The organism is Microbacterium panaciterrae (assembly GCF_039541635.1).
GTDB classification, from domain to species: Bacteria; Actinomycetota; Actinomycetes; order Actinomycetales; family Microbacteriaceae; genus Microbacterium; species Microbacterium panaciterrae.
This window is the reverse complement of the sequence record NZ_BAABGP010000005.1, coordinates 169899-220948: the sequence shown is the minus strand read 5'-3', so window position 1 is coordinate 220948 and position 51050 is coordinate 169899. Positions and strand designations below refer to the sequence as shown.

The window sequence follows — 51050 nt, the reverse complement described above, 5'->3', positions numbered from 1 at the left end:
ACCCCATACCGCTCTCGGAGGCCTCACTCCCATCGACCGCGTCCACAACGTCAGTGGGAAGAACATCTAGTGCGCTACACCGCTCGCGCCCGTTCGCCCACCCAGATCCAAACGGCCCGCGTCGTCTCTGGACATCTCACGGTCACCATCCGGTTACTGTGTAATTTAATTATCCAGAAGACTGAGATCCGTACCGTTGTCGGTTTCAAACACTTCTCTGCACCCCTTTTAGGAAAGGACCACTCCCGATGAGCGGCCGAGGAAACGACGACGTGAAGATCTACTGAAGGGCGAACCATGAAGATCCGATCCATCCACGCCCAGCCTTTGTCGGCGAACGTCACGCAGGCCACGGCGGAGGCCAGCGAGAAGCTCTGGTATACAGAGGCCGAGTTGGCGTCCTTGCTCCGAGTGCACCCGTCGACCATCTCTCGTCGCGTCCGAGAGGGGACCCTCCCGGTCAAGCCCCTTCTCGTCGGAACCCGCCGCGTCTACCCCGTCGCGGAAGTCCATCGCCTCGCCGGTCTACGGTGATGAGTATCGAACGAAGAGAGAGCGCAGCCGGTGTGCGGTGGCGTGTTCGGCTACATTCCAGCGGCAGGGTGATCGCCGACCAGACGTTCACCACCAAGCGGGCCGCAGAAGCGTGGGAACACCAGCAGAAGGAGGCGCTGCATAGCGGCGACTTCGTCTCACCTCAGCAGACGCGCACACCGGTCCTGGAGGTCGCCGCCGAGTTCTTGGCGGCTCGCGCCGGTCAGATCGCGCCGCATACCTGGCGAACCGACCGGGACAACCTCGCCGCGCTGCCACCGAGGTTCGCGGCCCGACCCATCGGGTCAGTATCCGAGGCCGACGTACTCGGACTCCTCACTGACCTTCTGAGCATGCGAGCGCACTCCACGGTGTCGCGCATGCGAACCACCCTCTCCGCATTGTGGACCTGGGCCGTCCGCGAACGATGGACACCCACCAACCCTGTCCGCGGGGTCCGGATGCCCTCAGGATCCGTCCAAGCTCACGACCACGGCCCCCTAACAGGGCCTGCCCTGGCGATGATGCTTGATGCACAGCGAGCCCGATCTCCGCGCGATGCCCACATCACGGAATGGCTAAGCCTTACCGGACTCCGCTGGTCCGAGCTGCGCGCGCTGCGCGTCGCTGACCTACAAGACGTCCCGTTCCCTGCCGTACAGGTGCTTCGCGCGCAGAGCGATGGCTATGCCGAGAAGGCTCCAAAATCGGCTCGCGGCCGTCGCACCGTTCCACTTGTCGCTCGTGCACATGAGATCGCCCAAGCGTGGGCATCGGGCAAGGGCCCGGCAGCCTATCTCGCGACAAGCGCGACCGGTCTCCAGCTCCGTGGCTCGTACTTTCGGCGCGCCGTCGCGTGGACGAAGACTTCGCCGGATCACACCATTCACGATCTAAGGCACTACGCGGCCAGCTCCTGGCTTCGCCAGGGGATCCCGATCAACCAGGTCGCCGCATGGCTGGGTGACGATCCGAGAACAGTCCTGAAGGTTTACGCGCACGTTCTCGGCGAGGCACAGGACATCGAAGCACTACGCCGCCTGAACGCGTCGCTCCCCTCACACTCCCCTGACAACGCATCAGGAGACGACGCGACCGGGGAAGATAAACCAGAGAGAGCCCGCAAATCATGGTCTGACCAGGAAAAACTTGGCGGAGACGGAGGGATTTGAACCCTCGGTCCCCTTGCGAGGACTCCACCTTAGCAGGGTGGTGCACTAGGCCACTATGCGACGTCTCCAGATGCTCAGCGAGCCGAACACCAGGGACCATCCTAACCGGTCGGCGCAGGCGGTGCGAACCAGGCCCCGCCCCCACCCCGCCCGCCCTCAGCCGCTGTAGCCGTTGCCGTTCGAGCAGGTCTGCTGCGCGGCGGACTGACCGGACACGTTCTGCGGCAGCGCGACCGACGTGGAGGACGGATCCGGCGTGGGCTCCGTGCTCGGGGTCGCACCGTCGGACGGGGTCGCGCTGTCGGTCGGCGCGGGCGTCGCCGAGACGACCGCATCGTTTCGCTGTCCCGTCACCTGGATCACCTGGTTCGCGGCGAGCGCGGCCCAGAGCTTGTCCGCGCTGTTCTCATCCGGCACGACCTTGTTCGGGTTGTCCGGGTCGGTGAGCACGGGGTAATTGACGAAGTTGATCTGGTCCAGCGGCACGTCCTTCATCGCGAGGGCGATCTGCACCAGCAGCGTCGGGCTGGTCAGCGTGGTGCTGGGGGTGACGTTCGACATCACGGTGTGCGCGAGCTTGAGCAGGGTGCCCGGGTTGCCGAGCACCTCGCTCGAGACCATCTTGCGGGCCAGTGACGACATGTACACCTGCTGGTTGCTGCCACGACCGAGGTCGCTGCCATCGCCGACGCCGTGCCGGGTGCGCAGGAACTGCAGCGCCCAGTAGCCCTGCAGGGTGTGCGTGCCAGCCGTGAGGTTCAGGCCGGTGTCGGGATCGCTCATGCCGTTCGCGACGCACACGTCGACTCCGCCGATCGCGTCCGTGATCTTCATCACGCCGCCCCAGGTGACCTTCGCCGCGAACTGGATGTCGAGTCCGGAGACCTCGTGGATCGTCCGCGCGACGCAGTTCAGACCGCCGGTCTCGAGAGTGACGTTGATCGGCTGCTTCGACATCTCGCTGGTCGGGTTGCCCTGCGCGTCGGTGCAGGACGGGATCGGAACCATCAGGTCGCGCGGGAAGGTGATCACCGTCACGCGGCGCGGACTGTCCGAGATGTGCAGCACGAGGTTCGTGTCGTTGCGCTCGCCGGCGTTCTCCGGGTCGGAGCACCGATTGCCGAACTCGGCGGCGAAATCAGGCTCACAGACGTCGCTGCCCACGATCAGCATGTTCACGCCGCCCTTGATCGCCCCAATGTCCGGCGGCACCGAGCTCTGACCGTCCAGCGCCACCGCCTTCGCGGTGAACGTCTGCGACAGGTCGTACACGACATACCCGGTGACGGCGACGCCGGCCACGAGCACGACCGCCGCCGCGATGCCGATGAACTTCATCAGCTGGCTCCAGGCGGTCGGACGGCGCAGCTGACCGTGTCCGGCGACAGGGCGTCGGGATCGGGACGTCGGGCTCACACGGTGCCTTTCACGAAGTGCGGAGAGTGTGGGATTCGAACCCACGGGACATTGCTGCCCACTGGTTTTCAAGACCAGGTCCTTCGGCCGCTCGGACAACTCTCCTCAGCGCGCCGGGGGGCACGCCGATCAGGCGTCGAGTCTATCGGAGAACCGGGGAGCACCCCTGCGGGCGCTCTCCCATTGTGGACGGTACGCCTGGAGAGGTCCTGAATGCCCTGATCACAGGCAGGATGCGGGGCCGGCCGGATCCGTCGAACTCAGTTCGTGGGGACGGCGGACGCCCCGACGACGCGGTCCAGGGCCGTCGCCAGCCCGCCGTCCTCGACGTCGCCGGTGACCTCGCCGGCCGCGATCCTGACCTCGTCCGGCGCCTGCCCCATCGCCACCGCACGGCCGCCGAGAGCGCGCGCCCAGGCGAACATGCCGAGGTCGTTGCGCCCGTCGCCGGCGACGAAGACCCGGTTTCCGTTCACGGCGCGCTGCTGCCGGACTCGCTCGAGCGCGGTGCCCTTGTCCACGCCGAGCGGCGCGATGTCGAGCCACGCCGTCCAGCCGATCGCGTACGACACCTCGTTCAGGCCCGCCTCCTGCACGAGGCGATGGAAGTCATCCTCGTCGTGGCCGGGCGCGACCACGACCACGCGCGATACCTCGTGCGCGGCGAGCTCGGCGAAGCTCACCTGGCGCCCGTCGTCGAGCGTCCAGTCGTCGAGCTCGGCCGTGTACAGGCGCTGACCGGATCCGAGTTCCACCATGTAGCGCGCATTCGGAAGGCGGTCGTGCAGCAGCGCGAGCACGGCCGCGGGATCGAACGTCTCCACCTGCCAGCGCTCGTACGCCTCCGCGACGGGGGTCCCTTCTGCCGCGTCGTCGATCCGGCGCAGCGTGACCGCGCCGTTCGAGCACACCACGAACTGCGGACGGATCCCGAGCACGTCCAGGAAGCGATGCGTCCCCATCCAGCTGCGCCCGGTGGCGAGCATGACCTCGTTCCCCGCGTCGCGGATCCGGGCCACCGCGTCGACCACGCCCGGGCTCATCGTCTCGTCCTGCAGCAGGATCGTGCCGTCGATGTCGAGGCCGACGAGCCAGGGCCGGGTCATGCGTCCGCGCCCGCGGTCCCGGAGCCTGTCGCAGGGGTCGCAGGGGCCGTGGCGGCGCCGAGCGGCCTCAGCACGTCGATCCCGCTCAGGTACGGGCGCAGCACCTCCGGCACCCGTACGGATCCGTCGGCCTGCTGGTGCGTCTCGAGGATCGCGACGATCCAGCGCGTGGTCGCCAGCGTGCCGTTCAGCGTGGCGACGGGCTGGGTCTTCGCGGCCTTGCCGTCCTCGGCCGATCGGCGGTGCCGGATGTCGAGGCGGCGCGCCTGGTAGGTGGTGCAGTTCGAGGTGGACGTGAGCTCGCGGAACGCGCCCTGGGTGGGCACCCACGCCTCGATGTCGTACTTGCGCGCGGCACTGGATCCGAGATCCCCCGCGGCGACGTCGATGACGCGGTAGCTGAGGCCCAGCGCGGTGAGCATCTGCTCCTGCAGCGCGACGAGACGCAGGTGCTCGGCCTCGGCGTCGGCCGGATCCGTGTAGACGAACATCTCCAGCTTGTTGAACTGGTGCACGCGGATGATGCCGCGGGTGTCCTTGCCGTAGGAGCCCGCCTCGCGGCGGTAGCAGGTGGACCAGCCGGCGTAGCGCAGCGCACCCTCGGAGAGGTCGAGGATCTCGTCCTTGTGGTAGCCGGCGAGGGCGACCTCGCTGGTGCCGACCAGATACAGGTCGTCGTCCTTGTCGAGGTGGTAGACCTCATCGGCGTGCTCGCCGAGGAAGCCCGTGCCCTGCATGATCTCGGGGCGCACGAGCGTCGGCACGATCATCGGCGTGAACCCGGCGGCGAGTGCGGTGTCGAGCGCGAGGTTCATCAGCGCGATCTCGAGGCGGGCCCCGATGCCCTTGAGGAAGTAGAACCGGGCGCCGGAGACCTTCGCCCCGCGCTCCATGTCGATCGCGCCGAGCAGCTCGCCGATCGCGAGGTGGTCGCGCGGCTCGAAGTCGAACGTCGGCACATCGCCGACGCGGCGGAGCTCGACGAAGTCCTCCTCGCCGCCCGCGGGGACGCCGTCGATGATGACGTTCTCGATCCGGGCGAGGGCGGCGGAAGCCGACTCGGTAGCCTCCTTCGACGCGGCCTCGGCCTGCTTCACCCGCTCGGAGAGCTCCTTGACCTGCGCGACGAGGGCGGCCTTCTCCTCCTTCGGCGCGGCGGCGACCTTCTTGCCGAACGCGTTCTGCTCAGCGCGGAGATCCTCGAAGGCGGTGAGTGCGGCGCGGCGCGATCGGTCCGCCTCGATCGCCGCGTCGACGGACTCCGGAGCGTTGCCGCGCGCGGCCTGGGACTGACGGACGAGCTCGGGCTCATCGCGGAGGAGGGCGAGATCGATCACCCGTCAAGTCTAGTCAGCCGGTGCGACGCGGAATCCCGGCCGCCGACGGGCGACGCCGGGGAAGCCGCACCTCCGAGACAGCCCCGGAAAGCGCACGCCGGAATAGGCTGAACGCATGACCGACGACCCCCGACGTCCGCGCGCGGCGCTCGTCGTCAACCCGGTCAAGGCGGATGCGCCGAAGCTCGTCGAACTGCTGCGGTCGCTGTCTGCCGAAGCCGGCTGGGAGCCCCCGCACATCCTCGAGACGTCGGTCGAGGATCCGGGCCAGGAAGCGACCAGGACCGCTCTCGCGGAGGGTGCAACCGCCGTGCTCGTCGCCGGCGGGGACGGCACCGTGCGCGCGGTCTCCGAGACCATGGCCGGCACGGACGTGCCGCTCTCGATCGTGCCGAGCGGCACAGGCAATCTCCTCGCGCGCAATCTCGGCCTGGCACTGGACTCCCCCGCGACCGCGATCAATGCCGTCTTCCACGGCGATCGGCACCCGATCGACATCGGCTGGGCGGAGTTGACCCGTGCGGACGGCGAGCGGCATGAGCACGGCTTCGTGGTGCTCGCCGGGATCGGGCTGGACGCGCACATGATCGCGAAGACCCGTCCCGGTCTGAAGAAGTCGGTGGGCTGGGTCGCCTACGTCGACGGCGCCGCGCGCTCCCTGCCCGGGGCGAAGCCGTTCCGCATCATGTACGCCATCGAGGACGAGCGGCTGCACTCGGTGAAGGTGCACAGCATGCTGTTCGCCAACTGCGGTGCGCTGCCGGCCGGGATCTCGTTGATCCCGGACGCGTCGATCACCGACGGACACCTGGACGTCGCCGTGTTCCAGGGCGGCGGGCCGTTCGCCTGGCTGGCCGTATGGCGCACGGTGTGGTGGCAGAACTCGGTGCTGCGGCGCACCAAGGCGGGGCGGCGGGTGATCGAGCTGGCCGGATCCAACCGCTCGGTGCGGTTCCTGCGCGGGCGCGACGCCGAGGCCGCCACGACCGAACCCGCTCCGGTGGAGCTGGACGGCGACGAGTTCGGCAAGGCGGTGCGGATCCGCTGCCGTATCGATCACGGCGCGCTGCTGATCGCCGTGCCGGCAGGACATGTGATCAGCCCGGCGTGAGCGACCCTCTCTGCGCTCTGCGGCCCGCCCCCGAGTCCGTTCGGCCGCTGCGGCGTCAGCCGATCACCGGCACCTCGCCGTCGAGGTGGTCGCCGGTGAGCGTCAGCGTGTACCCGGCGGGGTCGGCCGGGGTGGTCACGCCGAGGACCGTGAGCCGCGGTACGAAGTCTCTGGTGCAGACCTTGGTCGCGTCCGTGGCGAACGTGACCGTCGCGCCGCTCTTGGCTTCCACGAGCTTCTCGATGACCGGCGGACAGGTCGAGGATCCCCAGGTCAGCAGCACGATCCCGTCCGGTGCGAACCAGCCGGCGCTGGGCTTGCCCTCGGTCTTCGATCCCCCGTCAATAGCGCTGTTTCCCGCCAGCGGAACCCGCCCGCCGAACGTGTCGCCCTGGAAGGAGAGCGCCACGTCCTTGGTCGGATCCACCCCCTGGGGCACCGCGACGTAGGTGCCGCGGGGCGCGAAGTCGGCGGTGCACACGATGTCAGCGGCCGGCCCTGCGAGCGTCACGGACACCGTCTGCCCCTCGGCCTGCACGTCGGCGACGGCCGGTGCGCAGGCGATCGACGAGGAGCCCCAGGTGACCAGCGCGATCCCCCGTCCGCCGTCGAGCCAGGCCGCGGCTGGATCGGTCGAGGGCGCCGCGGACGGCGCGGTGGTCGGGGCTGCGGGCGTGGTCGGCTCCAGCTGGGCACAGGCCGCCAGCGTGAGTGTGAGAGTGGCGGCGAGCGCCGCGATGGCCAGACCGGTTCGCTTCCTCATGGGCTCATGCTAGTCAGGTCTGCGTCGCGCGTGGGGTGGGCCTACTGCAGCGAGGATGTGAGCCGGGCCAGGTTGTCCAGGACCGTCGAGCGCAGCGGCTGCTGCATCCATTCCTCGAGGGTGAGCTCGCGGCTGAGCGAGCGGTAGCGATCCTCGACCTCGCGCATCTCGCGGACGAACTCCTCCCCGCGCACCAGCATGGACACCTCCAGGTTCAGGCCGAAGGAGCGCATGTCCATGTTGCTGGATCCGATCACGGCGATGTCGTCATCGATGGTGAGGCTCTTGGTGTGCAGGATGTAGGGCTTGCGATACATCCAGATGCGGATCCCGGCCTTGAGCAGCGCCTCGTAGTAGCTGCGCTGGGCGTGATAGACGACGGCCTGATCGCCCTCCTCCGACACGAAAAGCTCGACCTGCACGCCGCGGTCGCAGGCGGTGGACACCGCGAGCAGCAGCGCCTCGTCCGGCACGAAGTAGGGGCTCACGATCATGATCTTGCGCTTCGCGCCGTACAACAGCCCGAGGAACAGGCGCAGGTTGTTCTCGACCTCGAAGCCGGGCCCCGACGGGACGATCTGGCAGTCCAGGTCGCCGCTGCCGCGCTCGACGGGGACGAACTCCACCGACTCCGGGATGTCGTCGGTCTCGCTGTACCAGTCGGACAGGAACACCGCGTTGATGCTGGCCACCACCGGCCCGTCGATGCGCACCATGAGATCGACCCAGTGCAGCCCGCGCTTGATGTTCTTGGGCAGGTTGTAGGTCGAGTCGGTGACGTTCTGCGATCCGAGGAACGCGACCTCGCCGTCGACCACGAGGAGCTTGCGGTGGTTGCGCAGATCCGGTCGCTGCGTGCGCCCCTTCAGCGGCTGCACGGGCAGCATCAGGTGCCAGTCGGCGCCCATCGCGTCGAGCCGCGCGATCGTCTTCTTGTAGCGCGGCTTCCAGCGGTTCGCCCAGTGATCCAGCAGCACCCGGACCGGAACCCCCCGGGCGGCGACCTCCTCCAGGGCGCGGAAGAAGTCGTCGGTCGCGGCGTCGGACTGCAGGATGTAGAACTCGACGTGGACGTAGTTCTGCGCCCGGCGGATCTCGGCGGCCATGGCGTCGAGGGATCCCTGATAGTCGGAGATGAGGTGCGCCCCGTTGCCGCCCACCAGCGGCAGCGCCCCGAGACTCTGATTCATGCGCACCAGGGAGGCGACCCACTCCGGCATGTCGGGCCTGGCGCCGCCGAGATGCAGGCCCTTGGTGACCTCGGCGATCGCCGCGTTGATCTGATCCTGCTTCTTGCGGCGGGCGCGCGGCAGACGCGGGTTGCCGATCAGCAGGAACAGCAGCACGCCGATGTACGGGATGAAGTAGATGGCGAGCAGCCAGGCCGTGGCGGCGGTGGGGCGGCGATTGCGGGGGACCACGATGATCGCGATGATGCGGATCGTGAGATCGATCACCACGGCGATCGAGATGATCCACCAGGGCCACGTATCAGGCCACATGTCGCCACTCCTGATCCGGTCGCCGCCGATCGGCGGTTTCGTCCACAGTAGCGGGTGCCTCCGACGTCATCGGGGACGTCGCGGCTCGGGCGCAGTCAGGGGCGCGGCGGGAGGCCCCGGGCCGCGCGTTCCTCGGCCTCGATGCGCGCGTGAGTGCGGCGCTCGGTGCGGTCGAAGCGGATGATCCCGCGCAGCACGAACCAGAACACGATGCAGACGACGATGGTCGGGATGATCGACCACGCGGCCGCGACCCAGAACTCGTCCATGCTCCGATCCTACCCGGGAGGTCGGTGCACGGGCTGAGAGCGGTGGCTGCTGCGCCCTTGCCTGACGGTTCCGAGTCCGTTGGGTCCGCACATTCGCGATTTCGGAACTTCTGCCCACCCTCCTCGTTCGTGGCGCGGAATCCGGCGTCAGGTGCGAGACGATCCTGGAGCGCATGACAACCATCGTTCATGCCTCCGGCGCCGCCGAACTGCTCGCCGCCATCCCCGTCCTGACCGGGTTCGCTCCTCACGATTCGCTCGTGCTGCTGCCGTTCCGCGGATCCCGCACCGCCGGCGCGCTGCGGTTCGATCTGCCGGCGCCCGGCCCGGATCCGGGTTCCCTGGCGGAGGAGTTCGCGGCGACCGCCGTGGGGCTCGCCTGCCGGGTGCCCGACACGGACGCGCTCGCGATCGCGGTGTACGTGCAGGCGCCGTCGCGTGCTGCGGGTGCCGAGGCGGCCGCGGCGGATCCGCTGCTGCCCGCCGCTGAGCTCGTGGCGGAGCTGACGCTACGCGCGGAGGCGTGCGGGCTGCGCGTCGTGGAGGCCCTGCACGTCGGTGCCGATGCGTGGTCCGACTACCGCGACCCGTCGGCGGCGCCGCATCCGCTCGCCGAGATCCCCGCGGCTCCCGAAGTACCCGGGTTCGCGGGGCCCGCGCCGGACCAGCTGTCCGGCACCGAGCTGCCGGATCCCGGATTGCTGGAGACCGAGTCGGTCGGGCGGGCGCTGATCGCGGTGGAACGCGTGCTCGGACCGGCAGGGCCGGCGCGGAAGCCACCGGACGGCACCACGCCGGTCGATCCGCGTGCGCACGAGGCCGCGCTGATGCTGGACGATCTGCCGTCGTTCCTGGAGGAGGTGCTGGACGCGCCGGAGGCGCAGTCGCCGTTCGCGACCGCCGCGCTGATCTGGATCCTGAATCGCCCCGCGCTGCGCGACGTCGCGCTCGTGCAGTGGGCGTGCGACATCGATCTCGGGGACGCCGCCCTGGCCGCGCAGCTGTCCTTCCGCGAGAACGGGACGCAGGTTCCGGACGACGTGGGCGGCATCATGATCGGGCACGGCCCGCGTCCCGATCCCGACCGGCTCGGCGTCGCGCTGACGCTGGTGCGGCGCACGATCGCGCTCGCGCCGCGACCGACCAGGGCCGGCGCGCTGGCGGCCGCCGCATGGTTGTCGTGGGCGAGGGGCAGATCGACCCACGCCACGCACTACCTCGATCAGCTAGATGGGATCGATCCCGAGCTCTCGTTCGCGCACCTGCTGCGCGCCCTGATCGATGCGGGCATGCTTCCAGACTGGGCGTTCGAAGGCGCGCGCCCGGCCGGATCCGTCACTTCACGAGCGGGAAGAGGATCGTCTCGCGGATACCGAGGCCGGTGACGGCCATGAGCAGGCGGTCGATACCCATGCCCATGCCGCCGGTCGGGGGCATGCCGTGCTCGAGCGCCCGCAGGAACTCCTCGTCCACGCGCATGGCCTCGAGGTCGCCGCCGGCGGCGAGCTTCGCCTGCTCGACGAATCGCTCACGCTGGATGACGGGGTCGATGAGCTCGGAGTATCCCGTGGCGAGCTCGAAGCCGCGCACGTACAGGTCCCACTTCTCCACGACGCCGGGGATCGTGCGGTGCTCGCGCACGAGCGGCGAGGTGTCGACGGGGAAGTCCATCACGAACGTGGGTCGCTCCAGGCCGCCCTTGACGAAGTGCTCCCACAGCTCCTCGATGAGCTTGCCGTGGGTGGCGTGCGGGGGGACCTCGACGCCGTTCGCCTCGGCGAAGGCGATGAGGTCTGCCACCGGGTCGGCCGGGGTGAAGGTGCGCCCCGCGGCGTCGGACAGCGAGTCGTACATCGAGATGCGCGCCCACTCGCCGCCGAGGTCGTACTCGGTGCCGTCGGCCCAGGTCACGGTGGTCGAGCCGGCGACCGCGATGGCCGCGTTCTGCACGAGTTCCTGCGTGAGATCGGCGATCCCGTTGTAGTCGGAGTACGCCTGGTATGCCTCGAGCATCGCGAACTCGGGGCTGTGGGTGGAGTCGGCACCCTCGTTGCGGAAGTTGCGGTTGATCTCGTACACGCGCTCGATGCCGCCGACGACAGCGCGCTTCAGGTAGAGCTCCGGCGCGATGCGCAGGAACAGCTCGGTGTCGAATGCGTTCGAGTGGGTGATGAAGGGGCGGGCTGAGGCACCGCCGTGCTGCACCTGCAGCATCGGGGTCTCCACCTCGAGGAAGCCGTGGCCGGTGAAGGTCTGCCGCAGGCTGGCGTTGACCGCCGCGCGGGCGCGCACGGTGCTGCGGGCCTGATCGCGCAGGATCAGGTCGAGGAAGCGGCTGCGCACCCGGCCCTCCTCGCTGAGCTCGCCGTACGCGTTGGGCAGCGGCAGGATCGCCTTCGACGCGATCCGCCATTCGTCGGCCATGATCGAGAGCTCGCCGCGGCGGCTCGAGATGACCTCGCCGTGCACGAAGACGTGGTCGCCCAGGTCGACGAGTTCCTTCCACTGCGCCAGGGACTCCTCGCCGACGTTCGCGAGCGAGATCATCGCCTGGATCCGGGATCCGTCGCCCGCCTGCAGCGTCGCGAAGCAGAGCTTGCCGGTGTTGCGGCTGAACACCACCCGGCCCGCGACCCCGACCACGAGGCCGGTCTCCGCCCCCGCCTCGAGCTGGCCGTAGTCGGCGCGCAGCTGAGGGATCGTGTGCGTCACGGGAACCGCGACCGGGAAGGCTCCGCCGGCGGCGTCCGCACGCTCGGCGATCAGCCGCTCCCGCTTCGCCAGACGCACGGCCTTCTGCTCGAAGACGTCCTCGGAGGAGTCGTCGTTGTCGGGGGTCGGCGCGGGCGCGTCAGTCATGGGTGGGGCTCCTAGAAAGTCGCCGCCCAGTCTACCGGCGCCCGCCTGCGCCCCCGCCCGGCGCCCCCGGCTCTGCGCCCCGCCCGGCGCCCAGCCCCGGCTCTCCCCGGCATGCAACCCGCGAGACTGCAACTGGGCGGCGAGACAGCGGCAATGTGCTGCAGTCTCGCCGCCCAGTTGCAGTCTCGCGGAAAGAAGGGGGCGGAATCGGGGGGCGGTCAGTCCGGGGAGGCCTCGCGCAGGGCGCGGTCGAAGGTGGACGAGACGAGGGCGGAGAGGTAGCCGCCGGGGTTTTCCACTCCGATGCCGCGCAGGATCCCCGTCGCCTGGCCGACGATGGACCGTGCGAACTCCGATGCGGTCGCGATCGCCTCGGCGTAGGCGGGACGGTCCGCTTCGGCGATCACGACCGGCTCGCAGCCGAGCTCGACCGCGAGCGCCTGCGCGATCGGGAGCACCATGGCCGGCGCCGTGACCCCGGCGTACGAGGCCTGCAGCTGGCGCAGGTCGAGGGTGGTCCCGGTGAACGTGATCGCCGGGTGCACGGCGAGCGGGATCGCGCCGCGGCGCACGGCGGGTTCCAGCACGTCGGTGCCGTAGGCCGGATCCGGGTGCAGCACGAGCTGACCGGGTTGGAAGGCCTCGACCTCCGCCAGACCGGCGGCGAGGTCGGGGAGCTGATCGTGCGGCACGGCCAGCACGACGAGCTGGCTGGCGCGCACGAGATCGGCCGCCTCCATCACCGGCACTCCCGGCAGCACCGCGGCCGCGCGATCCGGATCCGATCCGGCCGTGATGCCGACCAGGCGATGCCCGGCACCGGCCAAGGCTGCGCCGATCACAGGGCCCACGCGTCCCGCGCCGACGATGCCGACGTCCAACCGCCCCGCGCGCATCACAACGCCCCCGGCGCGGATCCGGACTCCGCCGCCACCGGACGCGACCCGAGGGATCCGCCGAGATCGCGGGGAAGCGCGTGCCCCGCCGGCGACGCAGAGGGCGGCGCCTCCCGCTCCTCCGCCCAGCGGTGCGCCCTGTCCGCGGCCGCCGCACGCGCGGCGGAGACCGACAGGGTGTTCAGCATCCCGAGCAGGATCGCGCTGTCGATGCCCGAGACATCGCCGCGCACCGGCCCGGTCGCGGAATGCGCTCGCGCCTTGGCCACGCGCTGCGCGCGGTCGAGCGGCCCCTGGTGCAGCGAGAAGCCCTGCAGCCGGGCGAGCGGGAAGACGACCAGCTGCCGCCAGATCCGCCCGCGCCGCAGGAACAGCGCGAAGTCGGTGAGCGCGATGCCGTGCCGACGCCAGGACAGCGGCCGCCGCCACCCGGCGCGTGCCGGGATCGTCGCATACGGGTCGCCCGCATGCGGGCCGAGCACGCCCTGCTCCCAGATCAGCGGCACGGCCTCGGGCGGGGTGTCGGGCAGGATCAGCGCCAGCACCCGCTCGACGTCGGCTCTGGCTCCGACCGGCAGCACGATGTTGAACTGCTGCCCCTGGCTGGACTGCTGCCGCGCCGCGGTCTTGCCGCTCATCCGGTTGATCCGCACGGTCCACCATCCGAACGGACGCCAGAGCAGGTGCTGCGACACCTCGACGGCGAAGATGCGCCCCGGCGGGATCGTCTCGGTGACCGTCGTGAACAGGCCGAACGTGATCCGCACACCGTCGGGCGTCGGAGCGATCGAATACCGCAGCGCCCGCGCGATCCGGCCCCAGGTGACGGCGACCGCGGCGAACAGCAGCGGGACGCCCATCACCAGGCCGATGCCGAGCACCGCGAAACCGGCCCCCGGGCGACCGTCCGAGAGGAGCGTCGGCACGACGACGGCCATTCCGACGGCGAAGATGGCGGCGACGAACACCAGCCAGACGAGGCCGGAGAGCACGTGCGAGCCGACCAGGCGGCCGGTCGGGATCCGCAGCACGTGCTCCGGCGCGACGTCGTCGAGATCGACACCCGCGATCAGTCCGGTCACGCCGACGTCCATCGAATCGGCGAGCTGGGCGCGCAGGGTGCGAGCGGCGGCCGGATCCGCGCTGCCCCGTGTGGCCTCCCGGGCGTGCCGCGCCCCGGAGGCGAGGCGCAGGATGTCGGCGCGCACTGATTCGGCCTTCGCCGTGGAGAGGTACTCCAGCGGCACGTTCGCGTCATTGCCGGCGCCGTCGACCTCGAGCTTCGCGAGCCCGATCAGCCGCGCCGGGAAGGGACGCGTGAGGTTCACGCCCTGCACACGGTCCAGCGGAGCGCGCCGGTGCGAGCGGAAGATGACGCCCTTGCGCACCTCCACATGCGCCTCGGTGATCCGGAAGTCGTGGAATCGCCACATCAGCCAGAACAGGCCGATGAGCACCACCACGACACCCACCACCCCGAGCAGCACGACGAGCACGAGGTTGTTGTTCACGATCCAGTCGACCGGATCGCCGCCCAGCTCCGGCACGCGCGTCGGGGTGAACAGCGAGATCGCCCAGTACAGCATCCGCTCGCGCAGGTTCGCGATCAGATAGCCGAGCGCGATCACCAGCACCAGGCCGCCCTTGAGCAGCGGCGTGAGCGGATGCATGCGGTGCCACTCGCCGTCGGCGAGCGACGTCCCGGACGAAAGGGCGGCGGGCGCGGGGCTGGTCACAGGCCGGTCCGGCGCATCTCGGCGACGTCGATGAGGGTGTCGCGCAGGGTCTCGGCGGCGGCCTCGGTCATCCCGGGGATCTCGACCCCGGTGGTCGCGGCGGCGGTCACGAGCTTCAGCTTGGCGATCCCGAACGCCCGATCGACCGGGCCTCGCGTGATGTCCACGAGCTGCATGCGCCCGTACGGCACGGCGATCATGCGCTGCCAGAGGATCCCCTTGCGGAACACGATGTCGTCGGCGCGCAGCATGTACCCGATCGCCTTCGCCTGGCGCGGCAGGATCACGAGCTCGATCACCACGAACACGGCGAAGACCGCCGCGGCGATCCAGGGCCAGGGCCACGGCTGAGACGTCAGCGTCGTGACCGCGTAGGCGGCGACGGCGGCCACGGCGAGGTAGATGAGGCGCAGGAGCACCTCCGCGATCACGTACTTCGGCGAGATCTGGTGCCAGGATCCGTCCAGTGCGAGGGCTCCTTGCGCCTTCGGCTGGCGCAGTGCCGGGTAGGTGCCATCGTCGAGCACCGGCGCCGACGCGGGTGCCGTGTGCGCAGGGGCGGGCTCGGTCGCGGGTCGAGCGGCGGTCACGGGCGCGGTCGCCGGCCGGGCGGACATGTCACGCCACGAGGCGCGGGTCGCCGGAATGATCGGCGCGGACGCGGGCTCAGTGCCCGGTGCCTGCGGCGGCTCGGGAATGGTCGTCATCGTCGTCCTCCAGGTGCGGCCCGTGCGGGTCGTCGGGATCGTGTGGGCCGCCGCCTCCCGGCAGCAGGCAGAAACTCTCGGCCACGATGGCCGCGATCGTCAGCACGAGCGCCGCGGCGGCCGTCGCCAGGACGGCGGTGAGGGAGCCGAGCGGCGGTGCGATCGGCCGCGAGAGCAGGTAGGCGCCGAGCCCGACGCCGAACCCGGTGATCACGGCCCCGAGCAGGCTCGAGGCGCGCGCGAGCATCGCGATCCGCACGGCGCGGAACGGATCCACCCGGCGCCGCGGGAGCGCATGGGTGCTGCGGCGGATCGGCCACGCGAAGGCGAGCACGGCGATCGCGAGCAGCACGAGGAAGATCGGCAGAGCGACCGCGGGCGTGAACGTCGCCCGCCCGGCGGTGGTCAGCGCGTGGTCGAGCAGGAAACCCGCGGCTCCGCCGGCGAGGGCGAGCACGAGCAGCACGATCGGCGAGGTGCGCCTCATGTCCCGCTCCCCGGAGCGGCGCCGGCGGTGCCGTCGTCGTCGCCGTCGTTCTCGAGCGCGGCCAGAAGGTCGGCGACCCGGCCCTTCCCGGGCAGCACGGCATCCGGATCCAGCTCCAGCCAGGGGGCGAGCACGAACGTGCGCTCGGCGGCCCGGGGGTGCGGCAGCAGCAGGTGCTCCTCGGAACTGCGGACGTCGCCGTAGGCGATCAGGTCGAGGTCGAGGGTGCGATCGCCCCAGCGCTCCGCGCGGATCCGCCCGTGCTGCTCCTCTATCGCGTGCAGCATGCCGAGCAGGACCTGCGGGGCGAGTCGCGTGGTCACGATCGCGACGGCGTTCGCGTACCGGGGCGCGTCCGGATCCGGCCCGTCCGGCCGCACCGCCACGGTCGTGATGAGGCGCGAGACCCGCACGTCGTCGACGAGCGGCAGCCGCCGGATCGCCCGCACGGCGTCGTCGATGGTGGCGGTCGTGTCGCCGAGGTTGGAGCCGAGCGCGACGACGGCCTGCACCGGCTCGTCGCCCGGACGCGGATCGAGCACGGGCAGCCGGCGGCCGCGCGGCACCGGCGGGATGGGGTGGATCGGGCTCATCGCGACACGGTCCAGGAGGGCTCGGCGGGGCGTCCGCGGTGCACGGTCACCGACACGTCGCCGAAGGTCAGCGGGATCGGCGCCTGCGGCTTGTGCACGGTGACGTCGACGCCGTGGATCCGCTCGTCCTGCAGCACCGCGTCGGCGATCCGGCTGGCGAGCTTCTCGAGCAGGTTCACGGGCTCGCCGGCGACGATCGCGGCGACCCGCTCGGCGAGCTCGCCGTAGTGCACGGTGTCGGCGACGTCGTCGCTCGCCGCGGCGGCTCGCAGCGACAGGTGCAGCCGCAGGTCGACGACGAAGTCCTGCCCGTTCTCGCGCTCGTGCGCGTACACGCCGTGCCGCCCGAACACGGTGAGACCGGTCAGCGTGATCGTGTCGAGGAAGTCCATGGCTCTAGCGTACGGTGAGGCACCGACCCGCGTCCGCGCTCAGCCGTCCCGCGCTCAGTCATCCCAGGCGCTCAGCACGGCCAGCGCGTCCCGGGTCGCGGCGACGTCGTGCACCCGCACTGCCCAGACGCCCGCCCGGGCGGCGAGGGCGCTGGTCACCGCGGTCGCGAGGTCCTTGCGGCGCTCGTCGGCGTCATCACCCAGGGCCTCGGCGAGGAACCGCTTGCGCGAGGTGCCCACGAGCACACGCGGGCCGAGCGCCACGACGTCGGAGAGTTCGCGCAGCAGGTCCCAGTTCTGACCGGCGGTCTTCGCGAACCCGATCCCCGGATCCACGATGATCCGCGCGGGTGCGATGCCCGCAGCCGCGGCCGCCGCGATCCGTTCGCGCAGCTCCGCCGCGACCTCGCGCCCCACCCTGGTGTACTCCGCACGGGCGTACATGTCGGCCGAGGGGCCGCGCCAGTGCCCGAGCGCGATGTCGGCACCCGTGGGGGCGACGGCCGCGAGCATGTCCGGATCCGCGAGTCCGCCGGACACGTCGTTCACGATGCGCGCCCCGGCGGCCACGGCGGCCACGGCGGTGGCGGCGTTCAGCGTGTCGACGCTCACCGGGATCCCGTCGGCCGCGAGCCGCTCGATCACGGGCAGGATCCTCCGCTGCTCCTCCGCCACCGGCACGCGCTCGGCGCCGGGCCGGGTGGACTCCCCGCCGATGTCGAGCACGGCGGCGCCCTGGGCGCGCAGCAGCAGGCCGTGCTCGATCGCGCGATCGGCGTCGGCGTAGCGCCCGCCGTCGCTGAACGAGTCGGGGGTGGCGTTGACGATCCCCCAGATCGAGGTCACGCGGAAGTTCCGGTCCCTGAGCCCGTCGAAGGGCCCATGCCGATCAGGGCGATCAGCTCCGCGCGGGCGACCGGATCTGTGTAGACGCCGCGGGCAGCGATGGTGAGCGTGGACGCCTCGGTCTGACGTCCGCCGCGCATGGTCACGCAGCCGTGCACGGCGTCCATCACGACCAGGACACCGCGCGCGTCGAGGTGCGAGGCGATCGCGTCGGCGATCTGCTCGCCCAGCCGCTCCTGCACCTGCGGCCGCGACGCGAGGATCTCGACCACCTTCACCAGCGCGCCGAGCCCGACGACCTGCTCCCCCGGCAGGTACGCGATGTGCGCGTGCCCGGCGAACGGCAGCAGGTGGTGCTCGCACACCGACCGGAAGCGGATCCCGCGCAGCAGCACCGCCCCGGAGGGCAGAGTGTCGGGGGCCGGGCCGTGCGAGACGCTGATCGTGCGCGCGAGCGGAGCCGCGGGATCTTCGCCGACGCCGGCGAAGAACTCCGCGTACAGCTCCGCCATGCGGGCCGGGGTCTGCTTCAGCCCCGGGCGCTCCGGATCCTCGCCGATCGCGAGCAGCAGCTCACGCGTCAGGCTCGCGATGCGCTCCCGGTCGACGCCCACGTCACGCCGTCGCGGGACGCGGCTTCCCGCCGCCCGCGGTGCCCGGCTGACGCTCCGAGGCCGGCTGAGCGGCCTCGTTCGCGGCCGTGCCCACCTCGACGCCGCGCCGCGGCATCTCGATCGGAGGCAGCAGCGACACGGGGCGGTCTTCGCTCGACAGCCACTGCGGGCGCTCCGGCAGCTTGCGAATCTCGGTGAAGATCTCCGCGATCTGGTTGTGGTCCAGCGTCTCCTTCTCGAGCAGCTCGCGGGCGAGCTTGTCGAGGATGTCGCGGTTCGCGCTGATCACCTCGTACGCCTCGTTGTGCGCCTGCTCGATGAGCGCGCGCACCTGGGTGTCCACGCGCTCGGCGATGGTCTCGGAGTATTCGCGCCCGCGGCCCATGTCGCGACCGGCGAACGGCTCGCCGCCCTCGGTGCCGAGCTTCACCGGCCCGAGCTCGGTCGTCATGCCGTACTCGATCACCATCTTGCGGGCGATGGAGGTCGCCTTCTCGATGTCGTTCGAGGCGCCCGTCGTGGGGTCGTGGAACACGATCTCCTCGGCGACGCGGCCACCCATGGCGTAGGTGAGCTGATCCTGCAGCTCGTTCCGGGTGATCGAGAACTTGTCGTCCAACGGCAGCACCATCGTGTAGCCGAGGGCCTTGCCGCGGGGCAGGATCGTGATCTTGGTGACCGGATCCGTGTAGTTCATCGCCGCCGCGGCGAGTGCGTGTCCGCCCTCGTGGTAGGCCGTGATCAGCTTCTCCTTGTCGCGCATGACACGCGTGCGGCGCTGCGGACCGGCGATGACGCGGTCGATCGCCTCGTCCAAGGCGCGGTTGTCGATGAGCTGCGCGTTCGAACGGGCGGTCAGCAGGGCCGCCTCGTTCAGGACGTTGGCGAGATCGGCGCCGGTGAAGCCGGGGGTCTTGCGGGCGACGACCTCGAGGTCGACTCCGTTCGCGAGCGGCTTGCCCTTCGCGTGCACCTCGAGGATGTGCTGGCGTCCCTTGAGGTCGGGCGCGTCCACGCCGATCTGGCGGTCGAACCGGCCCGGGCGCAGGAGTGCGGGGTCGAGGATGTCGGGACGGTTGGTTGCCGCGATCACGATCACGTTCGCGTTCGGGTCGAAACCGTCCATCTCGACGAGCATCTGGTTCAGCGTCTGCTCGCGCTCGTCGTTGCCGCCGCCCATGCCTGCGCCGCGGTGCCGGCCGACGGCGTCGATCTCGTCGATGAAGATGATCGCCGGGGCGTTCTCCTTCGCCTGGTTGAACAGGTCGCGCACGCGGGAGGCACCGACGCCGACGAACATCTCGACGAAGTCGGATCCGGAGATCGAGTAGAACGGGGCCCCCGCCTCACCGGCGACCGCGCGGGCGAGCAGGGTCTTGCCCGTTCCGGGAGGGCCGTACAGCAGCACGCCCTTCGGGATCCGCGCGCCGATCGCCTGGAACTTGCCCGGATCCTGCAGGAACTCCTTGATCTCGCCGAGCTCCTCGATGGCCTCGTCGGCGCCGGCGACGTCGGCGAAGGTGACCGTCGGGTTCTCCTTGTTGACGAGCTTGGCGCGGGACTTGCCGAACTGCATGATCTTGCTGTTGCCGCCCTGGGCGCTGGACAGCAGCCACCAGAACAGCAGTCCCAGCAGCAGCATCGGGATCAGGATGGAGAGGAAGCCGTCGAACCAGCTCGCCTTCGGCACGGCGTCGTTGTAGCCGTCCTTCGGGGCGGCGCTGTCGATCGCGCTCACCACATCGGCCGCGCGGGCCTGGACGTAGTAGAACTGCACGCTGTCGGCGCCCTTGTACGGCGTGGACAGCGTCATGTCCACGCGCTGGTCGCCGTCGGTGTTGACCACCTTGGTGACCGTGCCGCCCTTCAGCAGGTCCAGCCCCTCCTGGGTGGACACCTGCGAGGAGGAGCCGAGGTTCGTGATCAGCATGAAACCGCCGATCAGAAGCAGACCGATCAGCACCACATAGGTGAGCGGATTGCGCGTGATCTTCTTGACATCCATGATCAGATCAGCGTAGCGCGAGAGTCTTGGGGCCCTCCTGGGGATTCGCCCATGGCGAACCGACCGTTCCGGTCCCTTCAGGCGTACACGTGCGGAGCGAGCACGGCGACGTCGCGCAGGTTGCGGTACCGCTCGGCGTAGTCGAGGCCGTAGCCGACGACGAACTCGGTCGGGATGTCGAAGCCGACGTACTTGCAGTCGATGTGCACCTTCGCTGCCTCGGGCTTGCGCAGCAGCGCGAGCACCTCGATCGACTCCGCGCCGCGCGAGGCGAAGTTCTCCAGCAGCCAGCTCAGCGTCAGGCCCGAGTCGATGATGTCCTCGACGATCAGCACGTGCTTGTCGTGCAGATCGGTGTCGAGGTCCTTGCGGATCTGCACCACACCGCTCGAACGCGTGCCCGCGCCGTAGCTCGAGACGGCCATCCAGTCCATCGGCGCGTGGAACGGCAGCGCCCGTGCGAAATCAGCCATGACCATGACGGCGCCCTTGAGCACGCCGACCAGCAGCAGGTCCTTTCCGGCGTAGTCCGCGGCGACCCGGATGGCGAGCTCATCGAGCTTCGTGCGGATCTCCTCTTCTGTGACGAGGATCTGGGAGAGGTCGTCCTGGATTTCCGCTGCGCGCATGCGTCGATTTTATGCGACCGTGCGTCCCCTGTCCGAAGACGCCGCCGGACGATACTGTGAGCGCAACGGCGGAATCGAGCGCATCGGGATCCCGGGCACCCGCCGTGACGGAAGGATTCCCATGGACATCGACGAGATCCTCAAGCAGGTGCCCATCAGCGACATCGCGCAGAAGCTCGGTGTGAGCGATGATGTCGCGCGTCAGGCCGTGCAGGAGGGCGGGACGGCCATCATCGGTGGCCTGGCGAAGAACGCCCAGACCGACGAGGGATCGGCCGCGATCGAGCAGGCCCTCGCGAAGCACGGCGGATTCTCCGGCGCCGCATCGGTCGACGACGTCGACCAGGCGGACGGCGAGAAGATCGTGTCGCATGTCTTCGGCGATGACGCGCCGCAGGTCTCCGCGGCGCTGACGAACGCGCCGAAGACGGCCGGCATCGACTTCGGCAAGCTGCTGCCGATCCTCGCGCCGATCGTGATGGGGCTCATCGCGAACAGTCACAAGGGAGCAACAGGTACAGCCGGTACAGCGGGCGCCTCGGGCGGCGGCGGGCTCGGCGACATCCTCGGCGGCCTGCTCGGCGGCGGCCAGAGCGGATCCGGCGCGGCGAGTAGCGGCGGAGGTCTCGGCGACATCCTCGGCGGTCTGGGCGGTCTCTTCGGCGGCGGATCGGCAGGATCCGGCGGCTCCGCCCCGGCTTCCGGCACCGGCAACGTGATCGGCGACATCCTCGGCGGCCTCTTCGGCGGCAAGAAGTAGCCCCGGAGCTCGCTCAACGCCCCCACCCCGGGGTCGTTGAGCGAGGACGGAGCGCCAGCGACGACCGAGACGAAACGCCGTGATTCCGCGGGAAACCGCGTTTCGTCTCGCTGCTCCTTCGTCGCTGTTCGCTCAACGACCACAAACAAAGAGAAGCCCGCTCAGCGACCCCGGGCGGCGAACACGATCCGGCCGCCGTGGCGGGCGGCGGTGCAGCCGGGGAGGTCGATCGGGCCCTGACCCGACCAGTCCGTGACGAGCCGGGCCACTTCGACCGTCTGACGGCGGGTCAGTCCGACCCCGAACTCGCTCTGCACGACCAGCCGGATGATCCGGTTGCGCAGAGCTGCGGGGTTCGCGGCGAGTGCGGCGGCGCTCACCGAGATCCCGGCCTCGGCGTGCTCCACGATGTCTTCGATGGTCTCGTGGATCATCTCGTCGAACGCCTCGGCGTCCTCGCGCAGCTGCTCGGCCGTGCGCGCGAGCGCCTCCGCGATCCCGGGCCCGAGTTCCGCCTCGAGCACCGGCAGCACGCGGTCGCGCACCCGCACCCGCAGGTAGCGCGGATCCGCGTTGTGCGGATCCTCCCACGCCTCCAGGCCCGACGCGACGCACGCGGCACGCGTCGTGGCACGGCGCACTCCGAGCAGCGGCCGGATCCACCGCACACCGTCGTCGTCGGTGCGCACCGGCGCCATGCCCTGCAGGCTCGCGGCGCCGGATCCCCGGGAGAGTCCGAGCAGCACGGTCTCGGCCTGGTCGTCGAGCGTGTGTCCCAACAGCACCGGCGCGTTCTCGGCGCTAGCGACCGTCCTCAGCGCGGCGTATCGCGCCGACCGCGCATCCGCTTCCGGACCCTCGGAGCTCGGCATGACCTCGACCCGCTGCACCAGTGCCTCGAGCCCGAGGGCGGTCGCCTGCGCGGCGGCCTCGGCGGCGACGCGATCGGATCCCTCCTGCAGCGCGTGATCCACGGTCGCGCTGACCGCACGGATCCCGGCCGCGCGCGCCTCGAAGGCGGTCGCGGCGGCGAGCGCGAGCGAGTCCGCACCGCCGGACAGCGCCACGATCACCGCGGTCGGCGGATCCGGCAGCGCGGCGAGGGCGGCGCGCACGGCCAGCCGGACCTCGGCGACGGCGGGTGACAGCGGGGCGTCGGGCATGCCCCCACGCTAGCCGTCCGATCTTCCCCCGGTAGGCTGGTCGCCGTCCTTCCCCTCTTCACGATTCCATCGTCTTCTCAAGGAGCACAGGCATGAGTGCACACGACGCCGTCATCGAGATCCCGCGCGGCAGCCGCGTGAAGTACGAGGTCGACCACGAGACCGGACGAGTGCACCTCGACCGTGTGCTCTACACGACCTTCGGCTACCCCGCCGACTACGGCTACTTCGACAACACCCTCGGCGAGGACGGCGACCCGCTGGACGTGCTCGTGCTGCTCGACCAGGCGATCTTCCCCGGCGTGGTCGTGAACGTGCGCCCGGTGGCCGTGCTGAAGATGAGCGACGAGGCCGGCGGCGACGACAAGCTCGTGGCCGTGCTGAGCAAGGACCCGCGCTGGTCGCACATCCAGGATGTGGGTGACCTGGCCGAGTACACGAAGAAGGAGATCGCGCACTTCTTCGAGCACTACAAGGACCTCGAGCCGAACAAGTGGGTCAAGGTCGACGAGTGGGGCGACGCCGCCGAGGCGCAGCGGATCCTGGACGAGTCGATCGAGCGGTTCAAGAACGACGGCCACTGAGCCGACCTCGACCGGCCGCTGAGCCCGTCGAACACGAAGACCCCCGGTGCCGCGTGAGCGGGCCGGGGGTCTTCGTGTTCTATCCGAGGATCAGCCCATGTAGACGCCTTGGCCCTCCATGAACGTGATGGGGTTGATCGGATAGTCGTTCTGGTAGACCTCGAAATGCAGGTGGCAGCCGAAGGATCCGCCGGTATTGCCCGCGTAGGCGATCACGTCACCTGCGTTGACCCATTCACCCGGGTAGACGTTGAATCCGCCGTACTCGATGTGCCCGTAGCCGGTGCCCATGCCGGATCCGTCGTTGTTCTCGATGCGGACGTAGTTGCCGTAACCGCCGTAGTACCAGGCCATGCTCACGGTGCCGGAGTGCGCCGCGTAGATCGGGTCGCCGCAGGCGCCGTCAGCGAGGTCGACGCCCTCGTGGAAGCTGGAAGAGCAGCCGTTGGCGTTGCAGTCTGGCGTGCGCGGACCGTATCCGGAGGACTGGTATCCGCCGAACGGGCGCACCCATCCGGTGCCGGATCCGGATCCGGCCGGAGCCCCGCCTCCGCCGCCACCGCCGCCGTTGTTTCCCGCGGCAGCCGCTGCAGCCGCTGCAGCCTCGGCAGCCGCCTGTCGCGCGGCTGCTGCGGCGGCCTCGGCGGCAGCGCGGGCTGCCTCGCCGGCCTGGTAGCCGGCGACCGTCTTGGCCGTGGTGTCATGGAGGGCGGCAAGCTGCGCCTGCAGCACGCCGAGGTGGGTCTGCTGGTCCGCGAGCGCTGCCTGCGCGGCCTTCGCCGCGTCCTGCGCGATCTGCAGTTTGTTCTGCGCGACCTGGGCGAGACGGTCGCGCTCGGTGCGCGCAGCCGTGGCCTGGTCCGTCAGCGACTGGGCGGTGTTCTTGGCCTCGAGGGCCTTGGAGTAGATCGCCTGGGTGCCGGAAAGCACACGATCCATCTGGCCCAGCTTCTGCAGCAGCTGGTCGGTGTTGCTCTTGGAGCCGGAGAAGAAGAGCTGCAGCGCAGTGGTGTCGCCGCCGTCTCGGGAGAGCTGAGCCGCGATCTGTCCGGCCTTGGTGCCTGCCTCGTCGGCCACCTTCTTCTGCGTGTCGGCTTGTGCCTGCAGGTCGTCGGTGCGACGTGCCTGGGCGTTGGCCGCCTGCTGCGCGACGAAGTACTCGTTGCTCGCCGTCTCGGCGGCGGCCTTGGTGTCGGCGACGTTCTGGGTGAGGCTTGCGATCAGACCCTGGATGCGGGTGACCTCGCTGGACGCCGCAGCCTCGTTGGCCTTCGCCGCCTGGACGTCGTCCCACGAGGGATAGTCATCGGCGAATGCGGCAGGAGCCACTACGAAGAGGCTGATGACCAGCGCGCCGACGGCTCCGAGGCTCAGCGCGAGTGTTGCGAGGCCGCGACGGCGGCGGGCCGTGCGGGCACGCCGAACGCGGGACGTCGGTCCGGGTCCGTGCCTGACGTCTTCGATGTTCGGATGGTTCACGCGGCTCCCTTTCGCCGGTTTCACTCATGTCACACTAACAACATCAGTCCCGTGCGCAACCCTCTGATCCGCTTCAGCTCGCGGATCTCTTCGGATCCTGAGTCGGCGGATGCGGGGCGCGACGGGTGCGGGCCATCTCCCATCCTCCTCCCGGACACGCCCGGGATCCAGAGCGACGCGCCCCCGATTGGTGTTTTCCCGCGGAAACCCCTTATGCTTGAGCGTCGGCAAGGGAACCGAGGGGTTCACCTCCGGCCCCATCGTTTAGTGGCCTAGGACGCCGCCCTTTCACGGCGGTAGCACGGGTTCGAATCCCGTTGGGGTCACTCTTTCCGATACAATTTCATAATTCTGGCCCTGTAGCGCAGTTGGTTAGCGTGCCGCCCTGTCACGGCGGAGGTCGCGGGTTCAAGTCCCGTCAGGGTCGCTCCAAGCGTCGGGCTCTTTCTCCGGAAAGGGCCTTTCGTCTAGGACGCAGGTCAGAAGCTTCCACCTTCGGATCTGTGCGGCTCTGTAGCTCAGTTGGTAGAGCGTTCGACTGAAAATCGAGAGGTCACGGGATCGACGCCCGTCGGAGCCACAAGGGTGATCGTTACAATCACCCCAGAAACCCTCGCCTAGCTTCTACATGGCGGGGGTTTCGCCTTTTCCCTGGTGAGGGACCGTTTCTGCGTCGCTCCCCCTGGCCGATCTGGCCCTGGTCGCCGAGCAAGCGCAGCTCCCGGTCGTTGAGCGAGCGCAGCGAGACGAAACGACCTCGACATGAGGCTTGTGCCGGTTTTGTGCCGGCGCGCCATATCCGTCCCGAGCGGCGGCTCGCTCTGCTCGACGCCGACCTCCTGTCCCGCCTCGCCGACGCCGTTCCGGACGAGCACCCGGAGGTTTCGGATGAGTCAACTCGGACGCTTCCGCCTTACTCATACACCGGCTAGTGTACTTTTATGAGTAACTTGATTACCCATAGCAACTATGGCGCGCGTGTATGAGCGCATCGGACCATCTTTGGCCCGCCCTGAAATGGGAGGACTCACTCTGGCGTCCCTCAACCGGCTACGGAAGCAGACGATTCAAGGCGTCTGTTCCGCCGCTGATCACAACGCTGAATCCCTCCCCGACGGCGGAGGCGAACGAAGCGGCCATGGCCGCGACCAATGAGCTGAGCCGTTTCGATGGAGAGCTCGGCCATCGGGTAGCTGCGTTCGCGCCGGTGCTCCTTCGCTCCGAGTCTGCCTCTTCCTCGCAGATCGAGAATCTGACCGCAAGCGCACGCGCCATCTTCAGCGCGGAGCTCGGGGCGAAAGGGAGCCGCAATGCGGAACTGATCGCCGCGAACACGCACGCACTGCAGGCCGCGCTCGAACTGAGCAACAATGTATCCGCCGGAACCATCCAGGAGATGCACCGCATCCTCCTGTCCGGGCAGCCACGGCACACGCCAGGCGAATGGCGAGATGAGACCGTGTGGATCGGCACGCGCACGGACAGCCCGATCGGCGCCGACTTCGTCGCCCCCACGCATGATCGCGTTCCCGCTCTCATCTCCGATCTTTCCGTCTTCGCAACACGGAGGGACCTCGCCCCGCTCACCGCGGTGTCCGTTGCACACGCCCAGTTCGAGACCATCCACCCCTTCAGCGACGGCAACGGTCGTACGGGACGGGCGCTCGCTCAGGCCATGCTCCGCCACCGCGGAGTCACGCGGAACGTGGCTGTGCCGGTTTCTGCGGGGCTGCTGGCGGATGTCGACGGTTACCACCGGGCTCTCACCGAGTACCGGGCCGGCGACGTGTCCCCGATCGTTCTGGCCTTCGCCAACGCCTCGATGCGCGCCATCGCCAATGCGAGACTCCTCATTGAGGAGATCGACCGGATACAGGAGCTGTGGGCAGAGCGACTCACGGTCCGCCGCTCGAGCAATGCCTGGCGTCTGCTCGACATCGTCGCTCGCCGCCCGGTGCTGGATGCGGCCACGGCGGCACGGGAACTCGGAGTCCAGCGTCCGAACGCCTACCCGCCACTGCAAGCGCTGGTCGATGCCGGGATCCTGGCCGCGAAAGCGGAGCACAGGCTGGGCCCCTTCTGGCGCAGCACGGAAATCCTCGATGCGATCGACGCATTCGCGAAGCGCGCAGGGCGGCGAGAGATGCCGAGATGAGTGGGAGAGCTATGAGTATGCGGCGGAGAGGCTAGCCGCCTTGTCGTCAAGAGCGCGGGCCCGACCCGTGCTCCCGAGCCCGGGCGACGACGATACCCCGCTGAGATGTCGGGAAGCGCTGCAGCATGGCCCTCAGCTCGGCGGCGTCGATGTCGGCCCCGAAGGCTTCGGCGCCCGGCTCCAGCATGATGCCGGCGGCGAGGTCTCCGGCGATCACCGGATCGAAGCCGAGATCGTCGATGAGCCGGGCCACCGCGGTCAGGTCCGCGGGATCGTCGCCCGCGACGGCGATCGCCTTGCGTCCGGGCGCACCGGCGGGCCGCGCCTCATCCTCGAGATCCTGATAACCCATGTGGTTGAGTGCCTTCACCACGCGGGATCCGGCGAGGAACCGCTGCACGATCTCGCTCGTCGAGGTGCGCGGATCGCTGAGCTCGTCGTTCAGGCCGTCCGCGCCCCACCAGTAGTTCATGGCATCGATCACGAGCCTGCCGCGCAGCGCATCCGCGGGCAGTGCGGTGTGTCTGCTCAGCGGCAGTGCCAGGAGCACCGCATCCGCGCCCTCGGCGAGCTCCGCCACCTCGACCGCGGTGGCGCCCAGAGCTCGCACCGTCGGTGCGATTCGAGCAGCGGAGGAGGATCCCGCGACCAGCACCCGATACCCGGCGCGCACGGCGAGTCGGATGAGCACGCTGCCGACTCGGCCCGCGCCGATGATGCCGAGAGTGTGGATCCCGGGAGCCGCTTCTGCCACGACGCCGCGCCCGCCTACGGGTTTCGGCGCAGTCGGAAGACGTCGAAGACCACCTTGAGGGTGAGCATGCCCGACACCACGACGAGCAGGTAGCCGAAGATCTGGAACAGCGACAGCGTGGGGGTGATCACGGGACCGCCGTCGCTGATGAGCAGCATCGCCGCCATGATGCCGAACACGCCGGCGAGGAAGGTGACCGCGAGCGTGCTCACGAGCTCCCGGACGAGCGTCCGGTCGCGCCGATCGGCGAACAGCCGCACGTTCATGCCGAAACGTCCGCTGGCGAGCACGCCCGTGAGCTGATCGACGCGCGCGGGCAGCCGGCGCAGGAGCGGCAGCAGGCTGTCCAGCTCGGTCTTCGCGGCCGAGAACATCCCGCTCGGCGTCTGCAGCTGGGCGATCCTCGCCTGGGCGAAGTCACCGGCCTCGGCCAAGAAGTCGAAGCTCGGGCTGAGGTGGCGCAGGGTGCCCTCGAGCGTGCCGATGGCGCGCAGCGAACTCGCCAGCTCGGCCGGCAGCGCCACCCGGTTTGCCGCGAGGAGCCGGATCATCTCGGTGAACACGGTGACGTCGATCGATGCTCCGGGCCCGAGCTGCGTCGCCATGAACATGCCGAGCTGGCGGCGCAGGGCGAACTCGTCGACGTCGTCGGGCAGCTCCACGAACGCGAGCAGCGCGTCGGCGAAGGCCCGGGAGTCGCTGCGGTAGAAGGCGAGCAGCAGGTTGCCGATCTGACCACGGATCTCGGAATCGAGGCGTCCGATCGATCCGAAGTCGAGCAGCACGAGCGCGCCGGCCGGTGTGACCATGATGTTGCCGGGGTGAAGATCCGCGTGGAAGACGCCGTCGTCCATGATCTGGGTGAGGGTCGAGCGGAACAGGAGAGCGGACTGCCGCACCCGCTGGGCGTCCGAGACCCCCGTGAGCGCGTCGTCGTCGCTGAGCGTGCGGCCGGCGACGAGCTCCATGACGAGGACCCGGCTGGTGCAGAGCCGCGGAAAGTGCCGGGGAATGATCAGCCGCTCCTCGACCGGATGCGCCTGCTGCGTGTGCGTCATCGCCGCCATGTTGGACGCTTCGACCCGGTAGTCCACCTCTTCGCGCAGGCTGTCGGAGAAGCCGCGCGCCAGTTCGGCGACGCCGAGATCTTTCGCCCAGCGCGTCGAGGACTCCAGCTGCTTCGCGATCCGCAGCAGGATGTCGACGTCGCGCTCGATGAGCGGGATGATGCCGGGGCGCTGCACCTTGACCGCGACGGCCTCGCCGCCGAGGAGGGTCGCGCGATGCACCTGGCCGATCGAGGCCGCGGCCAGCGGCGTCTCTTCGAACGACGCGAAGAAGGTCTCGACGAGTCCGCCGAGCTCCGTCTCGAGCAGCGCCCTGACCTGATCCCACTCGGCGGCGGGCACCCGCTGCTGCAGGTGCGAGAGCTCCGTCAGGTACTCCACCGGCAGCAGGTCGCTGCGGGTGGAGAGCACCTGACCGAGCTTGACGAAGGCGCCGCCGGCCTCTTCGAGAGCGGTGCGCAGGGCCACTGCCTGGCGGCGCCGCTCCACCGACCCGGCCGACGACGGGTCGGTGTCGGGCCGGAACGGAAGCAGACCCGCGCGCAGGGCGATCCTGGTGATCTGCGCGTAGCGCTTCGTGCGCTGCGAGCGCCGCCGCATGCTCGGGATCCACTCGGTGGGGCGGGGAAAGGACCCTGCAGGCACGAGCAGCTCCGCGAGCACGAGGAAGGCCACGGCGACGAGGACGATGATGCCGAGCTGAACCGGTATCAGTGCGGGCGTGTACGACCCCTGCTTCCAGACGAACTGCGACTCGAACCCGACCTCGGCGCCGAGACCGAGAATCCCCGCGACGACGATGCGGCCGATCCCCACCTGGGCGCCGAGCACGCGTCTGACGAAGGCCGTCAGGATGACCATGAACACGATCGCGACGAGCACCATCACGACGATGTCGACGAGGACGGCGGTCACGTTCATCGGATTCCCCTCGCTGGCGCGGCACGGCTGGATCCCACGCTACCGACGATCGCCGGGCGACCGCTCACCTCATTGCGAAGGGATCACACGCGCGTCGGGGAAGGCGTGCAGTCCCTCCGGCGCGATGACGAACTGCACCTGCCGGCCCGCGACGAGGGCATCGGCCTCCTGCGAGAGCATCGTGACAGGGATGCGCAGATCTCCTGCAGCGATCTCAGCCCGGGCGAACGGTCCGTAGAAGTCGATCGTGCTCAGCACCCCCGTGGCGGCGTGCGCCGGGGCCGGCGCCTCGGCGGGCACGATGCGAACGCGTTCGGCCATCACCAGCACTTCGACGGGGTCGCCGTCGAGGAGGTCGTCCTGCGACGACGCCAGCGTCAGCCCGCCGATCTCCACGCGAGCTGCGGCTCCGCTGCCGCGCACGACGCCGGTGCCGAGCAGCTGGCCGCCGAGGAACTGTGCGACGAAGCGGTTCCCGGGGGCCCGGTACATCGACTCGGGAGTGTCGTTCTGCTGCACGACGCCGTGATCGAGCATCATGACCTGGTCGCCGAGGTCCATGGCCTCCTCCTGGTCGTGCGTGACCATGACGGTGGTGAGGCCGGTCTCGCGGTGGATGCGCTTGAGCTCGCGCTGCATCTCGCCGCGGATCTTCTTGTCGAGTGCGCTCAGCGGCTCATCGAGCAGAAGCAGGTCGGGGCTGGTGACCAAGGCGCGGGCGAGTGCAACGCGCTGCTGCTGGCCTCCCGAGAGTTGAGCGGGTGAGCGGCCGCCGAAGTCGCCGAGCCCGACGAGATCCAGCATCTCCCCCGCCTTCCTGCGGGCCGCGGCGCGCGGCGTCCGCCTGGCACGCAGCCCGTACATGACGTTCGACAGCACACTCAGATGCGGGAACAGTGCGTAGTTCTGGAACACGAATCCGATGTTGCGCCTCTCGACCGAGAGTCGGGTGACGTCGCGGCCGCCGACCTGGATCGAGCCGGCGTCTGGGTCCTCCAGGCCCGCGATGATCCGCAGCAGGGTGGACTTGCCGGATCCGGAGGATCCGAGCATGCAGCAGAACCGGCCGTCGCCGACGGTCAGGTCCAGCGGTTCGAGGACACGCGTGCCGTTGAAAGTCTTCGCGACGCGCGAGACGGTGAGCTCGGCCATCAGTTTCCTCTGTTCGTTGTGGTGAAGAGCTTGGCGGCGTTGCCGGAGAGCCAGTTGAGGACGACGACCAGCAGCACCGTGCTGAGGATGATGATCGTCGCGAGCGCGTCGACGTCGGGGGTCACGCCGAGGCGCACCATCGAGTAGATCTGCACGGGGAGGGTGGAGACGCCGATCGGTGCCAGGAAGAGCTGGATCGCGAAGTTGTTGAAGGTGATCACGAAAGCGAGCAGCCCGCCCGCGATGATCGACGGGCCGATCAGCGGGATCGTGACGGTGAGGAACGTCCGCAGCGGGCCGGCCCCCAGCGAGTGGGCGGCCTCCGCGTCGTGCGGGTTCAGGTCGCGCAGCCTCCCGCTCACGATGAGCACGACGAACGGCAGCGACGTCACGATCGACGCGAGGATGAGCCCCGCCGTGCTCGACCCGAGCCCAAGCCAACCGAAGACGACGACGAAGCCGGCGGCGAGGATCAGAGCCGGAACGGTCAGAAGGGCGAGCAGCAGGCCGTTGATCGGCAGGGTGACGTAGGTGCGGCTGCGCGCCATCCCGAGCGAGAGCAGCGTGCCCACGATCACCGCGAAGATGGTCGCCTGCGTCGCCAGGTTGAGGCTGGTGAGCAGCGCGTCGATGAGTGCCTGGTCGTTCGCCAGGTTCGCGTACCAGTCGAAGGTGAACTGGAACGGGAAGGTGCCGTAGCGCGACTGGTTCAGGCTGAGGACGGTCATGGCGAGCAGCGGCAGCGCCAGGATGACGAGCACCAGGTACAGCCACGTCTTCATCAGCCGGGGAAGGGCCGCATTCTTCATCGGAGCACTCCTTCAGTGGTGAGGGCTTCTTCGGGGAGCAGCGTCTGCGCGGCGACGCGTTCGGGTCGGGGGCGCCCGGCCCTGGCCACCCCGGAGACCGCGGACCGCGACCAGGACAGCAGACCGGTGACGCCGCCGACGATCGCCAGGCTCGTGATGAGCAGCACCAGCGACATCGCGACTGCGAACTGCTGATGCACGCCCGACTGCAGCTGGGTCGAAATGGTGTTTCCGAGCATCTGGCCGGTGGGGCCGCCGAGGATCGCGGGCTCGGCGAAGGCGCCGACCGTCTGAACGAACGTGAGCGCGAAGTTCACGCCGATCATCGCCGAGCTGAGCGGCCAGATCACGCGCGTGAAGACGAAGCCCTTGCTTGCGCCGAGCGTGCGCGAGGCCTCCAGCACCGAGCCGCTGATCTGATCCGATGCCGAGTACATCACGAGAATGGCTGTGGGGATGCTCTCCTGGATCAGCATGAGGATGTTTACCGCAGGGGTGTACATGATCGAGGCCTGCGGATCCGCCAGCCCCATCGCCGACAGCAGGGACATGATCGGGCCACCAGCCTGGACGAGGCTGACGAACCCGTAGATCAGCAGCAACTGCGACGTGATGTACGGGATGATGACGAAGCCCAGGATCAGCGGCTTCGCCCGTGGGCCGGTGTAGCGCGCGAGCGCCCACGCGGCCGGCCAGCCGAGCGCGATGCTGACGACCGTCACGCAGAACGCGATCAGGAGCGTGCGCCCCAGCAGCGACAGGTAGACGGGGCTCGCGATCATCTCCGCGAAGTTGGCGAGCGTGAGGCTCCCGGCGCCGTCCGTGAACCCGATGATCAGCAGCGCGACAAGCGGCAGCAGTGCCAGCAGGGCGAGCAGCAGGCCGCCGGGGGTGAGCAGGAAGCTCGTGGCCAGGGCCCCCCTGGCCTGCCGCCGCGGACGGCGGGCCAGGGATAGCGGGGCTGTGGTCATCAGGAGCCGGCTTTCACCTGCGTCCAGGCGTCCACCCACGACTGGAGCCGGTCCGCAGGCTGCGGGAGCTGCAGCGCGAGACTCGAGATCTTGTCGGGGTTGGCCTGGAGGCGTGTCAGCGTCCCTGCTTCGAGAGTGTCCACGACCGCCTTGTTGGCGGGGGCCGGGGACGCGTCCTGGGGGGTGTTCGCCCACTTCGTGTAGAAGTCCTTGCCGGTCATGTAGTTCAGCCACTTGTACGCGAGGTCAAGGTGCTTGGTCTTGGCCGCGATCGTCCAGTTATCGATCCAGCCGACGGCGCCCTCCTTCGCGATCTGGTAGCGGAAGTTGTCGACACCCGCCGCCTTGCCCGAGATGAGTCCGCCGATCGCGTCGGAGTTGCCGACGCCGGCCACCACGGAGCCGCTCGCGATCGCCTTGGCGAGATCGTCGGTCGACGAGTAGGTGAGCTTGGCGTTGTCCTTCAGCTTCTGCAGTGCAGGCGTGACCTTCGTCATGTCGGGGTTCTGCGGGTCCTCACCGAGGTAGAGCGCGGTGATCGGCACCAGCACGGTCGCGTCGTCGATGAGGGCGATCTGACCCTTGTACTTGGGGTCCCAGAGCACGCTGAGCGAATCGGGCGCCGGGGTCACCTTGCTGCTGTCGAAGAACAGGCCGGTGCTGCCCCAGGTCCACGGGATTCCGTACAGTTTGTCGTCCTTGCGGATCTCCGTGCGCTGCGCGAACTCCGGGTAGATGTCGGTGTAGTTGCTGAGCTTGGAGGTGTCCAGTGCGTGGAAGATGCCCTGGTCGATGCCGGAACCGATGTACTGGATGTTCGGCAGGGCGACGTCGATCGCGCCGTTCGCCTTGTTCACCAGCTGCAGCATGTTCGACTCGGAATCGATGTACTGGAACTTGAGGCTCGCACCGGTCTCCTTCTTGAAGTCGGCGGCCACCCACGGCAGGTCTGCACCGTAGCCCTTCCAGATCGCGACGGTCAGGGTGTTGCTGTCGCTTCCCGCGGCACTGGGCGACAGCGAGCACGAGGTGAGGGCGACAGCGGTCGCCAAGAGGGCCGCTGCGGCGAGGGCCGTCCGTCGAGTGAGGGAGCGGCGGCGTTGCCCTTTGGTGCTACGTGATTCAGTCACGTCATTCTCCTTGATCTCTGTGGTGCTGATGATTGCATTGGTGGTGCGAGGGCGGTGCTGGTCTGTCAGAGGATGCCTGCGGTGGCGTCCTTCAGGTACGTGCGCGCGGCAACGAGCTGACCTACCGGGTCGGAGGCCGCGTCGAGCTCGAGCAGGATGCCGCCCTCGTATCCGATGTCGGCGAGCGCCCGAGCGAAGGCGGGCCAGTCGACGACGCCCTGTCCGGCCGGACGGAAGTAGGGGCGGTGGCGGCTGAAGATGTCGCCGTCGACGAGGGCCTTCTCGCGGAACGCACCCGCGGCGTCCTTCCAGTGCGCGATGACGACGCGCTCACGATGGCGCAGGACGAGCTGCACCGGGTCTCCCCCGCCGAGCACGATGTGGCCGGTGTCGGGGCAGAAGGCCACGAGGAAAGGGTCCGTGAGCAAGAGGAAGAGGTCAACGTCGCGCGGGGTCCAGAACACCGAATGGCTCTCGGTGTGGAGGGCCAGTGTCACACCGTGCCGGGCGGTGATCGCGCCGACCTCGTTGGCGATGTCGGCGATCGGCGCGGCGGTCGCGAGGTCGACTGGGGCGAGCCCGTCGCCTTCGGCGTTGTTGCGGCGCATCGGAAGGCCGGCGACCAAGAAGGAGGCACCGATCCCGGCGAGGAAGGCGGCCTCCGTCTCCGCGGCGGCGAGGATCGCGGCCCGGGTCTGCGGGTCCGTGACGTCGTCGGCGTGCTCGATGTCGGCGAAGTAGGAGCTGACGACGGAGAGGCCGCGGCCGGCGAGCTCGTCGGAGTACGCCTGCACCGATCCGTAGGCCGCGACGGCGGTCTGCCGGTCAGCAGGAGCGAACGTCATCTCGAACTCGGTGACGCCGGCCTCCTGCAGCGCGTCGAGAATGGTGTCCCAGACGCGTCGCGGCTCGGCGGCCGCGAGCGCGGTCAACTCCTCACTCGTCGCGAGACCCCAGAATCCCGGGTCGAAGAAGGTGATCAGGTCGACGCCGAAGGCGCGGGAGGTCGCGGGGGCGGTGGTGGTCGTGGTCATGAGGTCCAGGTCTCCTTGGTCGGTGCGGGGCGGTCGCAGGTCGTGGTGAGGGCGGCGACGCCGTCGGTGCCGTTCGCGATCGCGTCGAGCACCTCCAGCACGTGCAGCGCGAAGTCCGCGTTCGTGCGGAACGGCTCGCCGGTCAGCGCCGCGGCGAGGTCCGCGACGCCGGGGCCCCGCAGCGGCAGGTCCGCCCCGTCCACGCGGGAGGTGAAGCCTTCGATCACGGGGGGCAGCGACCGCCAGGCGTGCTCGCCGTGCTGCCGCACCCGCACCGTGTCGTCATAGTTGTTGGGGTCTGGCACGCTGAGCGTCCCCTCGGTGCCGTACAGCTCGATGAACGGCAGCTCGTGGTCCCACACGTCGAAGCTCATCAGCACTGTGCCGATCGCGCCGTTCGCGAACCCGAGGGTGGCGGAGGCATGAGTAGGGATGGTGACGTCGATCGTGTCGACCTGCCGCCCAGGCGTCGAGACCGGTCGCACGGTGCTTCCGATGCGCGCCATCGCAGACACCGACACGATCGGCCCGAGCAGGTTCACGAGCGCGGCGATGTAATACGGGCCCATGTCGAGCGCGGGGCCGCCTCCGGTCGTGAAGAGGAACGTGGGGTCGGGATGCCAGAGTTCGGCCTTGCTGTGCGTGACGAATGCGCTCGCTCCGATCACGTCGCCGATCAGCCCATCGTCCACAGCGGCCCGCGCCGTCTGGCCGGCCGAGCCGAGGAACGTGTCCGGGGCGGATCCGAACAGCACGCCCTTGCCGCGGGCTTCGGCGACGAGCGAGGCGGCCGACGCGAACGAGGCCGTGAGCGGCTTCTCGGTGAAGACGTGCTTTCCGGTCCCCAGCAGCGAGCGGGTCACGCTCTCGTGGGCGAGTGGAGGGGTGAGGTTGACGAGGATGTCGACGCCATCCGCTGCCGCCAGCTCCTCCGCACTCGCGAACACGGGCACCCCGTGACGTTCGCCCGCCGCCCGGGCGAGCTCCTGATCGAGATCCGCGCATCCCGCGATCCGCAACCCGTCGAACCGCCGGAGGCCACGAAAGTACGCGCCGGAGATGTTGCCGCAGCCGACGATGCCGACACCGATCGGATCTTTCTGAACAGTCAAGATCGTCCTTCTTCTTCGAAGCTCTTGTCAGCCCGAGCCGAGGTCCGGCATGTGCTGTTGATCGGGAACGCTAGCAATTATGCGCGGTAATAGCAAAACTATTTTTGTTCGCGTATGATCGGGCTCGGCGATGAAGGGGTAGACCAGGCATGGATCACGTGGAGATGCGGCAGCGCAACGCCGCCACGACGCTCGGCATCCTGTATCGCGGCGGTCCGGCCAAGATGACCGCGCTGCAGCGGGAATCCGGCCTGTCGCGACGAACGATCGAGCTGATCCTCGATGACCTGATCGACAGCGGCTGGGTCGTGGAGGTGCACACGACGACGCCGGATGCCCGCCCGGTCGGCCGCCCGCCCCGCAGCTTCGCCTTCCGCTATGACGCCGCTTGCGTCGTCGCGCTGCAACTGGAGGCGGGCCAGATCCACGCGACAGTCGCCGACCTGGCGACGACCGTGCTCGCCGACCTCCGGGTGCCGCTGCCGATCAAGACCTCACGGAAAGAGCGGCTCAGTCTCCTCGACGAGTGCGTGGCGCGCCTGCTCGCGGAGGCGGGGGTGGCGCGATCCGCGGTCGTCGCGGTGACGGTCTCCACGCCGGGGATCGTGCGTGACGACGGGATGGTGGACCTCCCGATGACCATGCCGGAGTGGACCGGGTTCTCACTCAGCGACGCGGTCGGCGAGCTGTTCGACTGCCCGGTGCGGGTCGAGAACGACGCCAAGCTGGCCGCGCTCGGCGAGAAGTGGTCGCGCGACGGCGAGGTGCAGGACTTCGCGTACATCTTCTCGGACAGCGAGCGCATCGGTATCGGCCTCGTGCTGCGCAACGAACTCTACCGCGGCCGCGACGGTGCGGCCGGCGAAGTCAGCTGGGCGCGGGAGCTGGGGCTGCACGACCTGGTCAGCCCCCTGCTGGTCGACCTCGACGACGAGCTCGCCCCCGGGCACGCCGCCACCCTGCAGCTGGTCACGGCCGCGCGCGACGGTGACCAGGGCGCCCTCGACGAGGTCGGCCGCCTCGCCCGCGCCCTCAGCGCCGGCATCACGTTGATCGCCTGGCTGCTCGCACCGGAGGAAATCATCCTCGGCGGCTCGCTCGGCAGCATCCAGGACCTCCTCATCCCCGCGCTCGAAGCGGAGCTCGCCACCAACGACCGGCCGATCGAGGCCCGCCTCCGCGGCTCGCAGTTCGGCGACGCGAGCGTGCTGACCGGCTGCCTGCGCATGTGCATCGAGTCGCTCGGAGAGCAGCTGTTCACCCCGTCGGGCACGTCAGCCATAGGCAAAGCGCGGATCCCGGTCGACCGCGTCCGAGAGGACCTCAGCGTCGTCGACTGAGGATGTCTGCGAGCACTGCCGCTGTTCGGCGAGCGCCGCCTTGGTCAGCCACGCTCCTCGGGTTCGGCTCGGAAAGCCCGCCCAGACTCCCCTCAGCCGGCCGTCGGGATCCACACGCGCATGAGGCTGGGCCCGCGATTCGCCCAGGCGAAGTACGGGTGCACCTCGGCCTCCACGAGCCGCGGGGCTGGGTCCGCGACCGTGTCCATGCGCTGCGGACGGTACGGCCACAACCCGGCCGCGTCCGCAGCCGGCTCGATCCGGAGATGCACCCGAGCCCCGTCCGCGGTGACCTCGGGCGCGAATCGGAGATCGAGGCGCACGTCGTCGAGGGCGACCTCCGGCGGCAGGTCGACGGATTCGAGCGCCAGCACCAGTGGGCCACGTTCGAGCGCGACGGCTCCTCGTGCCGCGTCGACCCGCGGATGCGCTGCGATGACCCGTGCGCCGATCTCGAACTCCAGTCGGATGAGGTCGCCTGCTTCGAATCGGCGGGCCAGCGTGAAGTACCCGTCGACCACCAGAATCCGCACGCCGTCGATCGTCGCCGCGCACGCCTTCGCCCATCCGGGTGCACGCAGACGCAGGGTGAACTCCCCCGCGCTGAGCACCGTCAGCGAGGCGCCACCGTCGAACGGGTACCCGGTGCGCAGCTGCAAGGAGACGGGGATCCCGGAGCCGGTGTGCGTGTCGATGTCGAGGTCCGCGTACTGGTGGATCTGGACGCCGTCGTGATCTGCGGTCGCGAAGTAGCCGGCGACGCTCGCCAGGGTCCTCGCGACGTTGGTCGGACAGCAGGAGACCTCGAACCAGGGCGCGCGCAGGCTCGCCTCGGCCCGCTCGCTGAGCTCGTCCTCCTCCGGCTCGCTGCCGAGCACCCGCTGATGCAGCGTGTTCGAGTAGTAGAACGCCCGGCCGTCGGCACGCGGAGACACCAGCACCGCGTTGAGAAGAGTGCGTTCGATCAGATCCGCGTACTCCGCCGCGCCAGTCTGCAGCAGCAGCCGCCAGTTGAGCATCACGGATCCGATCGCGGCGCAGGTCTCCGCGTAGGCCCGGTCATCGGGAAGCTCGTAGTCCTCACCGAACTCTTCGTTCTGGTGGTGCGCGCCGATCCCGCCGGTCACGTACATGCGCCGTCCGACCGTGCCCGCCCACTGCGCCCGAACCGCGGCGAGCAGCTCGGCATCCCCTCGTTCCACCGCCAGATCGACCGCGCCGGAGGCGAAGTACACCGCTCGCACCGCATGGCCGCGCAGGATCTCCGCCTCGCGCATCGGCTCATCGTCGAGGAAGTATTCGCTGCTCAGGAAGAGCGTGGTCCGCAGGGTCCGCCGTCCGCGCCGTTCCAGGAAAAGCTCGGCGAGATCGACGTAGCGGTCCTCGCCCAGGGCCCGCCCGAGCTCGATCAGCGCCGTCTCGATCTCCGGGTGCCCGCAGATCGCGTCGCGACCGTCCGGTCCGAACTCGCGGTGCACATGGTCTGCCAGCCGACGGGCGACATCGACGAGCAGGTCGTCGTGCCCCGTCCGGATCCGCGCGACCGCCGCCTGCATCAGATGACCGAAGCAGTACAGCTCATGGCCCCACTCCATGTCGGAGTAGCGCTCGCGCTGACCCGCGCGGCCGAACGACGTGTGCAGGTAGCCGTCCGCATCCTGCGCGGCCGCGACCCGCCGCACGATCGACCGATATCGCTCCTCCAGACCGGCCTCGCCGGATCGGCCGATCTCCCAGGCCATCGCCTCGAGGAGCTTGTACACCTCGGAGTCGACGAACTCGACGCCCGCGTGATCCTCCGCCACCGTGCCCTGCACAGCCCGGTCGAAGTTCCCGATCCAGCCGATCCGCTCCATCCACGTCAGACAGTGATCGATGATGGTGGAGCCGTTGAGGTCTTGACGTTCGCCCCAGAACCCGCCCACGATCCTGACCTCGGCGTGACTCAACGGACGCAGCAGGGACCGCGACGGCACCACGGGCCCCCCGATCCTGAGCCCGGTCGGTGCGGCGTGGGGGGAAGGCATGTCGGTCATCGTTCTCCGGGGACGGTGGCGGAGGCGGCGTCACGGGCGTGCGCCGCGGGGAGGAGCGTGAGGTACGCGCTCGCGGTCCAGGTGTAAGCGCGGTCGCGCAGCCCCGCGCCGGTGGTCGCATCGAAGTTCTCCGCGAAGCCGGACGCCTCGCAGGCCCGCCGGAAGGCGCGGCTCACCCGATCGGCGAGGGCGACGTGCCCGGCCCGGCGCAGACCATCCTCAATGAGAACCGTCGAGGGCGCCCAGATGGGCCCGCGCCAATAGCCGTCCGCCTCGTACAGAGGAGAGGTCACCGGCTCCGTGGCCAGGCCCCACAGCGTGAGATGCTCCGCGATCGTCGCTGCGAGAGCATCCGCGATTTCCGCGGGAAGACGCTCGCCCAGGATGATCGGAAGGGTGTTCAAGAGGCTGGAGGAGCCGCTCGCGTTGCCCGTCCACGCCGAGCGGGCGACGAACCGGTCGCCCGTCCAGAGTTCACGCCACAGCGCGGCCTCGATCTCGGCCCTGGCGCCGACCCATTCGCCGACGTCGGCAGCCGCATCGGCGCCGAGCCGCTCGGCGAGCGCCACCAGTTCGTCGAGCTGAAGGATCAGGAAGGCCGCGAGATCCGGGGACTCGATGACGCGGGCCTCGTCGAACGTCGTGGAATTGTCCCAACCGCTGTCGTTGCCGTGCTGGTAGTACGGCAATGCATGCCCGGGCACACGGCGATGATCAAGCCAGAATCGCGTCCAGGCAGCGAGCCGCGCGTACACCTCGGACAGCTCATCCGCGTGCAGCGGCCGGGAGAGCCTCGCCTCGAGCCGCGCGAACGCCCAGCCGTGGATGGGTGGCTTGACGAAGTTGTAGAGCAGCTCCGAATGAGCCACCGAGTCCGGCAGGGCACCCGCCGGATCCTGGTGATCGAACGGCACCAGGAACTGATCCAGAGCGGCGACAGGATCCGCCTCGGCGAGCGCCAGCGCGTTGAAGCAGTGGTCCCAGCTCCACACCTTGTCCATCCAGTGCTTGGACATCAGAATCGCCTCGCGGCCGAGGAAGCCGGCCGGACGCACGGTCGCCGACCACAGCACGTATGCCGCCTTCACGGCTGCGTCGCCATCGCTGTCACCCTCACCACGCCAGGGCGTCAGCGCCGCGGCGTACGCGGTGAATTCCGCCGCGGAGGCGCGCACGACCTCGTCGAATGAACGGTCGGCGCGGTACGGCTCCCGCGCGGTCTCGAACTCCTCGACGACGACTTCCCAGCGTCCTCCCGGGTCGAACACGACGGCGCGCTCGCGCTCGCCGACCTCGCCGTCTCCGACGATGCGCGCCGTGCCCGAGAGCACCGTGAACCGATAGCGCCGGCCCGTCTCGTAGCGGGTGAGCACGATCCCGCCGTCCCCCGGATCCGAGAAGAGGAATCCACCGGTGAACGGGGTCAATCCGCTGCCGGCGGAGAACCGCATCCCCAGACCGTCGCCGGAGAAGCGGATCGCGCTGGTGCCGTCGAACGCGGCGCGGACCGTTCCGGCCGCGCTCTCCCACGCGAGGACCGCCGGCGTCGCGACGACTCGGGCATCGTCCGGGTCGGCCGAGCGACCCGGACCACTCGGCTCCAGCTCCAGGACGGGATGCATCCCGGTCTGATGCGAGACGAGGTGAACGTGCGTGGCGCGGGTGTGCAGTCCCACGACGCGTGAGAGGTCGAGCCAGGAGCCGCGGCGTGAGAACGGGATCTCGTCGATGTCGAAGGCGAAGCCACGAGTGTGCTCGCTCATCTCAGTCCTTCACCGCACCGGCGGTGACGCCCGCCGCGACGTACTTCTGGGCGATCACGAGCAGCACGGCGGCGGGGATCGACGCCACGACGGCCGTGGCCATGATCGCGTTCCACTCCTGGTTGTTGTTGCCGATGTACTTGTAGATGCCCAGCGTGACCGTCTGCAGCGGGCCGCCGGCGTTGAGCGTCGAGGCGAAGATGAAGTCCGACCACGCCCAGAGGAACGCGAACAACGACACAGTGACGATCGAGTTGCGGCTGATGGGGAGCACGATGCTGCGGAACGTCCTCCAGGCACCCGCTCCGTCGATCTTGGCCGCGCTCATCAGCTCATCCGGGATCCCGGACATGAACGCCGAGAAGATCAGCACGCCGAACGGCACGGCCAGGGTCGAGTCGGCGATGATCAGCCCGCCGATGCTGTTCAGGAGCCCGAGGTTCAGATAGATCGCGTAGAACCCCATCGCCATGATGATTCCCGGGATCATCTGGGCGATGAGCAGCACGAAATCGAGCACGCCCCTGCCCCGCGGTCGCAGCTTCGCCAGCGAATACGCCGCGGGTGCAGCGATGGCGACGGTGAGGATCACCGTGCCGAGGCCCACGATCAGGCTCGTGCCGAGGTTGGGCAGCTGATCGTCGAGCACCGCCTGATAGCCCTCGAACGTGGCGTGGAAGGGGAAGAGGTCGGGCGGGCTCTTGCGCATCAGGCTCGTCGGGGTGAGCGAGACGTTGATCATCCAGTACACCGGGAAGAGCATCAGTGCGGTGAGCACGAGCCCGAGGACGGTCTTCCACCAGGGGCGCCGGCCGTTCATGCGATGTCCTGCTTTCGCTGCGTGCGGATGTAGACCAGGCCGAAGATCAGCGCGATCACGATGAGGATGTTGCCCACCGCGGCGGCCGGGCTGAAGTCCGGCAGGGTCGAGGCGAAGCCGAGCTGATAGGACCAGGTCGACAGCGTGGTCGAGGCGGTCCCCGGACCGCCTCGGGTCATGATCCAGATGATGTCGAACACCTTCAGGGTGTAGATCAGGCCGAGCAGGATCGTGATCGCCGACACCGGCCGGAGCAGCGGGAACGTGATCCTCCAGAACTTCTGCCAGGCGTTCGCGCCGTCGAGCGATGCCGCCTCGTACAGATCGGCAGACACGTTCTGCAGGCCCGAGTACAGGATCACGAGGTTGAACGGGATCCCGATCCAGATATTGGCGATGATCACGCTGGTGAGCGCCCAGTCCGGCGAGGTCAGCCAGTTGACCGGCGCAGCGCCGACGGCATGCAGCAGCGCGTTGACCACGCCCGACTCGCTGTTCAGCATCCACGACCAGGTCGAGGCCGAGACGATCAGGGGCAGCAGCCAGGGCACCAGGAACAGGGCCCGCAGCGTCGCCGAGAGCCGGAAGTTCTGGTGGAAGAAGACCGCAAGAGCCATGCCGATCGTGAACTGGAAGACGATGGAGGCCACCGTGAACAGCGCCGTGTGGATGAGTGCGGGGGCGAACGTCGGGTTCTGGATGACCTTGAGGTAGTTGTCCAGTCCGACGAACGGGGCATCGCCCATCACGAACGAGCGGACGGTGTAGTCGCGCACGCTGAGCTCGATGTTGCGGTAGAGCGGGAACGCGTAGAAGACGACCAGGTAGATGACCACCGGGGCGAGGAACGCCCAGGCGGCCCATTGGCCGCTGCGACGCCGCGCGGGACGGCGCCGCAGCGGGGCGGCGGTCGACGCCGCCCCGCCTTCCGGTCGGGCAGACCCGTTCGGAACTTTCTGGATTGTCGTCATCGGATCTGCCTCTCCTGTGTGCGCGGTTACTTCGTGGCCGCTGCGGCAGCGGTCTGCGCGGCCTTGAGCGCCGCCTCGGGGGTCTGCGAGCCGGACAGCGCGGTCTGCACCGCGGTCCACAGCTGCTGCGAGATCTTCGGGTACTTGATGCCGAGGTTGTCGCTGGTGCGGCCCTTCGCCGCTGCGACGGCGTCGACCCACGGCTGCAGTTCGGCGTTGGCCGCGACCTGCTCCTTCTGAGCCTCGGCGGTCGGGGCGATGTAGGAGAGCGTGTTGTCGGTGGTCACGAAGCTCTTCGTGCTCGTCAGGCACTCGGCGATCTTCTTCGACGTGGCGTAGCGGGCCGTGTCCTTCTGCACCGGGATGGTCATGAACTCGCCGCCGGTCGGGGCGGGCGCCGAGCCCCCGTCGATCCCCGGGATGTTCAGGATCCCGTAGTCGATCCCCGCCTTCTTCACATTGCCCAGCTGCCAGGTGCCGTTCTCACCGAACGCGTAGTCGCCGGTGGCGAACTCCTGCCAGCTCGTGGTCTGAGTGTTGTTGATGACGGACTGCGGCGCGTAGCCCTTCTTCACCCAGTCGGTCCAGAGGCTCAGAGCCTGCTGCGCCTTCGCGGAGTCCAGCTGCGTGAGGTTCGCGCCGGATCCCCAGAACCAGGGCAGGAACTGGAAGCTGCCTTCCTCGGTCCCGATCGCGGAGAAGGTGATGCCCTTCTTCCCGGCCGCGGTGACCTTCGCGAGCGCGTCGGTGAGCGTCGCCCAGTCCTTGACCGTGGCGATGTCGACGCCTGCTGCTGCGAGCACCTTCTTGTTGTAGTACAGCGCCAGCGTGTTCGCGCCGATCGGGACGCCGTAGGTCTTCCCGTTGATCTGACCGGCGCCGATGATGTTCTTCTGGATCGCCGAGACGTCGAGCTTGTTCTCGTCGGTCGTGGTCAGGATTCCCGCGTCGGCGAGGGTCGAGACCACCGGGTTGTCGACGAGGAGCAGATCGGGCGAGCTGCCCTGCTGTCCTGCGAGAAGCGCCTTGTTGGTCAGCGCGCTGGTGTCGTACCCGGTGCGCGTGACAGTGACGCCCGCGTCCTTGCCGCACTGTTCGACCAGCTTGGTCCAGTCGGCGCTGGCGTCGAACTGGGGGTAGGGATCCCAGAACGTGTAGGTGCCGCCGGCGCTGCCGGTCTGGCTCGAGCTCGGGCTGCTGGAGCAGGCGGCGAGCCCGCCGATGGTGGCAGCCGCAAGAACCGCGGCTCCGACGATTCGAATGCGCTGAGAAGCGATCACAGTATTCCTCCTTGAATGGCGTGCGGTGATGGGGGTGGGACCGGGAAGCGGTCGCAGGGTGTTCATCTCGAGTCGGGTCATCGTGTGCTTCCGCGGTTCGTCAGTTCCGGTGCGATGAATCGCGTGACCGGTGCTCCGGCGAGCTCCGGGTCGGCGATGCGTCGCACCAGTTGCCGGACCGCTTGCTGGCCCAGCTGATCGGGCGAGCTCTCCACCGCCGTGTAGGGCAGCGAGAAGGCTCGACCGAAGTCTTTTGCGTAGAGACTCACGACGGACAGATCCGTCGGCACGCGCGTGCCGCGAGCCGCGAGGATCGCCGGGAGTGCGGCGATCGTCGCGTCGTTGTGCACGATCAGCGCGGTCGCCGCCGGGCGGGCATCGAGGATCGCGTTGATGCTCTGTCCGATCTGCGGCTGGCGGCTCTCGCCGAAGTACGGGTGGATCTGCAGCCCGTAGCGGGCGCCTCGTTCGAGGGCCGCGTCGCGGAAGCGCCAGCCGTATGCGCCACCGCGCTCGAAGACGTGCATCGGCGGCGACACCACGATGATCTCGCGATGTCCCAGTCCGTACAGGTGGTCGATGATCATCCGCGCCGACTCGCCGAAGTCGAGATCGAAGACGTCGAGCCCCTCGGTGCGCTTGGGCAGACCCACCAGGGCGCCGGGCTGCTCCGCCGCCCGCAGGGTGTCCAGCCGCGGATCCTCGTGCACGACGTCGAGCAGCACGACGCCGTCGACCATGCCCGTCCTGGTGACGCGGCGCAGCGCCGCGGTGGCATCCGTCTCCGTGACGAGCAGGATGTCGTATCCGAGCTCTCGGGCGGTGTCGGAGACGGGGAGGACGTACTGCAGCATCGCGGGTGCGAACTCGTCCTGATGGAACTGCGTCAGAAGGCCGATCACCATCGTCTGCGAGGTGGCGAGGGCACGGGCGCCGGCGTTCGCGGTGAAGCCCAGGGTCGCGATGGCCTCGTCGATGCGCTCCCGGGTCGCCGCCGAGATGGTCCGTTTGCCGGAGATCGCGTAGGAGACGGTGCTGCGGGAGACGCCCGCGCGACGGGCGACGTCCATGATCGTGACGGCCACGCTGCCTCCTTCTTCCTCGAACCGGTTCGATGAATGTAACCCCCGTCCGCACGAAAATCAAGTCGAATCGGTTCGCCAATCCAAAATCAGCGCGATCATGCGGAGTCTGAGCGCGGACTTCGCCGCGAAAACCCGCCCGAGGGGCGGATCAGACGGCGCGGGTGCTGCCGCGGTCGAAGAATCCCGGCTCGATCAGGCGCACGACCGGTGCACCGGCGGACGAGGGATCCGCGATCCGGCGTACGAGCTGCGCCACGGCGAGCTCACCCAGGCGGTCGGGAAGGGATTCGACCGCGGTGTACGGCAGCGAGAACGCCTGCCCGAAACCCTGCGAGAAGACGCCGACGACGGAGAGATCCTGCGGCACCCGGATCCCTCGTTCGTCCAGCAGTCGTGGCAGGGCGGCGACCGTCGCGTCGTTGTGGACGATGAGCGCGGTGGCCCCCGGGAGCGCATCGAGGGCGCGGTCGAGGGACTCGGCGATCTCCGGATGGCGAGAAGCCCCGGGATGCGCGCTCAGCCGGATGCCGTGGCGCGCCGCCCGTTCGATCGCGGCGTCACGGAAACGCCAGACGTACGAGCCACCGCGCGTCGCCACGTGATCGGGCGGCGTGAGCAGCACGATCTCGCGGTGCCCCCGCTCGGCCAGGTGGTCGACGGCCATCCGCGCCGCTTCCCCGAAGTCGAGGTCGAACGAGTCGAAACCCGCGGAATCCTGGGCATATCCGATGAGCACCGCAGGCTGCTGCGCCTGCCGCAGCGGCTCCAGGCGGGCGTCGTGGTAGGTCACATCGAGCAGCACCACGCCGTCCACCATGTGCGAGGAGGTCGTGCGCCGGATGGCACCCGCGAGATCGGGATCCGTCACCATCAGCAGGTCGTATCCCTCCGCCCGAGAGGTGGTGGAGACCGGGAGGATGTACTGCAGCATCGCCGGCGCGAACTCATCCTCCTGGAACTGCAGATACAGGCCGAGGACGTTCGTACGCGATGTCGCGAGGGCCCGGGCACCCGCGTTCGGCGTGAACCCCAGCAGCTCGATCGCCGCCTCGATGCGCTCCTTCGTCTCGGCCGAGATCACGCGCTTGCCGGAGAGCACGTACGAGACGGTGCTCCGCGAGACCCCCGCAGCCCTGGCGACATCGCCGATCGTGGCCATCTGCGCCTCCTTCGCCCGTCGTTCTCGATTCTCGCATGCGGCGACCATCGGCCCGGGGAGGGCGAGTCCCGACGATCTCCGCGGATTGGTCGTCGAACCGGTTCGCCATTTTCCTTGACCCGTGAATTTCGGACTGTTACCGTGCTGCCACAGGCGCTCGTCCGGTATCCCCTCTGAATTCGGCAGCCAGTACCGCATTCACGACATCGAACCGGTTCGAACATCCTGCCTCATCGATCGATCAATGGAGAACTGAAGATGACAACTCATCCCCGTCCCGGCCGACGGTGGTCACCGACCACGGTCACGGCCACGCTCGCCGCTGTCGCGCTGGGAGCATCCTTCGCGACGCTCGGTTCCGCCCCCGCAGAAGCCCTTCCCGGCAGCTCGGCCACCCTCGAGGTGCACGCCGACCAGGCGTTCCGGCCCGTCACTCATGTCGCCACAGGGTCCCTCTATGGGCTCGCCAGCGCCACCGTGCCCTCGGATGACCTCGTCCAGGCGCTCAAGCCGAACACCTTCGTGCAGATGGCGCCGGGAGGGCATCAGCTGCCCAACGGAGAGCCCGCCCCGGCCGGGGATGCCCTCGTGGTCGCCTCGGAGGCCGCCAAGGCCGGCGCGAAGGTCGTCGTGCGCATGTCCGACTGGTATCCGGACTTCCCCTACCGCTGGGTCGGCTGGAACGACTGGCTGGGCGCCGTCGACACCCAGGTGAAGGCGGTGCAGGCCTCCGGCGCGAAGAACATCGCCGCCTACGCTCTGTGGAACGAGCCCGACTGGACCTGGGACACAGCCAAGGCCGGATCGTTCGAGGACGCCTGGACCCGCACCTACCGCGAGGTCCGATCGCTCGACGCGACGACGCCGATCCAGGGGCCGAGCTACTCCGACAACATCAGCGGCATGAAGGCGTTCCTGACGAACGCGGTCGCCACCGGCACCGTCCCCGACATCATCGCCTGGCACGAACTGGAGAGCTCCTCACACATCCAGGCGGACATCGCCACCGTGGTCGGAATCGAGAAGAGCCTGGGCATCACGCCGCGCCCGATCGCGATCGAGGAGTACGCGACACCGTCCGAGATCGGCATCCCCGGTCCACTGGTCGGCTACATCGCCAAGTTCGAGCGCTACGGCGTACAGGACGCGGAGCTCGCCTTCTGGAACCACTACGGCACCCTCGGCGACACCCTCACGGACACCGGAGGATCGCCCAACGGCTCGTACTGGCTCTACACCTGGTACGCCCAGATGAGCGGCGACATGGTGACGACCACGCCGCCTTCTGCCTCGGGCCTGGACGGCGCCGCGTCCGTCACCGCCGACAAGAAGGAGCTCGACGTCATCGCGGGCGGCGGCCAGGGCGCCACCGCCGTGCGCATCGACGGGCTGAACGCGCTGAAGCTCGGCAACGCCGTCGGAGTGAAGGTCGAGTACACCCCGTCGTACGGCCGCACGACGGCCACCACGAAGCCGATCACGATCTCGGACACGCAGTACCACGTGGGCGCAGACGGCTCGATCACCGTGCCGATCGCGATGAACGCCGCGTACGGCTACCACATCGTGGTCACCCATTCCGGTCCGACCACGAAGCTGAACGGCGACTACACGATCTCGAACGGCAACAGCGGCCTCGTGCTCGGCACCGCCGCGTCCGGTGGAGGCGTGGAGCAGGTCGCGTCGAGCGGACAGGCCGACCAGATCTGGAAGCTCGAAGACAGCGGCTCTGGCCTCTACAAGGTCGTGAACGCGGCGAACGGCGACGTGCTGGGCGTGCAGGGGGCGTCGAAAACGGCCGGAGCGAAGGCGGTCATCGAGGCCGACACCGGAACTGATGATCAACTCTGGCAGGTGATCCCGGACGGGAGCGGTCGCGTCAAGCTTGCGAACGCGGGAAGCGGGCTCGTGCTCGCCGTCGCCGCCATGAGCGCAACGGCGGGCTCGTCCGTCGTCCAGTGGACGGACGGTGCGCCCACCTGTGCGGTCGACGGCCCGCGGGCAATCGGAAGGATCGGATCCGCTCTGGACTTCTGCCACACGGCGTCCTACGTCGCGCTGCCATCGGGAGCAGTCAGCGGTCTGACCGGGGACTACACCGTGTCGGCGTGGGTGAACCCGTCCTCGAACACCACCTGGTCGCGCGTGTTCGACTTCGGCAACGGTCCGGGGACGAACATGTTCCTCACTGTGAACTCGGGTAACGGTCTGCGCTTCGCGATCACCACGGGCGGGCCGAACGCGGAACAGCAGATCAACGCCCCCAGCGTGCTCCCCGTCGGCAAGTGGTCGCTCGTCACAGTGACGCTCTCCGGCACGACAGGGACATTGTCCGTGAACGGTCAGGTCGTCGGGACCAACACCGGCATGACCGCGCATCCCGCGGCGCTCGGAGACACTCCGAACAACTGGATCGGCAAGTCGCAGTACAACGATCCCGCGCTCGATGCCAAGGTCGACGACCTCAACATCTACGACCGTGCGCTGAGCCCGGCCGAGGTGACGGCGCTGGCGACGGGTCAAGCGGGCGATGGCGACGTGCTGCACTACGCGTTCGACGAGGCGGACGGCACCACGATCATCGACTCGTCCGGCCACGCGCGCAACGGCGTCCTCGTGGTCGGAGCCCCAGGCGCGACGAGCACCGTCGCCACCGACGCGGCAACGGCGGATCACTTCTGGACGCTCACTCCCGCCGAGCGCTGAAGGCTCACCCGGGCGACGCGGCGAGGGCCACGCCGCCCGGGTGTCCGATGGCGCGGCTAGGGTGATCCGATGCGGCTGTCCCTGGACTCGATCATCGACAGCCGCCTGCTGCCGCTCGCCGATGAGACGCGCGCGTTCTACGCGCAGCGCGGGAATCGGAGCGGCCCGGCCGGCGCGCAGGAGCTCGCCGAGGCCCGTGCCGCGGCACCTGCGCTGATCCCCTCGGATCCCCCGGCGCAGTATGAGATCGTGAGCGGGAACGGGCGAGCCGTGCCGGTTCGGATCCAGACCCCGACGTCGACTCCGTCCCAAGGCGTGATCCTGGACCTTCACGGCGGCGGATTCTTCCTCGGCGCCGGCAGCCGGGACGATCTGCGCAACAGAGCGCTCGCCGACGCTCACGACGCCACAGTCGTGAGCGTCGACTACCGGCTCGCGCCGGAGGATCCGTGGCCCGCCGCACCGGACGATGTCGAGGCGGCGGCTCTGTGGCTGGTCGAGAGCGCGTCGGATCGGTTCGGCACCGAACGACTCGTCATCTCCGGCTTCTCCGCCGGGTCGACGCTCGCGATGACCACGCTGGTGCGGCTTCGCGATCGAGGGATCGCCGCCTTCCGCGGCGCGGTGCTGCAGTGCGGCACGTACGACCTCAGCTGCCGGACACCGGCAGGGCGACTCATCGCCGACGAGTACTTCCTTGGCGCCTATGCGGGCGCGGCACCGGATCGCACCCACCCTGACATCTCGCCGATCTACGCTGACGTCCGCGGACTGCCGCCGATTCTGTTGGTCGTGGGCGCCGACGACGTCCTGCTCGCCGACAACCTCGCTCTGGCGGCCCACCTCGTCGCAGCCCGTGTCGACGTCGATCTGCGCGTCTACCCGGCCGCCCCGCACGCCTTCACCGGCCACGACGCGCCGATGGCGCGCGCCGCACTGGACGACATCGACGAGTGGATCGCGGAGCGTCTGCGGGACTGAGACCAGCGCGCCTCAGACGGCGACGGCCACGCTCTGAGGCGCGACCGGCGCCTCCATCGTGATGTCCAGATCGCGCATCACCACCACGTGGTCGAGCTGGGCGGCCCCGGGCGGGAGCGCGTCGAAGAACGACGAGTGCACGCTGCGGATCCGCGCGGCCTGCACGGCCCAGCCCTCCGCGGCGAGCGCGACCGATTCGAGCGTGACTCCGTCGTGCGCCCGCGACCAGCCGATCCGGCCGGACCGGTAGAACTCGGACGCCTCCTCGACCGTGTCGAAGAACGCGCTCGTCCAGGGGCCGCCGACCTCGACGTCGGCATCGAGATGCTCGCCGCCGGCGTCCATCGTCATCGCGTACCGGCCGTCGCGCTCGCCGATCGTGAACCGCGCGTGCCGATGCACGCCGGGGAACAGCCGTCCGCCGAAGAGCACGGGATGCCAGGCCGAACTGTGCCGTTCGAGGATGTACACCCCGGTGCGGACGGCGCCGTCCTCATCCCACTCCACAGCGACCCGGTGCGCGGCGTTCTCGGAACGGAGCCCCACTTCCGCGGACATCCACCGCGGGCGGATCCCGTCCAGCCCGAGCACGCAGAAGCCCGCGAGCGCCTGCCCGTTGACAAGCTGCGGACGCAGCGGGGCGGGCAGGAGCCCCCGCGCGACGTCGGGATCGAGCCGATAGCTGACGAGCAGCCGGCGACGAAGATGCGCCCTCACCCCGGGGACGACGCTCACGACCGCACCCCAGATCCGGCATCGGCGGCCGCGTCCGCGTCCGCGTCGAGACCGACATCTGCCTCGGACGGGCGCCTGCGCCGCACCTCCCTCAGCACGATCTGCTCCG

General features: G+C 69.2%; 46 protein-coding genes and 5 tRNA genes (1 of these 51 only partly in view). 13 read left to right on the top strand and 38 right to left on the bottom strand.

Annotated elements, in window-relative coordinates; translation table 11 throughout:
• Positions 1–297 precede the first annotated feature (297 nt).
• Together ABD882_RS19075 and ABD882_RS04590 are read left to right on the top strand one after the other, a co-directional pair.
• Entirely contained in the window at positions 298–534 is a 237-nt protein-coding gene (locus tag ABD882_RS19075; RefSeq protein ID WP_425563326.1) for a helix-turn-helix transcriptional regulator, read from the top strand.
• Between the two features lie 68 nt (positions 535–602).
• Entirely contained in the window at positions 603–1706 is a 1104-nt protein-coding gene (locus ABD882_RS04590) for a tyrosine-type recombinase/integrase (RefSeq protein WP_345184809.1), read from the top strand.
• Here ABD882_RS04590 and ABD882_RS04585 read toward each other — a convergent pair.
• The 5 genes from ABD882_RS04585 to serS all read right to left on the bottom strand — a co-directional run bounded on the left by ABD882_RS04585 (position 1685) and on the right by serS (position 5565).
• A tRNA-Ser gene (locus tag ABD882_RS04585) sits at positions 1685–1774 on the bottom strand. The genes ABD882_RS04590 and ABD882_RS04585 overlap by 22 nt on opposite strands.
• An 88-nt stretch (positions 1775–1862) precedes the next feature.
• Positions 1863–3044: an LCP family protein gene (locus ABD882_RS04580; protein WP_345184807.1), complete on the bottom strand. Its 1182-nt coding sequence runs from the start codon at positions 3042–3044 to the stop codon at positions 1863–1865.
• Between the two features lie 98 nt (positions 3045–3142).
• Positions 3143–3227 (bottom strand) — tRNA-Ser (locus ABD882_RS04575).
• 155 nt (positions 3228–3382) lie between these two features.
• The gene (locus tag ABD882_RS04570; RefSeq protein WP_345184805.1) at positions 3383–4228 is read right to left on the bottom strand and encodes an HAD family hydrolase; all 846 of its coding nucleotides are present in this window, start codon (positions 4226–4228) and stop codon (positions 3383–3385) included.
• On the bottom strand, positions 4225–5565 hold the full coding sequence (gene serS, locus ABD882_RS04565) for a serine--tRNA ligase (RefSeq protein WP_345184803.1): 1341 nt from the start codon (positions 5563–5565) through the stop codon (positions 4225–4227). The genes ABD882_RS04570 and serS overlap by 4 nt, the downstream gene beginning before the upstream one ends.
• 115 nt (positions 5566–5680) lie before the next feature.
• On the opposite strand from serS, the gene ABD882_RS04560 reads away from it, so the two are divergent.
• Complete coding sequence (locus ABD882_RS04560) at positions 5681–6676, top strand: diacylglycerol/lipid kinase family protein (protein ID WP_345184802.1); 996 nt, start codon at positions 5681–5683, stop codon at positions 6674–6676.
• 55 nt (positions 6677–6731) lie between these two features.
• On the opposite strand, the gene ABD882_RS04555 is transcribed toward ABD882_RS04560, so the two are convergent.
• The 3 genes from ABD882_RS04555 to ABD882_RS04545 form a co-directional block, all read right to left on the bottom strand.
• The gene (locus ABD882_RS04555; RefSeq protein WP_345184799.1) at positions 6732–7439 is read right to left on the bottom strand and encodes a hypothetical protein; all 708 of its coding nucleotides are present in this window, start codon (positions 7437–7439) and stop codon (positions 6732–6734) included.
• Between the two features lie 41 nt (positions 7440–7480).
• On the bottom strand, positions 7481–8941 hold the full coding sequence (gene cls, locus ABD882_RS04550; protein ID WP_345184797.1) for a cardiolipin synthase: 1461 nt from the start codon (positions 8939–8941) through the stop codon (positions 7481–7483).
• 95 nt (positions 8942–9036) lie between these two features.
• Positions 9037–9210: a hypothetical protein gene (locus ABD882_RS04545; protein WP_345184795.1), complete on the bottom strand. Its 174-nt coding sequence runs from the start codon at positions 9208–9210 to the stop codon at positions 9037–9039.
• 173 nt (positions 9211–9383) lie between these two features.
• On the opposite strand from ABD882_RS04545, the gene ABD882_RS04540 reads away from it, so the two are divergent.
• Positions 9384–10595: a DUF4192 family protein gene (locus ABD882_RS04540; RefSeq protein ID WP_345184793.1), complete on the top strand. Its 1212-nt coding sequence runs from the start codon at positions 9384–9386 to the stop codon at positions 10593–10595.
• Here the strand turns inward: ABD882_RS04540 and lysS are convergent.
• From lysS to hpt, 11 genes are all read right to left on the bottom strand, one after another.
• Positions 10546–12069, bottom strand: a complete 1524-nt coding sequence (gene lysS / locus ABD882_RS04535; RefSeq protein WP_345184792.1) for a lysine--tRNA ligase — start codon at positions 12067–12069, stop codon at positions 10546–10548. The two genes, ABD882_RS04540 and lysS, sit on opposite strands and share 50 nt — an antisense overlap.
• Positions 12070–12287: 218 nt before the next feature.
• Positions 12288–12968, bottom strand: coding sequence for a DUF2520 domain-containing protein (locus tag ABD882_RS04530; RefSeq protein WP_345184790.1), 681 nt, complete (start codon positions 12966–12968; stop codon positions 12288–12290).
• Positions 12965–14701, bottom strand: coding sequence for a PH domain-containing protein (locus tag ABD882_RS04525; protein WP_345184789.1), 1737 nt, complete (start codon positions 14699–14701; stop codon positions 12965–12967). The genes ABD882_RS04530 and ABD882_RS04525 overlap by 4 nt, the downstream gene beginning before the upstream one ends.
• Positions 14698–15408: a PH domain-containing protein gene (locus ABD882_RS04520; RefSeq protein WP_345184787.1), complete on the bottom strand. Its 711-nt coding sequence runs from the start codon at positions 15406–15408 to the stop codon at positions 14698–14700. Before ABD882_RS04520 ends, ABD882_RS04525 begins: the two co-directional genes overlap by 4 nt.
• Positions 15368–15895, bottom strand: coding sequence for a DUF3180 domain-containing protein (locus ABD882_RS04515; RefSeq protein WP_345184785.1), 528 nt, complete (start codon positions 15893–15895; stop codon positions 15368–15370). The genes ABD882_RS04520 and ABD882_RS04515 overlap by 41 nt, the downstream gene beginning before the upstream one ends.
• A complete protein-coding gene (folK, locus tag ABD882_RS04510) occupies positions 15892–16488 on the bottom strand; it encodes a 2-amino-4-hydroxy-6-hydroxymethyldihydropteridine diphosphokinase (protein ID WP_345184783.1) in 597 nt (198 codons plus the stop codon). Before folK ends, ABD882_RS04515 begins: the two co-directional genes overlap by 4 nt.
• Positions 16485–16880 carry a dihydroneopterin aldolase gene (gene folB, locus ABD882_RS04505; RefSeq protein WP_345184781.1) on the bottom strand — a complete coding sequence of 132 codons (396 nt, stop codon included), beginning with the start codon at positions 16878–16880 and terminating at the stop codon, positions 16485–16487. Before folB ends, folK begins: the two co-directional genes overlap by 4 nt.
• Before the next feature lie 54 nt (positions 16881–16934).
• Positions 16935–17726 (bottom strand): dihydropteroate synthase, encoded by a 792-nt coding sequence (gene folP, locus ABD882_RS04500; RefSeq protein ID WP_345184778.1) that lies wholly within the window; start codon positions 17724–17726, stop codon positions 16935–16937.
• Positions 17723–18340, bottom strand: a complete 618-nt coding sequence (gene folE, locus ABD882_RS04495; RefSeq protein WP_345184776.1) for a GTP cyclohydrolase I — start codon at positions 18338–18340, stop codon at positions 17723–17725. Before folE ends, folP begins: the two co-directional genes overlap by 4 nt.
• A 1-nt stretch (position 18341) precedes the next feature.
• The gene (ftsH, locus tag ABD882_RS04490; RefSeq protein ID WP_345184774.1) at positions 18342–20345 is read right to left on the bottom strand and encodes an ATP-dependent zinc metalloprotease FtsH; all 2004 of its coding nucleotides are present in this window, start codon (positions 20343–20345) and stop codon (positions 18342–18344) included.
• Between the two features lie 77 nt (positions 20346–20422).
• Positions 20423–20974 carry a hypoxanthine phosphoribosyltransferase gene (hpt, locus tag ABD882_RS04485; RefSeq protein ID WP_345184772.1) on the bottom strand — a complete coding sequence of 184 codons (552 nt, stop codon included), beginning with the start codon at positions 20972–20974 and terminating at the stop codon, positions 20423–20425.
• Between the two features lie 121 nt (positions 20975–21095).
• Here hpt and ABD882_RS04480 point away from each other — a divergent pair, with 121 nt between their 5' ends.
• Positions 21096–21734 (top strand): DUF937 domain-containing protein, encoded by a 639-nt coding sequence (locus tag ABD882_RS04480; protein ID WP_345184769.1) that lies wholly within the window; start codon positions 21096–21098, stop codon positions 21732–21734.
• Between the two features lie 161 nt (positions 21735–21895).
• On the opposite strand, the gene tilS is transcribed toward ABD882_RS04480, so the two are convergent.
• On the bottom strand, positions 21896–22897 hold the full coding sequence (tilS, locus tag ABD882_RS04475) for a tRNA lysidine(34) synthetase TilS (protein WP_345184766.1): 1002 nt from the start codon (positions 22895–22897) through the stop codon (positions 21896–21898).
• 92 nt (positions 22898–22989) lie between these two features.
• Between tilS and ppa the strand changes: the two genes are divergently transcribed.
• Complete coding sequence (gene ppa, locus ABD882_RS04470; RefSeq protein ID WP_345184764.1) at positions 22990–23481, top strand: inorganic diphosphatase; 492 nt, start codon at positions 22990–22992, stop codon at positions 23479–23481.
• Positions 23482–23571: 90 nt separating this feature from the next.
• Here ppa and ABD882_RS04465 read toward each other — a convergent pair whose 3' ends face one another.
• Positions 23572–24960, bottom strand: a complete 1389-nt coding sequence (locus tag ABD882_RS04465) for a peptidoglycan DD-metalloendopeptidase family protein (RefSeq protein WP_345184763.1) — start codon at positions 24958–24960, stop codon at positions 23572–23574.
• Positions 24961–25213: 253 nt separating this feature from the next.
• Between ABD882_RS04465 and ABD882_RS04460 the strand changes: the two genes are divergently transcribed.
• The 4 genes from ABD882_RS04460 to ABD882_RS04445 all read left to right on the top strand — a co-directional run bounded on the left by ABD882_RS04460 (position 25214) and on the right by ABD882_RS04445 (position 27115).
• Positions 25214–25286 (top strand) — tRNA-Glu (locus ABD882_RS04460).
• A 27-nt stretch (positions 25287–25313) separates the two neighbouring features.
• A tRNA-Asp gene (locus tag ABD882_RS04455) sits at positions 25314–25387 on the top strand.
• Between the two features lie 80 nt (positions 25388–25467).
• A tRNA-Phe gene (locus ABD882_RS04450) sits at positions 25468–25540 on the top strand.
• Between the two features lie 402 nt (positions 25541–25942).
• The gene (locus tag ABD882_RS04445) at positions 25943–27115 is read left to right on the top strand and encodes a Fic family protein (RefSeq protein ID WP_345184761.1); all 1173 of its coding nucleotides are present in this window, start codon (positions 25943–25945) and stop codon (positions 27113–27115) included.
• Positions 27116–27161: 46 nt separating this feature from the next.
• On the opposite strand, the gene ABD882_RS04440 is transcribed toward ABD882_RS04445, so the two are convergent.
• The 8 genes from ABD882_RS04440 to ABD882_RS04405 form a co-directional block, all read right to left on the bottom strand.
• Complete coding sequence (locus tag ABD882_RS04440; protein ID WP_345184759.1) at positions 27162–27869, bottom strand: NADPH-dependent F420 reductase; 708 nt, start codon at positions 27867–27869, stop codon at positions 27162–27164.
• A gap of 14 nt (positions 27870–27883) precedes the next feature.
• Positions 27884–29857, bottom strand: a complete 1974-nt coding sequence (locus tag ABD882_RS04435) for an ABC1 kinase family protein (RefSeq protein ID WP_345184757.1) — start codon at positions 29855–29857, stop codon at positions 27884–27886.
• A gap of 69 nt (positions 29858–29926) precedes the next feature.
• Complete coding sequence (locus tag ABD882_RS04430) at positions 29927–31009, bottom strand: ABC transporter ATP-binding protein (protein WP_345184754.1); 1083 nt, start codon at positions 31007–31009, stop codon at positions 29927–29929.
• A complete protein-coding gene (locus tag ABD882_RS04425) occupies positions 31009–31818 on the bottom strand; it encodes an ABC transporter permease (protein WP_345184752.1) in 810 nt (269 codons plus the stop codon). The genes ABD882_RS04430 and ABD882_RS04425 overlap by 1 nt, the downstream gene beginning before the upstream one ends.
• Positions 31815–32789: an ABC transporter permease gene (locus ABD882_RS04420; RefSeq protein ID WP_345184749.1), complete on the bottom strand. Its 975-nt coding sequence runs from the start codon at positions 32787–32789 to the stop codon at positions 31815–31817. The genes ABD882_RS04425 and ABD882_RS04420 overlap by 4 nt, the downstream gene beginning before the upstream one ends.
• Entirely contained in the window at positions 32789–33919 is a 1131-nt protein-coding gene (locus tag ABD882_RS04415) for an ABC transporter substrate-binding protein (protein WP_345184747.1), read from the bottom strand. Before ABD882_RS04415 ends, ABD882_RS04420 begins: the two co-directional genes overlap by 1 nt.
• Before the next feature lie 65 nt (positions 33920–33984).
• On the bottom strand, positions 33985–34953 hold the full coding sequence (locus tag ABD882_RS04410; protein ID WP_345184745.1) for a sugar phosphate isomerase/epimerase family protein: 969 nt from the start codon (positions 34951–34953) through the stop codon (positions 33985–33987).
• A complete protein-coding gene (locus ABD882_RS04405; RefSeq protein WP_345184743.1) occupies positions 34950–36065 on the bottom strand; it encodes a Gfo/Idh/MocA family protein in 1116 nt (371 codons plus the stop codon). Before ABD882_RS04405 ends, ABD882_RS04410 begins: the two co-directional genes overlap by 4 nt.
• 149 nt (positions 36066–36214) lie before the next feature.
• On the opposite strand from ABD882_RS04405, the gene ABD882_RS04400 reads away from it, so the two are divergent.
• Entirely contained in the window at positions 36215–37405 is a 1191-nt protein-coding gene (locus ABD882_RS04400) for an ROK family protein (protein WP_345184742.1), read from the top strand.
• Positions 37406–37497: 92 nt separating this feature from the next.
• On the opposite strand, the gene ABD882_RS04395 is transcribed toward ABD882_RS04400, so the two are convergent.
• The 7 genes from ABD882_RS04395 to ABD882_RS04365 all read right to left on the bottom strand — a co-directional run bounded on the left by ABD882_RS04395 (position 37498) and on the right by ABD882_RS04365 (position 46567).
• Positions 37498–39441, bottom strand: a complete 1944-nt coding sequence (locus ABD882_RS04395; protein ID WP_425563325.1) for a glycoside hydrolase family 127 protein — start codon at positions 39439–39441, stop codon at positions 37498–37500.
• Complete coding sequence (locus ABD882_RS04390) at positions 39438–41204, bottom strand: amylo-alpha-1,6-glucosidase (protein WP_345184740.1); 1767 nt, start codon at positions 41202–41204, stop codon at positions 39438–39440. Before ABD882_RS04390 ends, ABD882_RS04395 begins: the two co-directional genes overlap by 4 nt.
• Before the next feature lies 1 nt (position 41205).
• Entirely contained in the window at positions 41206–42024 is an 819-nt protein-coding gene (locus tag ABD882_RS04385) for a carbohydrate ABC transporter permease (protein ID WP_345184737.1), read from the bottom strand.
• A complete protein-coding gene (locus ABD882_RS04380; protein WP_345184735.1) occupies positions 42021–42995 on the bottom strand; it encodes a carbohydrate ABC transporter permease in 975 nt (324 codons plus the stop codon). The genes ABD882_RS04385 and ABD882_RS04380 overlap by 4 nt, the downstream gene beginning before the upstream one ends.
• 26 nt (positions 42996–43021) lie before the next feature.
• On the bottom strand, positions 43022–44275 hold the full coding sequence (locus tag ABD882_RS04375; protein WP_345184733.1) for a sugar ABC transporter substrate-binding protein: 1254 nt from the start codon (positions 44273–44275) through the stop codon (positions 43022–43024).
• A 77-nt stretch (positions 44276–44352) separates the two neighbouring features.
• A complete protein-coding gene (locus ABD882_RS04370) occupies positions 44353–45360 on the bottom strand; it encodes a LacI family DNA-binding transcriptional regulator (protein WP_345184731.1) in 1008 nt (335 codons plus the stop codon).
• A 148-nt stretch (positions 45361–45508) separates the two neighbouring features.
• On the bottom strand, positions 45509–46567 hold the full coding sequence (locus ABD882_RS04365; RefSeq protein WP_345184729.1) for a LacI family DNA-binding transcriptional regulator: 1059 nt from the start codon (positions 46565–46567) through the stop codon (positions 45509–45511).
• Between the two features lie 210 nt (positions 46568–46777).
• Between ABD882_RS04365 and ABD882_RS04360 the strand changes: the two genes are divergently transcribed.
• Complete coding sequence (locus tag ABD882_RS04360; protein WP_345184727.1) at positions 46778–49225, top strand: LamG-like jellyroll fold domain-containing protein; 2448 nt, start codon at positions 46778–46780, stop codon at positions 49223–49225.
• Positions 49226–49294: 69 nt separating this feature from the next.
• Positions 49295–50206, top strand: a complete 912-nt coding sequence (locus ABD882_RS04355; protein WP_345184725.1) for an alpha/beta hydrolase — start codon at positions 49295–49297, stop codon at positions 50204–50206.
• Positions 50207–50218: 12 nt separating this feature from the next.
• On the opposite strand, the gene ABD882_RS04350 is transcribed toward ABD882_RS04355, so the two are convergent.
• Both ABD882_RS04350 and ABD882_RS04345 read right to left on the bottom strand, forming a co-directional pair.
• Positions 50219–50941 (bottom strand): DUF2071 domain-containing protein, encoded by a 723-nt coding sequence (locus ABD882_RS04350; RefSeq protein WP_345184723.1) that lies wholly within the window; start codon positions 50939–50941, stop codon positions 50219–50221.
• Positions 50938–51050, bottom strand: the 3' end of a protein-coding gene (locus ABD882_RS04345) for a metalloregulator ArsR/SmtB family transcription factor (protein WP_345184720.1). The gene runs 265 nt beyond the window's last position; the window shows 113 of its 378 coding nt (coding positions 266–378); its start codon lies beyond the right edge, outside the window; the stop codon is at positions 50938–50940. The genes ABD882_RS04350 and ABD882_RS04345 overlap by 4 nt, the downstream gene beginning before the upstream one ends.

Bases quoted from the DNA above. Each gene is read 5' to 3' on its own strand.
- lysS (WP_345184792.1), bottom strand. From the start codon at position 12,069: ATGACTGACGCGCCCGCGCCGACCCCCGACAACGACGACTCCTCCGAG.
- ABD882_RS04580 (WP_345184807.1), bottom strand. From the start codon at position 3,044: ATGAAGTTCATCGGCATCGCGGCGGCGGTCGTGCTCGTGGCCGGCGTC.
- ABD882_RS04435 (WP_345184757.1), bottom strand. From the start codon at position 29,857: ATGAACGTGACCGCCGTCCTCGTCGACATCGTCGTGATGGTGCTCGTC.
- ABD882_RS04570 (WP_345184805.1), bottom strand. From the start codon at position 4,228: ATGACCCGGCCCTGGCTCGTCGGCCTCGACATCGACGGCACGATCCTG.
- folB (WP_345184781.1), bottom strand. From the start codon at position 16,880: ATGGACTTCCTCGACACGATCACGCTGACCGGTCTCACCGTGTTCGGG.
- ABD882_RS04515 (WP_345184785.1), bottom strand. From the start codon at position 15,895: ATGAGGCGCACCTCGCCGATCGTGCTGCTCGTGCTCGCCCTCGCCGGC.
- ABD882_RS04385 (WP_345184737.1), bottom strand. From the start codon at position 42,024: ATGAACGGCCGGCGCCCCTGGTGGAAGACCGTCCTCGGGCTCGTGCTC.
- ABD882_RS04365 (WP_345184729.1), bottom strand. From the start codon at position 46,567: ATGGTCGCCGCATGCGAGAATCGAGAACGACGGGCGAAGGAGGCGCAG.
- ppa (WP_345184764.1), top strand. From the start codon at position 22,990: ATGAGTGCACACGACGCCGTCATCGAGATCCCGCGCGGCAGCCGCGTG.
- ABD882_RS04390 (WP_345184740.1), bottom strand. From the start codon at position 41,204: ATGAGCGAGCACACTCGTGGCTTCGCCTTCGACATCGACGAGATCCCG.
- ABD882_RS04540 (WP_345184793.1), top strand. From the start codon at position 9,384: ATGACAACCATCGTTCATGCCTCCGGCGCCGCCGAACTGCTCGCCGCC.
- folK (WP_345184783.1), bottom strand. From the start codon at position 16,488: ATGAGCCCGATCCACCCCATCCCGCCGGTGCCGCGCGGCCGCCGGCTG.
- ftsH (WP_345184774.1), bottom strand. From the start codon at position 20,345: ATGGATGTCAAGAAGATCACGCGCAATCCGCTCACCTATGTGGTGCTG.
- ABD882_RS19075 (WP_425563326.1), top strand. From the start codon at position 298: ATGAAGATCCGATCCATCCACGCCCAGCCTTTGTCGGCGAACGTCACG.
- ABD882_RS04545 (WP_345184795.1), bottom strand. From the start codon at position 9,210: ATGGACGAGTTCTGGGTCGCGGCCGCGTGGTCGATCATCCCGACCATC.
- ABD882_RS04380 (WP_345184735.1), bottom strand. From the start codon at position 42,995: ATGACGACAATCCAGAAAGTTCCGAACGGGTCTGCCCGACCGGAAGGC.
- ABD882_RS04395 (WP_425563325.1), bottom strand. From the start codon at position 39,441: ATGACCGACATGCCTTCCCCCCACGCCGCACCGACCGGGCTCAGGATC.
- ABD882_RS04400 (WP_345184742.1), top strand. From the start codon at position 36,215: ATGGATCACGTGGAGATGCGGCAGCGCAACGCCGCCACGACGCTCGGC.
- ABD882_RS04555 (WP_345184799.1), bottom strand. From the start codon at position 7,439: ATGAGGAAGCGAACCGGTCTGGCCATCGCGGCGCTCGCCGCCACTCTC.
- ABD882_RS04410 (WP_345184745.1), bottom strand. From the start codon at position 34,953: ATGACCACGACCACCACCGCCCCCGCGACCTCCCGCGCCTTCGGCGTC.
- ABD882_RS04355 (WP_345184725.1), top strand. From the start codon at position 49,295: ATGCGGCTGTCCCTGGACTCGATCATCGACAGCCGCCTGCTGCCGCTC.
- ABD882_RS04480 (WP_345184769.1), top strand. From the start codon at position 21,096: ATGGACATCGACGAGATCCTCAAGCAGGTGCCCATCAGCGACATCGCG.
- ABD882_RS04445 (WP_345184761.1), top strand. From the start codon at position 25,943: ATGAGCGCATCGGACCATCTTTGGCCCGCCCTGAAATGGGAGGACTCA.
- cls (WP_345184797.1), bottom strand. From the start codon at position 8,941: ATGTGGCCTGATACGTGGCCCTGGTGGATCATCTCGATCGCCGTGGTG.
- hpt (WP_345184772.1), bottom strand. From the start codon at position 20,974: ATGCGCGCAGCGGAAATCCAGGACGACCTCTCCCAGATCCTCGTCACA.
- ABD882_RS04430 (WP_345184754.1), bottom strand. From the start codon at position 31,009: ATGGCCGAGCTCACCGTCTCGCGCGTCGCGAAGACTTTCAACGGCACG.
- ABD882_RS04360 (WP_345184727.1), top strand. From the start codon at position 46,778: ATGACAACTCATCCCCGTCCCGGCCGACGGTGGTCACCGACCACGGTC.
- ABD882_RS04420 (WP_345184749.1), bottom strand. From the start codon at position 32,789: ATGACCACAGCCCCGCTATCCCTGGCCCGCCGTCCGCGGCGGCAGGCC.
- ABD882_RS04560 (WP_345184802.1), top strand. From the start codon at position 5,681: ATGACCGACGACCCCCGACGTCCGCGCGCGGCGCTCGTCGTCAACCCG.
- ABD882_RS04520 (WP_345184787.1), bottom strand. From the start codon at position 15,408: ATGACGACCATTCCCGAGCCGCCGCAGGCACCGGGCACTGAGCCCGCG.
- ABD882_RS04425 (WP_345184752.1), bottom strand. From the start codon at position 31,818: ATGAAGAATGCGGCCCTTCCCCGGCTGATGAAGACGTGGCTGTACCTG.
- tilS (WP_345184766.1), bottom strand. From the start codon at position 22,897: ATGCCCGACGCCCCGCTGTCACCCGCCGTCGCCGAGGTCCGGCTGGCC.